We start from the raw sequence: 55,877 nt of genomic DNA on the forward strand, positions 1-55,877 counted from the left end.
GCGATCGCACTGACCGGCTGGGCCGTGGCCGACCCGCTGCCGGCCGTCGTCGCCAGCGGCGCTTGGCTGGGCGCCGTCGTATTCCTGGCCAGCCTGCTCTGGTACGACCGTTGAATCCGATGGCCGATCAACTGACGACGACGATGAAACTGCAGCGCGCCCGCCTCGACCTCACGCAGGCCGAGTTGGCCGAGCAGGCCGGTGTCACGCGCAAGTCGATCAATGCGATCGAAACCGGCAACATGGTCCCCTCCACCATCCTGGCGCTGAAGTTGGCCAGGGTGCTGGGCGTGACAGTGGAAGAGTTATTCGCTATCGAGGTTCGTCCGGACTGATGCCGGCCTGTTCCCCGTGATCCGCCCGGAACACGCGCGGCGCCAAGCTCTTCTCGTCCGTTTCGATGGCCGCGTCCTTGTCCGCGGCCGGCATGGCCGAGGTGCGCGTGTCGCGCTTGGGATACGGCGTACCGTCGCGGTGCGAATAGCTGCCGGTCTTGCCGTCGTAGACGAGGTCGATGTCCGGATAGTGCGCCGTGTCCTCGGGGATCCGGGAGCCGACGCACAGGAACAGCGCATTGCCCCAGCCCCGGTTGATGAGCTGGTGGCCATTCGGCCGCCCGGCGGGAAAGGCCGCGCAATCGCCCGCGCGCATCAGCGTTTCGCCTTCGTCCGTCACGAGCGTCAGTTCGCCGGACACGACCATCACGAATTCGTCCTCATGGCTGTGCCAGTGACGTTGCGACGATGCCGCGCCGGGTTGCAATTCGACGAGGTTGACGCCGAACTGGGTCAGTCCGCCGGCATCGCCCAGCGCCTGCTTGCTGCGGCCGTTGACGGCTTCGGCAAAGGGGTCGGGATACCCGGTACCGGTCAGCACGGGAATACTGCTCAGGTCTAGCCGCGACATGGATCACTCCTTATCAGGTTCGCGCGCGGCTTTGGCCCTTCCTCAGCCGCGTTTTTGCACCAGCGTCAGGATATCGTAACTTGCGACGAGTTCGTCGTTCTGATTCGTCACCTGCACGTCCCACGCGACCACGCCCTGCCCGCGCCCCTGGTCGTCCGTGCGGTTGCGGTCGACCTTGCGCTTGCACGTGAGGCGCGCGCGGATGGTGTCGCCGATCGCCACCGGCGCCACGAAGCGCAGGTTGTCGAGGCCGTAGTTCGCCAGCACGGGCCCCGGTGCCGGCGACACGAACAGGCCCGCCGCCGCCGACAGCACGAAATAGCCGTGCGCGATGCGCTTGCCGAACTGCGTGTCCCGCGCCGCGATCTCGTCGAAGTGCATGTAGAAATAATCGCCCGAGACGCCGCCGAAGTTGACGATGTCCGCCTCGCTGACGGTGCGGCGGTGCGTCAGCAGCGAGTGGCCGATCTCCAGGTCTTCGAAATAACGGCGGAACGGGTGCACCTCCGATTCCTTGACGGCCGCGCCGCGCACATACTCGCCCGTGACGGCCGCCAGCATCGTCGGCGAACCTTGCACCGCCGCGCGCTGCAGGAAATGTTTGACCGCGCGGATACCGCCGAGTTCCTCGCCGCCGCCGGCGCGGCCCGGACCGCCGTGCTTGAGCATCGGCAGCGGCGAGCCGTGGCCGGTCGAATCGACGGCCGCGACGCGGTCGAGGATGTGCACGCGGCCATGCGACGCGGCCGCCACGGGCACGGCGTGCGCCGCGATGGCCGGGTCCTTCGTCACCAGGGTCGTCACGAGGCTGCCCTTGCCGCGCGCCGCGAGCGCCAGCGCCTCGTCGATGTCGCGGTAAGTCATCATCGTGCTGACGGGGCCGAACGCCTCGACGTCGTGCACGGCATCGTTATCCATCCCGTTGCGGCACAGCAGCAGGGTCGGCGCGAAGAACGCACCGGCGGCCACACCCTCGCCGACCGGCTGAAAACCGTCGCGGGCGCTGAACAGCACCTCGTTGCCGCGCGCAAGCATCTCGACCCGCTCGCTGACGTCGCGGTGCTGGTCCAGCGACGCGAGCGCGCCCATGCGCACGCCCTCGACCTTAGGGTTGCCCACGACGATCTTCGCGAGCCGCGCGCGCAGGCGCTCGCCGACGACGTCGACGAGGTGTTCCGGCACGATCACGCGGCGGATCGCCGTGCATTTCTGGCCCGCCTTGCCCGTCATCTCGCGTGCCACTTCCTTGACGAACAGGTCGAGCTCCTCGTCGTCCGGCGACACATCGGGTGCGAGGATCGCGGCGTTCAGCGAGTCCGCCTCCGCCGTGAACGGCACGGATTCGCGGATCAGGTTCGCATTGCCGCGCAGCTTCGCCGCCGTGTCGGCCGACCCGGTGAACGTCACCGCGTCGAAGCCGTTCAGGCGGTCCAGCAGGTCGCCGGTCGAACCAATGACGAGTTGCAGGCAGCCTTCCGGCAGCAGTTCCGACTCCATCATCATCTTTACCACCGCATGCGTGAGATAGCTGGTGGCGGTGGCCGGCTTGGCGATGCAAGGCATGGCGGCGAGGAAGCTCGGCGCGAATTTTTCCAGCAGGCCCCAGATCGGGAAATTGAAGGCGTTGATGTGCACCGCCACGCCGCCGCGCGGCACGAGGATGTGCGTGCCCGCGAAGCCGCCCCGCTTGCCGAGCGCCATGGCCGGGCCTTCGTGCAGCACGTTCGACGACGGCAGCTCGCGCCCGCCGATGCTGGCGTAGGCGAACAGGGTGCCGATGCCGCCCTCGACGTCGACCCAGCTGTCCGGCCGCGTGGCGCCCGTCAGGTGCGAGATCTCGTACAGTTCTTCCTTCCGCTCCATCAGGTACGCGGCCAGGGCCTTGAGGCGCTGGGCACGCTTCTGGAAGTCCATCCGCATCAGTGCCTGCACGCCCGTCTTGCGGGCATACGTGACGGCTTCGCCGAAGTCGATCTTGTCGGCGTGCGTGTGGTAGATCAGCTGGTTGTCCAGGGCGCTGTGCAGCGGCTGGTGGGCTTCGGTGCCGAGCCAGCGGCCGGCGATCAGGCTTTGCAGGGTGGGGGTCATTTCTCGTCTCCTCCGGTCGGGTGGATCACATCATTTGTTTGTGCGGCTTCGGTGCATCGATTGGGTCCCCGCGAAGGCGCGAACCCATGCTCACTTCGCACAGACGCGGCTATTTTTTTGGCTTGTGCGGCTCATCGAACACGATGCGCCGCCGGTCCGGCTCCACTTCCGTCAGCGCCTCGACCTCGCGCATCGTGCGCATCGACCTGACGTTCAGGTCGTGGTACTGCCGCGTGCCATAGCTCTTCCACGCGATCTCCTCGTCCGATACCGTCCGCACGATCTTCGCCGGTGCGCCCAGCACCAGGCTGCGCGGCGGGATTGCCATGCCGGCTTTCACGAAGGCGGCCGCACCCACGATGGATTCCGCGCCGACGACCGCCTTGTCCATCACGACGGCATTCATCCCGACCATCGCGTTGCGCCCCACGCGGCAGCCATGCAGCACGGCCCCGTGGCCGATGTGGCCATCCACCTCCACGACCGTGTCGTCTTCCGGAAAGCCGTGCATCACGCACGTGTCCTGCACGTTGGCGCCCTCTTCCAGGATCAGCCGGCCGAAGTCGCCGCGCAGCGACGCGAGCGGGCCGACATAGCAGCGCGGACCGACGATCACGTCGCCGATCAGCACCGCGGTCGGGTGCACGTATGCGGTCGGGTGCACGACGGGACGCAGGCCGTCGATTTCATAGACTTTGGCCATCTCACACCCGTTCCACGATGAGGGCGATGCCTTGACCCACGCCAATGCACATCGTGCACAGCGCATAGCGGCCACCCTTGCGGTGCAATTGGTTGACGGCCGTCGTGACGAGCCTCGCGCCCGATGCGCCCAGCGGGTGGCCGATGGCGATGGCGCCGCCGTTCGGGTTCACATGCGCGGCGTCGATCGGCAGGCCCAGGTCGCGCAGCACGGCCAGGCCTTGCGATGCGAACGCTTCGTTCAATTCGATGACGTCCATCTGGCCGATGGTCAAACCGGTCATCGCCAGCAGTTTCTTGGTCGCGGGCGCGGGGCCGAAGCCCATGATGCGCGGCTCCAGGCCCACCGTCGTCATGCCGACGACGCGGGCGCGCGGTGTCAGGCCGAATTGGTCGACGGCCGTGCCGGATGCGACCAGCACGGCGCAGGCGCCGTCGTTGACGCCGGACGCGTTGCCCGCCGTGACCGTGCCGTCCGGCGTCACGACGCCTTTCAAGCGGGCCAGCGATTCCAGGGTCGTCTCCGGGCGCGGGTGCTCGTCCGTGTCGAACACGCGCGACCCACCTTTTTTGTCGTGCAGCGTGACGGGCACGATTTCGTCCTTGAACACGCCGGCCGCATGCGCCGCCGCCCAGCGCTGCTGGCTGCGCAGCGCGAACGCGTCCTGGTCGCCGCGTGCGATGCCGAAGTCGCGCGCCACGTTTTCCGCCGTCTCCGGCATCGAGTCGATGCCGTACTGCGCCTTCATCTTCGGATTCACGAAGCGCCAGCCGATGGTCGTGTCTTCGATCTTCGCCGTGCGCGAGAACGCGCTGTCGGCCTTCGCCATCACGAACGGCGCGCGCGTCATGCTCTCGACGCCACCGGCGATGATCAGGTTCGCTTCGCCCGCGCGGATGGCGCGCGCGGCGCTGCCGACGGCGTCCAGGCTGGAACCGCACAGGCGGTTGATCGTGGAGCCGGGAACGCCGGGCGGCAGGCCGGCCAGCAGCGCGGCCATGCGCGCGACGTTGCGGTTGTCCTCGCCGGCCCCGTTGGCGCAGCCGTACAGCACGTCGTCGACCTGCGACCAGTCGATGCCGGGATTGCGTTCGATGAGCGCGGCGATCGGCAGCGCGGCCAGGTCGTCCGCGCGCACGCCGGACAAGGCGCCTCCGAAGCGGCCGAACGGGGTGCGGATGGCGTCGACGATGAATGCGTCAGTCATGCTGGAATCTCCTTATTGGTGTTTGGGCCGCTTGTCGACCACGCGGCGCGCCTTGCCCGTCAGCGAGCGTTCGATGCCTTGCGCGGGCAACAGCTGCACGGCCGTCGTCACGCCGATATACGTCTTGATGCGGTGCTGCAGGTCGCGGGCCAGCGCATCCACGCTGTCCGTCACGCCTTCGCGCAGTTCGCAATGCACGGCCAGCGCGTCGAGGTGCCCGTCGCGCGTGACGACGAGCTGGTAGTGCGGCGCCAGCGCCGGCATCTGCAGGATGAGTTCCTCGACCTGGCTGGGGAAGACGTTCACGCCGCGGATGATCAGCATGTCGTCCGAACGTCCGCTGATGCGGCCCATGCGGCGCATCGAACGCGCCGTCGGCGCCAGCAAACTGGTCAGGTCGCGCGTGCGGTAGCGGATGATCGGCAGCGCTTCTTTCGTGAGCGACGTGAATACGAGCTCGCCCTCTTCCCCGTCCGGCAGCACCTCGCCCGTGTCCGGGTCGATGATCTCGGGGTAGAAATGATCTTCCCAGATCACGGGGCCGTCCTTCGCTTCGATGCATTCGCTGGCCACGCCGGGGCCCATCACTTCCGAGAGACCGTAGATGTCGACGGCATCGATACCCGCGCGTTCCTCGATTTCGCGGCGCATGGCGTCCGTCCACGGCTCGGCGCCGAAGATGCCCACCTTGAGCGACGACGCGGCCGGATCGAGCCCTTGGCGCTTGAATTCCTCGACGATGTTGAGCATGTACGACGGCGTCACCATGATGATCGAAGGCTTGAAATCCTGGATCAGCTGGACCTGTTTTTCCGTCTGCCCGCCCGACATCGGCACGACCGTGCAGCCGAGGCGTTCGGCGCCGTAGTGGGCACCGAGGCCGCCCGTGAACAGGCCGTAGCCGTAGGCGATGTGGACCATGTCGCCGGGACGGCCGCCGGCCGCGCGGATCGAACGGGCGACGACGCCCGCCCACGTGTCGATGTCGCGCCGGGTGTAGCCGACGACGGTCGGCTTGCCCGTCGTGCCGGACGATGCGTGCACGCGCACGACCTGCTCGCGCGGCACGGCGAACAGGCCGAACGGATAATTGTCGCGCAGCGTCTTCTTTTCCGTGAACGGGAATTTCGCCAGGTCGGCCAGCGTTTTCAGGTCGTCCGGATGCACGCCCGCTTCATCGAACGCGCGGCGGTAGTGCGCCACGTTTTCATAGGCGTGAGTCAGGCTCCACTTGAGCCGCTCCAGTTGCAGGGCCTGCAGTTCGTCGCGGCTGGCGCGCTCGATCGGATCCAGCTCGCCGGGTTGCGGAATGCGTTGCACCATCGTTGTCTCCTCCGTTTACATGTCCACCGGTGCGACGTGGCCGGCGACGCGATGCGACTTCCCTCGGAACAGGGCGACCTTGCGCCCGTCCGCGTCCGTCACGACCACGTCGTAGACGCCCGTCTTGCCGGACAGAGCCTGCTCGACCGCTTCGGCCACGAGCACGTCGCCCGCGCGACCCGGCGCGAGATAGTCGATCGTGCAGCCGGCGCCCACGGTATTGAAATTGTGCGAATTGCAAGCGAACGCGAAGGCGCTGTCGGCCAGCATGAAGATGTAGCCGCCGTGGCAGGTGCCGTGGCCGTTCAGCATGTCCTCGCGCACCCGCATGCGCATGCGGGCGTAGCCGGGACGGATTTCATCGAGCGTCATGCCCAATGCCTGGCTGGCCGGATCGCGTTCGTACATCGTTTTGCCGGCCAGCTCGGCCAACGCCTGCTTTTGCTCCATGATTTGATCACTGTGCATGGATGCGCGCTCCATCAGGGTTCGCGGCCAGCTTGCGGCGCAGCAGCGGCGATACGCGGTAGCGGTCCTCGCCATACGTCGCGCCGAGGTTGGACAGCACGGTGAACACATGACGCAAGCCGACGGCATCGGCCCACGCCAGCGGTCCACGCGGATAGTTCACGCCCTTCTGCATCGCGATGTCGACGGCCGCCGCGGAGCACACGCCCTGGTTGACGGCGTCGAGCGCCTCGTTGGCCAGCATGGCGACGGTGCGCATCACGGCCATGCCGGGCACGTCGTCCAGGCGCGACACCGTGAAGCCGGCTTTCTGGAACACGCCGACGGCCGCGTTCCATGCGGCGTCGCTGCACTGGTCCGCGCGCGCCAACGCGATGCGCGTGGCGTTGGCCGGGTCGAGCAGCAGGTCGAACAGGATCGTGTCCGGGCGGCCGTCATCGCATGCGCGCTGCGTGGCGCTGCGGCCGTCCGTCAGGAAGATGGCGGCGGCGCCCTTCGAATCGACCGCGATGCCGGCTTCGCGCAAGCGCGCCTCGAGGGCAGCGGTCAGCGGATCGGCGCCACCCAGCGCCACCTGCGCTGGACACGGCTGCGCCCTTTCGGCCTGCGCCTGCGGCATCGGCACGCCCTCGCCATAACGGTAAAAGCCGCGCCCCGTCTTGCGGCCCAGGAAGCCGGCATTCACCAGTTCCTGCTGTACGACGGACGGTGCGAAGCGCGGATCGCCGTAATAGGCATGGAAGACGGATTGCGTGACGGCGTAATTGACGTCGTGGCCGATCAGGTCCATCAGTTCGAAGGGACCCATGCGGAAACCGCCGCAGTCGCGCAGCACGGCGTCGATCGTGGCCGGGTCGGCGGCGCGTTCCAGCAGCAGGCGCAGCGCCTCCGCATAGTAGGGCCGCGCCACGCGGTTGACGATGAAGCCCGGCGTGGACTTCGCGTGAACAGGGCTCTTGCCCCAGGCGGCGGCCGTCGCATGGACCGTGTCGGCGACGGCCTTGTCGGTGGCGACGCCGGAAATCACTTCCACCAACGCCATCAGCGGCACCGGATTGAAGAAATGCATGCCGGCGAGGCGTTCCGGGCGTTTCAATGTCGCGCCGATCGCCGTCACGGAGATCGACGACGTGTTCGTCGTGAGGATGCAATCCGGGCCGACGACGTCTTCCAGTTCCGCGAACAGGTCTCGCTTGACGTCGAGATCTTCGACCACCGCCTCGACCACCAGCGCGGCATCCTTCGCTTCTTCCAGCGCGCGCATGGGGTGCACGCGCTCGCGGGCGAGATCCGCTTCCGCCGCGCCCATGCGGCCTTTTTCGACGAGACGGGCGAGGGCCTTGCCGATGCCGGCGATGGCCTGTGCGACGGCGTCCGGACGGGTGTCGTACAGGCGCACGGTGTGCCCGGCCACGGCCGCCACCTGGGCGATGCCGGAGCCCATCGCGCCGCTGCCGATGACGGCGACGACGCTGTTCTTGTCCAATGCCTGGGCCATCTTATTCTCCCTTGAACTCGGGCTGGCGCTTGGCGACGAATGCGGCGACGCCTTCGCGGTAATCGTGGCTGTAGCCCAGTTCGCGCATCATGCCCGCTTCCAGGTGCAGCTGCTGTTCCAGCGTATTCGTCCAGCTTTCCAGCATGGCGCGCTTCGTGAACGCCAGGCCTTTCGTCGGCGCGGCGGCGAAGCGGCGGGCCATGGCCAGCGCCTCGTCCATCAGCGACTCATCGGGCACGCAGCGCCAGATCAGGCCCCATTCCTCGGCCTTTTCGGCCGGCAGCTTGTCGCCCAGCAGCGCGAGGCCCATCGCGCGGGCCGGACCGATCAGGCGCGGCAGTACCCACGTGCCGCCCGTGTCCGGGATCAGGCCCAGCTTGCAGAACGCTTCGATGAAGCTGGCCGACTTCGCGGCCAGCACGATGTCGCACGCGAGCGCCAGGTTGGCGCCAGCGCCCGCGGCCACGCCGTTGACGGCGCAGATCACGGGCAGCGGCAGACTGCGCAAGGTCAGCACGAGCGGTGCATAGAGTTTTTCGACGGATTCGCCCAGGTCGACGCCCGGCGCGCCCGGCTCGACGGCGCGGTCGTTCAAGTCCTGGCCGGCGCAGAAACCGCGGCCGGCGCCCGTCAGCAGCAGCACGCGCACGCTCTTGTCGTCTTCCACGCGCTTGAGCGCATCGCGCACTTCGAGGTGCATCGCCTGCGTGAAGCTGTTCAGGCGCTCGGGGCGGTTCAACGTCAGCGTGGCGATGCCCGAGTCGATGGTGAATTGGATGGTCTCGTAGGTCATGGGTGTCTCCTTTAACCTCGTCATTCCCGCGGAAGCGGGACTCCATACGACGTCCGCGTTCATGTTCAGCATGGACTCCCGCCTGCGCGGGAATGACGGTTTCTGTTTTGTCGGCGTTTACTCAATCACGTCGAAATCGACGACGACCTTGTCCGTCACCGGAAAACTCTGGCAGCTCAGCACGAAGCCGCGCGCGACTTCGTAGTCTTCCAGCGCATAGTTGACGTCCATGTCCACCTGCCCCTCGCGCACCTTGCAGCGGCACGTCGAGCACACGCCACCCTTGCAGGAGTAACGCATGTCGAGGCCCGCGCGCAGGCCGGCGTCGAGGATCGATTCCTTGTCGCGGTCCATCGTGAAGCTGGCGTGGTTGCCGTCCATGACCACGGTGACTTCGGTCAAGTGATGCGCTTCGTCCGCGGTCTGGCGGCGCGGCTTGCGCGGTGCCTGCGCGGCGCCGGCGGCGAACAGCTCGATGCGGATGCGCTCTTTCGGCATACCCGCTTCCTGCAACGCGGCGGACACGCCGTGCATCATGTCTTCCGGGCCGCAGATGAACGCGTAGTCGACGTCTTCCACGCGCAACCAGTGCCGGAACAGCTGGCGGCATTTGTCCTGCGTGATGCGGCCGTTGAACAGCTCGATGTCCTGCTGCTCGCGGCTCATCACGTAGACGAGGTTCAGGCGCTCCAGGTACTGGTCCTTCAGCTCGGCCAGCTCGTCGCGGAAGATCACGGACGACGATGCGCGGTTCCCGCACAACACGGTGAAGCGGCTGTGCGGCTCGGCGATCAGGGTCGTCTTGACGATCGAGAGGATCGGCGTGATGCCGCTGCCGGCGGCGAACGCCAGGTAGTGGCGCCGGCTGTCGGGTTCGAGCGGCAGGTTGAAGCGGCCTTCCGGCGGCATCACGTCGAGCGTGACACCAGGGCGAATACATTCGTTGGCCCAGGTCGAGAACAGGCCGCCCTGCACGCGCTTGATGGCCACGCGCAGGCGATCGTCCTGCACGGCCGAGCAGATGGAGTAGGAGCGGCGCACGTCCTCGCCGTCGATCATCGCGCGCAAGGTCAGGTGCTGGCCCTGGCGGTACTGGAAGGCCTCGCGCATCTCGGGCGGCACGTCGAAGGTGACGGCGATGGCGTCGCGCGTCTCGTGCTTCACGTTCGCCACGGTCAATGGGTAGAACTTGCTCATGTGGGCCTCAATGGCATTTAAAGTAGTCGAACGGCTCGCGGCAATCGAGGCACTGGTACAGCGCCTTGCACGGGGTCGAGCCGAACTGGCTGGTCAGGCGCGTGTGCGTCGAGCCGCAGTGCGGACAGGCCACAATGGGCTGCAGGATCGCGTGGCGCTTCACGCCGTGCGCCAGCCCGCTGATGTCGATCACCTGCTGCACCGGCGGCGCGATGCCGTAGCCCTTCAACGCCGCCTTGCCGGCGTCGCTCATCCAGTCCGTCGTCCATGCCGGCGACAGACGGGTGACGATGCGCAGCTTGTCCACGCCGCGCGCGCGCAGGGCTTTTTCGATGTCTTCCGCGATGACTTCCATGGCCGGGCAGCCGGAATACGTCGGCGTGATCGTGACGACGCACTCGCCGTCGTCCCTCACGTCCACGGCGCGCACGATGCCCAGGTCGACGACGGAGATCACGGGGATCTCCGGGTCCGGGACCTCGCCCAGCCAGGCCCGCACCTGGTCGGCCGTGACGGGCGACGCGGTCATCACCACGTCACGCCCGGATAGGCGCGCTGCAGGAACTGCATCTCGGCCAGGATGTAGCCGAGGCGTTCCGTGTGGCGGCCCTGCTTGCCGCCGCGCTGGACGTAGGCCTCAAGCGGCGGCATCGCCAACGTCGCTTCTTCGAGCACCTCGGCGACGTGGCCCAGGAAGGCGGCGCGCAGCGGCTCGGCGGCCGGTGCGACGCCCTGCTCGACCATCGCCAGGTCGACGTCGTCGTAGATGAACATCTCGCCGGCATACGTCCACAACTCGTCGAGCGCGTCCTGCATCTTGCGGTGGCTGACGTCCGTGCCGTCGCCCAGGCGCACGACGAGGTCGCCGCTGCGGCGCAGGTGGTACGTCACTTCCTTGACCGATTTTTCCGCGATCTCGGCGATGCGGCGGTCGCTGGAGGCCAGCAGGCCGCGCATCAGGAAGTAGTGCCACGTATCGAACAGGAACTGGCGCGTCAATGTCTGCGCATAGTCGCCGTTCGGCTGCTCGACGAGCAGGCAGTTGCGGAAATCGCGGGCATCGCGCAGGTAGGCGAGGCGGTCCTCGTCGCGGCCGTGGCCTTCGATTTCGCCGGCATACGTCAGCCACAGGCGCGTCTGGCCCAGCAGGTCGAGGGCGACGTTGGTCAGCGCCATGTCCTCTTCCAGCGCCGGGCCCTTGCCGCACAGCTGCGACAGTTGCTGCGACAGGATCAGCGCGTTGTCGCCCTGGCGCAGGAGATACTCGAACTTGAACTGAGCGAACTTGTTGGCATCCACGGCAGGCTCACAGATTCTTGACTTCTTCCGGCATCGGGAAGAAGGTCGGGTGGCGGTAGACCTTGCTGTTCGACGGTTCGAACAGCGCGTCCTTGTCGGCCGGGCTGGACGCGACGATGTCGGCGGCTTTCACGACCCAGATCGACACGCCTTCGTTGCGGCGCGTGTAGACGTCGCGCGCGTTGTTGATCGCCATCTCCGCATCCGGCGCGTGCAGGCTGCCCACGTGCTTATGGGCCAGGCCGTGCTGGCTGCGGATGAAGACTTCCCACAGGGGCCATTCTTTGCTCATTGTTGTCTCCAGTAGAACGCCGTCGTTCCCGGCACTGCCGGAAACGACTTCCCGTGGAAGCGGGAACCCATGCCGAGGCGATTCCAGACGCCCGGTATGGATTCCCGCGTGCGCGGGAATGACGTCGTCAATTCTTATGCTGCTGCCTTTTTGGCGGCCTGCTTGTCGGCATGCGCCACCAACGCCTCGCGGAACCACGCCCCGTCGTCGTACGCCTTCACGCGCGTACGCAGGCGGTCCTTGTTACACGGCCCGTTGCCTTTGAGGACGTTATAAAACTCCTCCCAGTCGATCTCGCCGAAGTCGTAATGCCCGCGTTCCTCGTTCCATTTGAGGTCGGGATCGGGAATGGTCAGGCCGAGGAATTCGGCCTGGGGCACGGTCTGGTCGACCATGCGCTGGCGCAGTTCGTCGTTCGAGAACAGCTTGATGCGCCACTGCGTCGATTGCGCGCTGTTGACGGATTCCGCGTCGGACGGGCCGAACATCATCAAGGAAGGCCACCACCAGCGGTTGAGGGCATCCTGCGCCATCGCCTTTTGCTCGGGCGAACCCTGGGCCAGCTTCATCATGATGTCGTAGCCCTGGCGTGCGTGGAACGACTCTTCCTTGCACACGCGGATCATCGCGCGGGCATACGGGCCGTACGAGCAGCGGCACAGCGGGATCTGGTTGATGATGGCCGAGCCGTCCACCAGCCAGCCGATGGCGCCGATGTCGGCCCAGGTCAAGGTCGGGTAGTTGAAGATGCTCGAGTACTTGGCCTTGCCCGAGTGCAGGGCGGCCAGCAATTCGTCGCGCGACACGCCCAGCGTCTCCGCGGCGCTGTACAGGTACAGGCCGTGGCCGGCCTCGTCCTGGATCTTGGCCAGCAGGATGGATTTGCGCTTCAACGTCGGCGCGCGCGTCACCCAGTTACCTTCCGGCAGCTGGCCGACGATCTCGGAATGGGCGTGTTGGGAAATCTGGCGGATCAGCGTCTTGCGATACGCCTCGGGCATCCAGTCCTTCGCTTCGATCTTGACGCCGGCGTCGATGCGGGCCTGGAACGCCTGCTCTTCCTCGCTCATGTCGGCGCGGGTCTGGACCTGTTTCAGGCCGGTTTCCACCATCTGGGCATACATGGTCAGTCTCCGTTTGTTATCTGCTTCGATCCATAATACGATACAAGAATCGCGATGTATAGCGAAATTTTGAATCATATCGAGACCGGGTAAAATCGCCGTCATGACCGAACCCAGCAGCCATCAGTGGATCGCCCACTTCCTCGACACCGATCCGCCGCGTTCCAAATCGCTCGTGATGACGATCTTCGGCGACGCCATCGCCCCGCACGGCGGCCGCCTGTGGCTGGGCAGCCTGATCGAGCTGGTGGCGCCGCTCGGCGCGACGGACCGGCTCGTGCGCACGAGCGTGTTCCGCCTCGTCCAGGAAGGCTGGCTGGTCGCGAACCGCGAGGGCCGGCGCAGCAGCTATGCCCTGCAGCCCGACGCCGAGCCCCGCTTCGCGCGCGCCAACCGCCGCATCTACGCGCCGCCGGGCGTCGACTGGAATGGCCGCTGGACCCTGGTGCTGGCGCCCAACGGCAGCATCGACAGCTCGCTCCGCGCGGCCGTGCGCAAGGAACTCGAATGGGAAGGTTTTGCGATGCTCGCGTCCGGCCTGCTGGCGCATCCCGCGGCCGATCCGGACGGCGTGGCCGAGGTGCTGCACCGCGTGGACGGCGCCGGCAAAGTCTTCGTGTGCGCCGCGACGGAACTGCCGGGCGTCGAAGCGCGGCCGCTGGCGGAACTGGTGCGCGAAGGCTGGGATTTGTCGGGCGTCGTGGCGGGCTACCGCCGCTTCATCGACGCGTTCACGCCGCTGCTCGACCTGCTGCGCGCGGAGCCGGCACCGGAGCCGCGGCAAGCGTTCATCGTGCGCACCTTGCTGATCCACGCCTACCGCCGCGTCCAGCTGCACGATCCGATGCTGCCGCTGGCCTTGCTGCCGCAGCCGTGGCCCGGGTCGGAAGCGTATGCGCTGGCGCAAGCGATCTACCGCCTCGTGTGGGAACCGGCCGAACGTCACCTGATGGACGTGTTGCGGCGCGAAGATGCGGATGCGCCGGAGGCGGATACCGGACTCTATGAGCGGTTCGGTGGGCTACGCTGACCGCAACGCAAGACAACGTCATTTCCGCGCAGGCGGGAATCCATACGTCGCGTGAACCGTGGCTCAGCATGGGCGGGAAGAGCCCGGAGGGCTGTTCGCGCCTGCGCGGGAACGACGGCAACTCAACAATCCAACGCAAACTGCGCCGCCGCCATCGGATGGCGGATCCGGTCCAGCGCCAGTTCCAGGTCGAGTCCCGGCCAGTACAGGCATTCGCCACCCGGGTGTTCGATGCGGCACAGCTGCGCCACGGTGGCGTGCTCGAACCAGGGGAACAGTGCGAACGGCACATACAGTTCTTCGTCGCGCCAGCGCAGCCAGAAGCCGCGCCGGTCGATGCTCGTGATTTCCGGCCGCGCGACACGGATGTCCATCATGCTCTGCTCCTCGATGAGGCCAAGCAAGAACAGTAGCAAAAGCACCGGCACCCTCTTTTGCGCGTAAGCAGAGCATCCGGTTCCGCCCGACAAAGCGGTATCATGCTCGCCTCACACCCAACAACAACAGGACACATCCATGTCTATCAAGATCAGCAGCCAGTTCGACGCTGGCGCCATCGAGGTCGTGAACGCCACGAGCGCGAACGCCATCGACCTGAACATCCGCAAGGATTCGCACGCCGACATCACCCAGTGGTTTTATTTCCGCCTGCAGGGCGCGCAGGCGCAGCCGTGCACGATCCGCCTGCTCAACGCGGGCCGGTCCGCGTATCCGAAAGGCTGGGAAGACTACAACGCGATGGCCAGCTACGACCGCGTCAACTGGTTCCGCGTACCGTCCCGCTTCGACGGCCAGGTGCTCACGATCGAGCACACGCCGGCCATGGACAGCGTCTACTACGCCTATTTCGAACCCTATTCGTGGGAACGCCACCTGGAGTTGCTCGACCGCGCCCAGATGTCCGAACACGTGCGCATACTGGACCTCGGCTCGACGGTCGAGGGCCGCGACCTGAACCTGCTCGTCATCGGCGAGGAAGGCGCGGGCAAGAAGAAGGTGTGGGTCATCGCGCGCCAGCACCCGGGCGAGACGATGGCCGAGTGGTTCGTCGAAGGCATGCTCGACGCCCTGCTCGACCCGGCCCACCCGTTCGGCCGCCAGCTGCTCAAGGAGACCGTGTTCTACGTCGTGCCGAACATGAACCCGGACGGTTCCGTCCGTGGCAACCTGCGCACGAACGCGGCCGGCGCCAACCTGAACCGCGAGTGGCTGAACCCGTCGATGGAACGCAGCCCGGAAGTCTTCCTGGTCCGCAAGAAGATGGAAGAGACCGGCGTCGACCTGTGCCTCGACGTGCATGGCGACGAGGGCCTGCCCTACGTCTTCATCGCCGGCAGCGACGCCCTGCCGACCTTTACCGCCGAGCAGGCCGCGGCACAGAAAGCGTTCTCGGACGCCTTCATGATCGCCAGCCCCGACTTCCAGGACGTCCACGGCTATCCGAAGGAGCCCTACACGGACGAGGTGCTGACGATGGGTTCGCCCTACGTCACGCACGCATTCGGCTGCCTGTCGCTGACCCTGGAATTGCCGTTCAAGGACAATGCCAACGATCCGGATCCGCAGGTCGGCTGGGACGGCGCCCGCAGCGCGCGCCTGGGCGCCGCCGTGCTGCAGCCGGTGCTGCAGGCGATCCGCCGGCTGCAGAAATAAAAAACGGGGCGCAGGCCCCGTTTCAGCGCTTACAGGAAGGTGAACACCTGTTCCTGCGTCAGGCGCGATTTCGGCAGCGCGGCATTGAAATCGCTGTCGGCGTGGTAGCCGAAGGCCAGCAGGACGAGGCTGGACAAGCCCTGTTCGTGCAGGCCCAGTTCCGCGTCCAGCGCGGCCGGGTCGAGGCCTTCCATCGGCGTCGTGTCCACGCCCAGCACGCTGGCGGCCAGCATGGCGTTGCCGAGGGCGATATAGGCCTGCTTCTCGAACCACTGCGGCAAGTCCTTCAGTGTGTAGCGGTGCAGGTTGACGTAGCCCAGGCGGCCCTTGGCCTGGCCGGCCTTGGCGGCATCGTCCTTGAAGCGGCCGTCGCGCTGCTCCTGCTCGAGCAGGCGCTCCAGGTGGCCGCCTTCGACGTCGACGCGCGTGCAGAACAGGATCACGTGCGACGCGTTGAGGATCTTCGCCTCGTTGTAGCTGTACGGCCCCTGCACGCCCTTGGCCAGGCGCGCCTTGGCTTCCGGCGTGCTGGCGACGATGAAGTGCCAGGGTTGCGAGTTCACCGACGACGGGCTGTTGCGCAGCACTTCATAGATCTGCTGCATCGTCTCTTCGGGGACGCGACGCGTCGGGTCGTAGGCCTTGGTGGTGTAGCGTTGCTTGGCGGCGGCGAGAATGTCCATCGGGTTCCTTTCAAAAATGCGTATCTGCACATTATTGCAGGAACCCGGATTTCGCGTGCGCGACCGGAAACCACGGGTCAGCTGCCGGCGACGACCATCTTCTCGATGAGGATGGAGCCGGTCGACTTGTTCCCGCGCGTCAGCACGTCGTTGCCGACGCCGACGATGGCCTGGAACATGTCCTTCATGTTGCCCGCGATGGTGATTTCTTCCACCGGGTACTGGATGACGCCGTTCTCGACCCAGTAGCCGGACGCGCCGCGCGAGTAATCGCCCGTGACGTAGTTCGTGCCCTGCCCCATCAGTTCCGTGACGAGCAGGCCGGTGCCCATCTTGCGCAGCATGCCTTCGAAGTCGTCGGCGATCTTCGTGTCCTTGGAGACGATTTCCAGGTTGTGCGAGCCGCCCGCGTTGCCCGTCGTCTGCATGCCCAGCTTGCGGGCCGAATAAGACGACAGGAAGTATCCCTGCAGCACGCCGTCGCTGACGACCTTGCGGCGCTGGGTGCGCACGCCCTCTTCGTCGAACGGGGCCGAGCCGACGCCGCCGATCAGGTGCGGGTCTTCGACGATCTGGATGTGGGACGGGAAGATGCTCTGGCCGAGCGAATCGAGCAGGAAGCTTGATTTACGATACAGGGCGCCGCCCGAGGTTGCCTGGACGAAAGCACCCAGCAGGCCGGCGGCCAGCGGCGCCTCGAACAGCACGGGGCAGGTGCGCGTGTCGAGCTTGCGCGCGTTCAGGCGCGCGAGGGCGCGCTCGGCGGCGTAGCGGCCGATCTTTTCCGGATCGCCCAGTTTCTTGGGATCGCGCGCCGACGAATACCAGTCGTCGCGCTGCATATTGGCGCCCTTGCCGGCGATCGGGGCGACCGACAGCGTGTGGCGCGAGAACGGGTAGCCGGCGCAGAAGCCGAGCGAGTTGGCCGCCACGAAGTGCGACTGTTGCACATAGACGCTGGCGCCCTCGCTGTTCGTGACGCGCTTGTCGACGGCGAACGCGGCGGCCTCGCAGCGCTGGGCGATGGCCACGGCGTCCTCGGCGCTGATGTCCCACGGGTAGCACAGGCGCAGGTCGCGCGGATTCGTTTCCAGCAGATCGGCGTCGGGCAGGCCGGCGGCCGGGTCCTCGGCGGTGAAGCGGGCGATGTTGTACGCCGCCTCGACGGTGGCGCGCAGCGAGTCGCGCGAAAAATCGGACGTGTTGGCATGGCCGCGGCGCTTACCGCAGTAGACGGTCACGCCGATGCCCTTGTCCTTGTTCTGCTCGATGGTTTCGACCTGGCCCTTGCGGACCGTCACCGCCAGCCCGCTACCCTCGCTGATCTCGACCGACGCATCGCTGGCGCCCGTTTCTTTTGCAATGGCAAGCACGTCCTGTGCAAGCTGCTTGAGCTGATCCTGGGTATGGGTGAAGACGGTGTCGGTCATGTGCGTTTTTCGTAGCGAGCCCTAAAACAGTTATCATAGCAGCCGTTTACTGTTTTTACCGGCCGGGCGTGCGCCCTGTCGAATCTAGATCATCATGCCAAATGCCAACCGCGGCTCCGTCGGCTTCCGCTCCGACGAGTTCGACCAGGAATACGAGCGCCCATCCAAGTCCGAACTCAAGCGCCAGAGTAACGAGTTGCAGAAGCTCGGCGAACAGCTCATCGAGGCGCCGCGCGACCGCGTCAAGCGCGTCCCGATGCCGGACGAAGTCCGCGACGCCATCCTCATGTGCCAGACCATCACCAACCACGAAGGCCGGCGCCGCCAGCTGCAGTTCGTCGGCAAGTTGATGCGCTCCCTCGACGAGGAAGAGGTCGCCGTCATCCAGCGCACCATCGAAAGCTGGAAGGGCACCTCGAAGGCCGAGGCGGCCGCCCTGCACGCGCTGGAACGCCGCCGCGACAAGCTGCTGGCCGACGACAAGGCCCTCACCCAGTTGCTGGAAGAGCACCCGCACCTCGACGTACAGCACCTGCGCACCCTGATCCGCAATGCGCGCAAGGAGCAGGCCGAGAACAAGCCGCCGAAGGCCTACCGCGAAATCTTCCAGATCCTGAAGGACCTGGCCAAGGCGCCGAAAGCCGCGGCGGACGATGAAGCCGCCGAGGACGAGGACGAAGACGATGAGCCTGGACAATAAGGTCGAGGAGCTCGTCGTCGGCCTGGTGTCGGTCTCGGACCGCGCCAGCGGCGGCGTCTACGAAGACAAGGGCATTCCCGCGCTGCGCGACTGGCTGGAATCCGCCCTGGTGACGCCCTTCCGCGTCGAGACGCGCCTGATCCCGGACGACCGCGCCAGCATCGAGCAGACGCTCATCGACTTGGTCGACACGGCCCGCTGCCACCTCGTGCTGACGACGGGCGGCACCGGTCCCGCGCGGCGCGACGTCACGCCGGAAGCGACCCTCGCCGTGGGCACGAAGGAGATGCCGGGCTTCGGCGAGCAGATGCGCCAGATCAGCCTGCACTTCGTGCCGACCGCGATCCTGTCGCGCCAGACGGCCGTGATCCGCGAGACCGCCGACCACGCCGCGCTGATCATGAACCTGCCGGGCCAGCCGAAATCGATCAAGGAAACGCTGGAAGGCCTCAAGGATGCGGACGGCAAGACCGTCGTGGGCGGCATCTTCGCGGCCGTCCCGTATTGCATCGACCTGATTGGCGGCCCCTACGCCGACACCGCCCCGGAGATCTGCAAGACCTGGCGCCCGAAATCGGCGCAGCGTCCTGCCGCATCCTGATCACATACAAGGACACCGCATGAGCGAACTGCTCGAACACATCCAGATCGAGACCAACGACAACCCGGAAATCGCCATCATCTGGATGCATGGCCTGGGCGCGGACGGCAACGACTTCGTGCCGATGGTGCGCGAACTGGACCTGGCCGGCCTGCCCGGCATCCGCTTCATCTTCCCGCATGCGAAGACGATGCCCGTCACCGTCAACAACGGCTACGTGATGCGCGCCTGGTACGACATCACGGGCGCGGAACTGACGCGGCGCGAGGACGAAGGCGGCCTGCGCGCCTCGCAGAAGGACATCGAAGCCTTCATCGAGCGCGAGAAGGCACGCGGTATTCCCGCTTCGCGCATCATCCTGGCCGGCTTCTCGCAAGGCTGCGCGATGACCATCCAGACGGGCTTGCGCCATCCGGAACGGCTGGCCGGTTTGCTGTGCCTCTCGGGCTATGTGCCGCTGTCCGCCAAACTGGCGACCGAACGCACGGAAGCCAGTCAATCCACGCCGATCTTCATGGCGCACGGCCGCTACGACAACGTCGTGCCGTTCAACCGCGCCGAAGCGTCGCGCGACCTGCTCGTCTCGCTCGGCTACCAGCTCGAATGGCATGAATACGCCATGCAACATACGCTGTGCCTCGAGGAAGTCGAGCACATGTCGGCGTGGCTCAAGAAGGTGCTCAGCTGACGCGCGCTCGCGCATGAAAGAACGGCGGCCAGGTGCCGCCGTTTTGTTTTGGTGGCCGGCTAGTCCGGCAACGGGTCCGCACTCGACGGCGGCGCTGCCGTGCGCGCCGTGTTCATCACCATCGCGAGGAATGTGTAGTAGCCGTTCACGCCCATCAGGTCGACGACGCCCTGCTCGCCGAACAGCGCCAGCGCGTCGTCGTAGACGCGGTCCGACACGCGCTTGTGGCGGTGCAGTTCGAGGCAGAAGTCATACACGACCGCTTCGTCGACGAGCAGCGCGGCCGGCCGCTCGCGCCGCGCGATGGCGGCAATGACGTCCGGCGGAACGCCCACCTGCTGCGCGATGGGCGCGTGGATCGCCCACTCGACCTGCTGGTCCCACTCGCGCGCGGTGACCAGGATCGCCAGCTCGGACAAGCGCACGCCGATGGCGCTGCGATAGCGCAGGTATTCGCCCAGCCGCTGCGCATACTGCATCAGCTCGGGACTGCGCAGCAGCGGCACGAATGGCCCGTACAGCGCGCCGCGCGGGCCATTGATGATCTCCTGGGCGGCGGCGCGCTGGGCGTCGGTCCAGTCTTCCGGCGGAATCGGGCGGAGGCGGTCGGTCATGAGGAAAATATTCGCATGCCTTGAGGCAAAAATCAAAAGAATCCCGACGATTCCCGCTTATTGTCAACCGTCAACTTTTTAGGGAGCGTTCATGACTCACATCCTGCACCGCAGCCTGCGTCAGACGCCGCCGATCGCGGTCGGCGGCGCGGGCGTCTACCTGTACGACAGCATTGGGCGCAGCTATCTCGACGCCAGCGGCGGCGCGGCCGTGTCGTCGCTCGGACATGGCCATCCGGACGTCATCGCGGCCATGCACCGCCAGATCGACCGCTGCGCCTATGCCCACACGGCCTTCTTCACGACCGAGGTGGCGGAAGAACTGGCCGACCGGCTCGTGGCGAACGCACCGAGCGGGGTCGAGGGCGTGTACCTCGTGTCGGGCGGGTCGGAAGCGATGGAGACGGCGCTGAAGTTGGCGCGCCAGTACTTTGTCGAAGGCGGGGAACATCGACGCTCGCTCTTCATCGCGCGCCGTCAGAGCTACCACGGGAACACGCTGGGCGCGCTGGCCGTGGGCGGCAACGAATGGCGCCGCCAGCCGTTCGCGCCCCTGCTGATCGACGTCGAACGGGTGTCGGCCTGCTACGAATACCGCGGCCGGACCGAAGACCAGACCGTCGACCAGTACACGGCGATGCTGCTGGACGAACTGGAAGCGGCGATCCTGCAGGCCGGTCCGGAACACGTGATCGCGTTCTGCGCCGAACCCGTCGTGGGCGCGACGGGCGGCGCGATCCCGCCCACGCCCGGCTACTTCCGCGGCGTGCGCGCGCTGTGCGACAAGTACGGCATCCTGTTCATCGCCGACGAAGTGATGTGCGGGATGGGCCGCACCGGCACCATGTACGCGATCGAGCAGGACGGCGTCGTGCCCGACCTGATCGCCGTGGCCAAGGGCCTGGGCGCGGGCTACCAGCCGATCGGGGCGGTGCTCGTGAACGGCACCATCGTCGAGCGCCTGCGCGCCGGCAGCGGCGTGTTCCTGCACGGGCATACCTACATCGGGCATCCGGTGGCGGCGGCGGCGGCCCTCGCCGTCCAGCAGGTGATCGAGCGCGACGACCTGCTGACGCAAGTCCGCCTGCGCGGCGCCCAATTGCGTGCGATGCTGGACGAGGAATTCGAAGACCATCCGCACGTGGGCGACATCCGCGGCCGCGGGCTGTTCCTCGCGCTGGAACTGGTGCGCGAGCGGGACAGCAAGACACCGTTCGCGCCGGAACTGAAGCTGCATGCGGCCATCAAGGCGTGCGCAATGGAGAACGGGTTGCTGGTGTATCCGATGGGCGGCACGATCGACGGCCGCCAGGGCGATCACGTACTGCTGGCGCCGCCGTACGTCGTCACGCAGGGGGACCTGGGCGAGATCGTGGGGCGCTTGAAGGAATCGATCGAAGGGGCGTTGAAGCGGGTGGCAATCTAGCCGTCGTTCCCGCGGAAGCGGGAATCCATACTGAATCACCGAAGTCGGGTACCCCTCAATCGTCGCGACGGCACCGACTTATGGAATCCTGTTGCTCGGCATGGGTCCCCGCCTGCGCGGGGACGCGCTTATCAGGCGTGTCAGGCTTTCGGATACGCGAGCACTTCCTGCTGCTGCTCGCCCAACCCCGCAATCCCGAGACGCAGCTTGTCGCCCTTCTTGAGGAAGCGCTGCGGGCTGCGGCCCAGGCCCACGCCCGGCGGCGTGCCCGTGGTGATGATGTCACCCGGCTCCAGGGTCATGAAGCGCGACAGGTAGCTGACGATTTGCGCGACCGTGAAAATCATCTTCGAGGTGTTCCCCGTCTGCACGCGCTTGCCGTTCAGTTCCAGGTACAGATCGAGGTCCTGCACGTCGAAGATCTCGTCCTTCGTCACGAGGAACGGGCCGACGGGGCCGAACGTGTCGCAGCCTTTGCCCTTGTCCCATTGCGAGCCCAGTTCGAACTGGTAGGCGCGCTCGGAGACGTCGTTGACGACGCAGTAGCCGGCCACATATTTCAGCGCGTCCTTCTCGTCCACGTACTGCGCGCGGGTGCCGATGACGACGCCCAGCTCGACTTCCCAGTCGGTCTTTTTCGAGCCTTTCGGCAGCTGGATCGGATCGTCCGGGCCGTTCAGGCACGACGTCGCCTTCATGAACATGATCGGTTCCTTCGGGATCAAAGCGCCCACTTCGGCCGCGTGGTCGGAGTAATTCATGCCGATCCCGATGAATTTGCCGACGCCCTTGACCGGCACGCCGAGTCGCGGATTGCCGCGCACGAGCGGCAGCGTTTTCCAGTCGACCTTCGCGAGCTTGCGCAGCGCCTTTTCCGACAGCACCGACGCATCGACGTCCTCGATCACGCCGGACAGGTCGCGCAGGCGGCCTTCCTCGTCGAACAGGCCCGGTTTTTCCTTACCGGGGCGTCCGTAACGAACCAATCTCATATTCTTCCTTCTGGGTGAGCAAAACGATGTCGCATTTTACTTGACGGCGCTGAAGGCAGTGATGGACATAGCCGAGCAGGCCAGGCAGCTGCAGTGCCACCAGCACGCCGAACGCGACGCGGTAGGCCACCGCCGGGAAGTGGCTGGCGGCGTCGGGATGCCACAGGCCGACGATCAGGCCGAAACCGGCCTGCACGAGGAAGGCGCCGATGAAGATCAGGAGATTCAGGCACGTGGCCGCGCGCCCCGTCAGTGCGCGCGGCAGCCTCTGGGCCACGATCGCGTATTCGATGCCGGTGATCGTTCCCACGAGCGTGAACAGCACCGACAGCAGCTGCAGGCTGGGACGCCAGTTGCACACGATCGCCACCTGCACGAGGATGAAGAGCAGCACGCCGACGGCGGCTACGTCCAGCGCCTCGATGCCGCGCCGCCCGGCCCATTCCGTGATCATGCCGACGGCGATGGCGCCGAAGATCACCGACGCCATCCCCATGTACAGCAGGTAGGCGACGGCGGCGTCCGGGAAGCGGGCCACGTCCGACAGCCAGCGTCCGATCCACAGGCCCTGGATGCCGAAGAAGATCGCATGCGGCACGAGCACCAGCGAGATCGTCGTGCGGAACGCGTGCGCGCGGTACACGTCGAGCACCGAGCGCACGGTCGGCATCGCCCCGCCGGGCGCCTTCGACCGCGGCGTGACGAGCCAGATCAGCAGACCGCTGGAGGCGGTCAATGCGGCCAGCAGCATGAACAGGCCGCGCCAGTCCGTGTGCTGCAACAGCATCCGCACCGGCATCGTCGCCGAGGCAGCGCCCAGACCGCCCACGGCGATCAGATAGCCCTGCACGGATGGCAGGCGCTTGGGCGAGATCCACGTGGAGATCGCCTTCACCGCCGACATGAAACAGCCGCCCAGGCCACAGCCGATGACGGCGCGCGCCAGCACCAGCTGGCCGAACGAGCGACCCGTGGCGAACAGCAGCGCGCCGAATGCCGCCAGCATCAACAGCACCAGCTGCACCTTGCGCGGACCGTAGCGGTCGAGCGCGATCCCGACCGGCAGCTGGACGAGGGCAAACGCGAAAAAGAACGCGCTGGTGAGCAGGCCGAGCTGGCCCGGCGTCAGCGCGAGCGCGCCGACCAGATGCGGTGCCAGCACGGCGTTCACGTTGCGCAGCAGCGAGGACAAATAATGTCCCAGCGCGAACGGCAGGAACACGTAGAAAAACACTGCCACGCCGTTCAGCGGCGACTGATTCTGGTCGGTTTCCATGCACACCTCCTGCGGCTCAAGCCGCGTCGGGTTGACTGTCGCTGGCGCGCTGGTCCTGGGTGCGCGCCGGCTGGATCGGAATCACGCGCCCAACCGCCGGGAAGGCATCTTGATCGTCTTCACCGCCCTCGAAGAAAAACTTCTTGCGGCCGAACGCCGGTTTCAAGTGATCGAGCCAGGTGGCGTCCGGGTCGTATTTCGCGAAGAACGGCCGGCGCACCCAGTCCGGATTGCGCGCCTGCAGGAACTGCAGCGCGAACAGCTTTTCGCCGTTGATGGTGACCACGCCGTCGATCACGACCTTGCCCGGGAACGCGCTCATCGACGGTCCGCGCACGGTGCGCGACAGGCCCGACACCATGCTGTACGCGGCCTGGAAGATCTCGTGCGCGCGCCCCAGCGGCAGCCCGAAGTACTCGCGCGGCCCCGTGTCCCGCTCCACGAACATGTAGTACGGGATCGCCCCCAGGCGCACGCCCGTCGTCCACAGTTCGGCCCAGCTGTTCGGGTCTTCGTTGATGTGGCGGATCAGCGGGCCCTGCATGCGCAAGGTGGCGCCGGTGCCGACGATGCGCTTGACGGCCTGCTGGGCGATAGGCTGGCGCAGCTCGACGGCATGGTTGTAATGCCCCATCAGCGCGAGGTTCTTGCCGGCCTTGACGACTCGTTCGAACAGGCGCATCAGATCGTCGCTGTCCTTGTCCGACACGTAGCGCTGCGGCCAGTACGCGACCGACTTGGTGCCGATGCGGATGTTCTGGATATGCGCCAGCTCGGGCGCCAGCAGCGGTTCGATGAACTCGGCCAGCGAGCGCGTATTCATGATCATCGGATCGCCGCCCGTGATCAACACGTCCGTCACGTCCGGATGCGAGGCCAGGTAGGACACCAGCTCCGTGCTTTCGCGCGCATCGAACTTCATATCTTCCATGCCGACGAATTGCGGCCAGCGGAAGCAGAACGTGCAATAGGCGTGGCAGGTCTGGCCCGCGCTGGGGAAGAACAGCACGGTTTCCTTGTACTTGTGCTGCAGCCCCTTGAGCGGCGCGTCGTTCACGCGCGGCACGTTGTGCGTCATCTGGCCGGCCGGGTGCGGGTTCATGCGCATGCGGATGGCGTGCACGAGCTTCGCGACCGCCGCGTCGTCCTTCTTGTAGAGCACCAGATCGCGCAACTGCTCGTATTCCCTGCTCGGGAGCATGTCGCGGTGGGGAAACGTCAGGCGGTAGATGGGATCGTCGGGGATGTTGTTCCAGTCGATCAGCTGTTCCATCACGATTCGTTCGTGCGGAACGGCAGGACATGGGAGACCACCTGCACCGCTTCCTGCAGGTCGGGGCTCAGCCATCGCCATTGGCGTGCATTCTGGATCGACTGGCGGGTATAGGGCTTGAACTTGGCGGGCGTCGCGTCGAGGGTCACGGGAGTTCTCCTGAGGAAGTGGTTGATGGCAGCAAAAGGTGACGCATGGAAATAATTGCCGACAGGAACCGATGGTAGGGAGACGACACCGTGTCTGAGTTGCCACTAGTCAAGTTCCAATTCCATTTCTCACTGATTTCCACATGCACTGCGAAAGATCAGCGTTGCCGTTGCGGCAGGATGCCACTTGCGTTAGCACAACAGCCCGGGGAAGTCCGCGGCGTACAGTAGGAAATGCAAATAGGCAACATTCAGACCTATCCTCATCCCCCGAAAGGACATCCTATGAAACTGACCGCAACCGTAGTCGCTACCGCCCTGACCCTGTCCTGCGCCGGCGCACTGGCGTCGGAACCGTCCGAGAAGGATGCGATCGCCATGGCAGAGCGCGGCGCCGCCATGGTCAAGGCTAAGGGCAAGGAAGAAGTCATGAAGCGCATCACGGCCAAGGATCCGGAGTTCGTCCAGGGCTCGCTGTACATCGACATGCGCGACGTCAAGACCGGCATCGTACTGGCCCATCCGTACAACCCGTCGATCGTCGGCAAGGACCTGACGGACGTCCCCGATGCCAACGGCAAGAAATACCGCCGCGAGATCATCGAGCTGGCCGCGGCCAAGGGCAAGGGCTGGGTCGACTATCAGTACAAGAATCCGACCACCGGCAAGATCGAACCGAAGACGACGTACATCCTGCTCGTCGACGGCGTCGTGCTGGAGGCAGGACTCTACAAGAAATAACAGTCTCGAACGCGTCGAGCGGGAGCGAAACATGCTGAAAAAACTTCGGATCGGTCCCAAGCTGCTGCTGGCCCCCGGCATGGTGCTGGTGCTGCTGTTGATGTTGTCCGGTGCCGCGTGGTACGGGATGGTGCGCCAGAACGCGTCGCTGGAAAACATCGTGCAGGTCCGCGCCGCGCGCCTGAAAAGCGTGGCCGACGTGGCGGGCGAAGCCAAGTACGTCCACGCCAACGCCTACCAGCTGCTGGCCTGGATCAACGGCAGTTTCGCCAAGAACCGACTCGACGCCCTCATCGCCGACATCGGCAAACGCCACGCCGCCGTGCAGGCGCAATTGCAGGAACTCGCGCGCGCGACCGACGGCGCCGAACGCAAGCCCGTCGACGCATCGCTGGCGGCACTGGCGGCCTACCGCAAGGCCGTGCAGGACACGATCGAGATGGCGCAGGTCGACCAGTCGATCGCCACCAACTCGATGCAGAAGGCGGAAAAGGAATTCATGGTGCTGAACCAGCAGTTGGCCCAGCTGGCCACGCTGGAAAAGACGCTCAGCGAACAGGCGTATGCCGCCGCGCGCACGGAGTTCCACAACCTGGGCACGTGGATGGCCATGTTGGTGATGCTGTCGATCGCCGTCTCGCTGGCCGTGACGATGTTCGTGCGCCGCGCCATGCTGCGCGACATCGGCGCCATCTCGGCCGTCGTGGGCGAGCTGGCCGAAGGCCGCCTGTGCGCCAGCGCCCATAACGACGGCCGCGACGAAATCGCCGACACGGCGCGCGCGCTCGACCAGACCATCTCCAACCTGAACAAGACCCTGCGCAGCGTGCTCGATTCGGTGCGTTCGATCGACACGGCGTCGAAAGAAATCGCCAGCGGCAACCTGGACCTGTCGACGCGCACGGAGCTGCAGGCCGGCTCCCTGCAGCAGACGGCGAGCGCGATGGAGACGCTGACCCAGGCCGTCAAAGGCAATGCCGACAACGCCCGCCTGGCGACGGCACTCGCGGCCGAGGCGGCCCGGCTGGCGACCGGCGGCGGCCAGGCCGTCGACCGCGCCGTGGCCACGATGGAATCGATCCGCGCCAGCTCGCGCAAGATCGTCGAGATCACCGGCGTCATCGACGGCATCTCGTTCCAGACCAATCTGCTGGCGCTGAACGCCGCCGTCGAAGCGGCACGCGCCGGCGAGCAGGGCCGCGGCTTCGCCGTCGTGGCCAGCGAAGTGCGCACGCTGGCCCAGCGCTCGGCGTCGGCCGCCAAAGAGATCAAGGCGCTCATCGCCGATTCCGTGGCGATCATCGACAACGGCAGCGCGGCCGTGGGCGAGGCCGGGTCCAGCATGGGCAGCGTGGTCGCGTCGGTGCAGCAGGTGAACGACATCATCAACCGCATCAGCGCCGCCAGCACCGAGCAGGCCGACGGCATCGCCGAAGTCAATCGCGCGGTCGGGCAGATGGACGATATGACGCAGCAGAACGCCGCCCTCGTCGAACAGGCCGCGGCGGCGGCGGCCAGCCTGCACGAGCAGACCGTCAACCTGGCGCGCGCGGTGTCGATCTTCCGCATCGAGGATGGGCAGGACGACGCGGCGCCGGCCGCCATCGAACGACGCGCCCCGGACAGCCCGATGCGCGGCCGGCCGGCGCTCGCACACCGGCCGGTTCAGGATGACCGGGAAACGCCCCGGCCGCGCCGCGCGGCCAAGGGCCGCTGAACGTTCAGCGGAACGGCTTGCTGACCCAGCGCGAGCCGGCCAGGCCGAAGCGCCAGGGTACGTCGACGGCTTTCGAAATGCCGATGCGCGGCCCGCTGACCACGTCGATGCCGCTCGGTGCGGGCGCCAGCTCGAACGGCGGCGCCGCCAGCGATTGCCCGTTCAGGGCGCGCGTCACACCCAGCGCCTGGCACAGTTTGCCGGGTCCGGAACACAGCAGCCAGTGATCGCGCGTGCCGCGCCGCTCGCACATAGTGTCCAGCCCCGTCACGGGTTCGAGCGCGCGGATCAGGACCCCGGCACCATGCCCCTCTTCCCGGCAAACGAAATTCAGACACCAGTGGATGCCGTAGGAGCGGTAGACATAAGCGTGGGCCGGCGGCCCGAACATCGCGAAATTACGGTCGGTCGGGCCGGAATAGCTGTGCGAGGCGGGATCTTCGCCGTCATAGGCTTCCGTCTCGACGATGCGGCCGCCGACGCCGTCGACGAGCACCGTAACGCCGATCAGCTGGCGCGCGACCAGATGCGAAGGCGCGTAAAAATCGATGCCGGCAAGAATGGTTGAAGACATGGAGCAATTCTATATTGTTAAGATTTGACAGGTCGCACTGTCTGTTTTGCTACACAAGGGCAATACTTTGCTGCAACTTCTACGGCACTGGTTTATAGTGACAAACTTCGCGCGTATTTCCGTGCAGCATCACCCAGCACCGTTTTTCCCGTCCAGTCATGAGTACAGCAGCTGTCCTGGCGCGTCCGAGCGCCGCCGCCGAGGATCCCGTCGACGCCCTGATCAAGTCGATCCGGATCCCGCCCCGTCCCAGCCTGCTTGCTGATCTGCAACGGGAACTTGCGTCCCCGGATCCGAGCCCGGCCGTGATTGGCCGCATCGTCGCCAGCGACGTCGGGATGTCGGGCGCCCTGCTGAAGCTCGCCAACTCGTCCATCTTCGGCGGGCGGCGCAAGGCCAAGTCGATCGAGCAGGCGATCTTGTTCCTCGGCATTAACCAGGTCGCGGCCCTGATGACGGGCCTGCTCGCACGCCAGGCGATCCCGGCGAACAGCGCCGCGCTCGCCAATTTCTGGGAAGTGTCGAGCCGGCGCGCGGAGGCGATGGTCTTCCTGTCGCGCCGCCTGCGCATCGGCGAGACGGACGTGGCGCACACCTTCGGCCTGTTCTGCGACACCGGCGTGCCGCTGCTGATGGACCGCTTCGCCGACTACGAAAGCACCTATGCTTGCGCGTCGCTCGAATCGGAACGGCCGTTCACGGCGCTGGAAAACGAGCGCCACAACACGAGCCACACGACCATCGGCACGCTGCTGGCGCGCAACTGGGGACTCTCGGAAGATGTCGCCTGGTCCATCCTGCACCACCACGATTACGCGGTCCTGGACGACGCCGACACGGCACCGACGGTGCGCTCGCTCGTGGCGCTGTCGCTGCTGGCGGAAAGCGCGATCTGCAAATATCAGGGCGATGCCGAATCGCTCGAATGGAACAAGGGCGGTGCCCGCGCGTTGGCCTATCTCGGCCTCTCGCACGAGGAAACGGCCGAGCTGCTCGACGAACTGCACGAAGCCTTCCACGCCGACCAGTAGCGCGTCTTTAGGGCACCTCGAGGACCGTCGCGAGAGCGGATTGTCGAGGTGTTCTTTACTTCCGCCCCGGACCGGCAGATACTTCAAGTCATAAGACTGATAATCGACGAATCGCCGGCCGAGGAGGAGACATGAACCGCCTGGCGTCCCTATTGATCGTATTGCCCCTGCTGCTGGCCGGCTGCGCCAGCACCCCGCAACATCCTGCCCCGCCACCACTGTTCGCCGACGCGTCCTTCAAGCCGCCGTCGGAACCCATCGGCGCGCAAAACCTGTTCACGCTGAGTCCCGCGATGCAGGCCTATATCCACAGTCCCGCCTTCGAAGCGCATCTGCGCAGCAAGGGCCTGGAGCAGGGCCTGATCGACGCGCTGTACAGCAAGACCGACCTGAAGCTCGAATACGATTCCAGCCGCACCCGCACGGCCGCCGAGACGTATGCGGCGCGCGCCGGCAACTGCCTGTCGCTCGTCGTCATGACGGCGGCTTTCGCGCGCGAACTCGGCATGACGGTGCACTTCCGCAGCGTGATGGCGGACGAGACGTGGAGCCGCGACGGCGGCATCTATCTCGTGTCGTCCCACGTCAACATCGCCCTCGGCCACCGCCGGCCCAACGGCCTGCTGTACGACGAGACGTCCGAGCACGAACTCGTCGTCGACTTCCTGCCCCCGCCGGACGCGAGCCGCCTGCGCAGCCGCCAACTGGAAGAAGACGACATCGTCGCGCTGTACCTCAACAACCGCGCCGCCGAATCGCTCGTGCAGGGCAACGTCGACGACGCCTACTGGTGGGCGCGCGCCGCCGTGGCGACCAATCCGCCGAACGCCATCGCCTACAATACGCTGGGCGTGATCTACCAGCGCCACGGCGATCTCGTCATGGCCGAACGGGCATTGCGCACGGCGCTCGAACGCGAGCCGGAAAGCATCGTCGTGATGCAGAATCTCGGCCCCTTGCTGGCGGCGACGGGCCGTCCGGCCGAAGCGGCCGAGATGGCGCGGCGCGTGGCCGCCGTCGAACCGGTCCCGCCGTTCCAGTACTTCGACAAGGGCATGGTCGCCCTCAAGGCCGGCGATTACGACGCCGCGCGCAAGCTGTTCGAACGCGAGGTCAAGCGTGCGCCCTACTACGACGAGTTCCACTTCTGGCTCGCGGTGACGCTGCTGCGCCTTGGTCAAGCAAAGGAAGCCCGCGAAGAGCTCACGCAGGCCATCGACACCAGCACGAAGTCGGACAACCGCCAGTTGTACTCGGCCAAGCTGGCACACCTGCGGCGCCAGAGCGCGAACAGCGTCCAGTTGTACTGAGAACGTAAAACGGCCGCGCCACCGTGTCGGGATGACACGGTGGCGCGGCCGTCGTTGTTCGATCCGGGTCGATCAGCGGCGGCGCTGGCGCGCGGCCGACGGCGCGGGCACGCCGCGGGTTTCGAGATGGCGGAACACGATCCGGCCCTTGTTCAGGTCATACGGCGACATCTCCAGCGTGACGCGGTCGCCCGCGATGATGCGAATGTGGTTTTTCTTCATCCTGCCGGACGTGTACGCGACCAGTTGGTGGCCGTTCTCGAGGTCCACGCGGAAACGCATTTCCGGCAGCACTTCGGTGACCTTGCCGTTCATTTCGATCAGCTCTTCTTTCATGGTTTTCCTTTCGATGTGATCCCTCCCGGCATCGGCACGCGCCCTCGATGCCAAAACGGCCATCGCAGCGTCATCCTCGGGACGCTGGTCACGCATTGCCTGCTAAGGGTCGGGAAAAAATGCGGCGCCAGCTCGTACCGTGGCGCCGTGGGGGGATGGATCCGATATGAGGACGTTGTCGCGAAAAAAAAGGCCGGCCGCCATTCGCAATAATGTTGCTGCACGGTCATAGTTTGAAATGTTTCCCAATATCCATGTTAAGCTTGCCATAAAAAAAGATCAGGCCAATCGATGCGCCACGATCGACATCAGACAGACAACCGCCGCGCGGCCAGGGCCGGCACCGGCACGCAGCCCATGCACAGCGTGCGGGAGGGAAAATCAATGGGCTTGATGGATTCCATCATGCCGGGAAGTGTCATGCGCCGCCGGCTCGTGCTGGTTGTCGCGTTGCTCGTGTACGCGTTGCAGGCCGATGCCAGGACCCTGCACGTCGTTACCGACAACAACTATCCCCCTTTTCTATTTCTGGACAAGAACGGGCGCCCCGAGGGTTATGTCGTCGACCTCTGGCACCTGTGGGAACAAAAAACGGGCGTCCATGTCGACCTCCAGCCCATGCAGTGGAGTAACGCGCTCCAGACGATGCACGACCGCCGGGCCGACGTGATCGACATGATTTTCCGCACGCCGGCGCGCGAGCCGCTCTACGATTTCTCCCAGCCGTACGACGCGCAGACGGTCGGCATCTATGTCGACACGTCGATTTCCGGCATCCACGACGTCCAGTCGATGAACGGCTTCCTGGTCGGCGTGGAGCGCGGCGATGCCTGCGCCGAACAGTTGGCCAGGCAGGGCATCACGAACCAGGTCACCTACCCGGGCTACGTCGCCATCCTGGATGCCGTCCGGGCCGGCGACATCAAGATCTTTTGCATGGACGACCGTCCGGCGAACTACTATCTCTATCTCTACCGCGACCAGAAAAAGTTCGCCAAGGCCTTCACGCTGTATCTGGGGCAGTTTCGCTGGGCCGTCGCCAAGGGCGACAAGGCGACGTTCGATCTCGTCGAGCAAGGCATGGCGCGCATCACGCCGGCGGAGCGCGAGGCGCTGCGGAGCAAGTGGTTCACCCAGCCGATACAGTTCCGGCCCTACCTGCGCATCCTCGCGTCCGTGATCCTCGGCGCGCTGGCGGCGCTGGCCGCCACCTTGTTGTGGATCCGGTTCCTGCGGCGCGCCGTCCAAGCGCGCACCGCCGAGATCCAGCACAAGAACGCGCAACTGGAGCGGACCGCCCGCGCGCTCATGGTCGAGCAAGCCCAGCTTCGCACGCTGGTCGAAAACAGCCCGGATGCCATGGCGCTGAAAGACAGGAACAACGTCTACGTCCACTGCAATGCCGGTGCCCATGCCTTGCTCGGCCTGCCGGGCGACAGGATCATCGGGCGCACTGCCGACGAGCTGTTCGTGGACAAGGCGTTTGCCGCGTTCATCAAGGAAAGCGACGAGCATGTCCTGCGCACGGGCCAGCCGCACAGGTACGAGCAAGCGATCGCTGCGCCGGACGGCATCCTGCGCGACCTGGAAGTGATCAAGGTGCCGATCCGGGCGGACGACGGCGAGACCGAGGGTGTCCTTGCCGTCGTCCGCGACATCACCGAGCGCCGCCGCGCCGAACGCGAACTGCGCGTCGCCTCGGTCGCCTTCGAAAGCCAGGACGGCATGCTGATCACCGATGCCCAGGGCAACATCGAACGCGTCAACGCCGCTTTCACCCGCATCAGCGGCTACGCCGCCCTTGACGCGATCGGCCAGAGTCCGCGGCTGCTGCGCTCCGGGTTGCACGAGGACGATTTTTACGAGGCCATGTGGTCGACGCTGACGACGACCGGGTACTGGACCGGCGAGGTGGTCAACCGGCACCGCGACGGCGGTCTGTACACGGCGCGGCTCTCGATCACGGCGGTACCGGACCCGCAGGGCCGGACGATCCACTATGTCGGCAACCTGCAGGACATCACGGCGGAAAAACAGGCCCATGCCCTTGCCGAGCGCCTCAAGCTGTTCGATCACCTGACCGACCTGCCGAACCGCGTCCTGCTCGCCGACCACATCGACCGTGCCATGGCCGGTGCCGGCAACGCCCAGGAGTTCGGCGCCGTCATGATGGTGAACCTCGACCACTTCCAGAAGCTGAACGATTCCCTTGGCCATGCCGTGGGCGACCAGTTGCTCGTGGAAGTGGCACGGCGCATCCGTTCGCTCAAGCGCGAGGACGATACGCTGGGCCGGTTCAGCGGCGACAGCTTCGTGCTGCTGGCCGAACGCCTGGGCACGGACCGGAATGCGGCGGCGGCCCGCGCGCTGCTCACCGCCGACGCGATCCGGGCGGCGATCGCCGAACCGATGATGCTCGACGGCCACCGGCTGGCCTGCACCGGCTCGCTCGGCGTCACGTTGTTCCGCGACGGCGCCGACAGCCCCGATGCCTTGCTGTGCCAGGCCGAGCTGGCCCTGTACAAGAGCAAACAGAGCGGACGCAATACGGTGCGCGTCTTCGAGGACGAAATGCAAGCGGAGCTCGACGGCCGCAACTGGCTCGAGAAAGCGCTGCGCGACGCCATCCGCGACGAGGCGCTGACGCTGCACTACCAGGTCCAGGTCGATGCCCGGGAACGTCCGATCGGCGCCGAGGCGCTGCTGCGCTGGACGCACTCCGAACGCGGCGCCATCCCGCCCGCCGCGTTCATTCCGCTGGCCGAGGAAACCGGACTGATCGAACCGATCGGACGCTGGGTGCTCGCCACGGCCTGCCGCCAACTCGCCGCGTGGACGCGCGACGACGCCATGGGCGGCCTGACCCTTGCCGTGAACATCAGTGCGCGCCAGTTCGAGTCCGACAGCTTCGTCGACGACATCCTGGCCGAAGTCAGGCGGTCGGGGGCGCCCGTGGACAAGCTGAAGCTCGAGGTCACGGAAAGCCTGGCGTTCGGCGACCTCGAATCGTCGATCCGCAAGCTGCACATCCTCCGGACCAACGGCTTCAGCATCTCGCTCGACGACTTCGGCACCGGCAATTCCTCGCTCAACTACCTGACGAAGCTGCCGCTCACGCAGCTCAAGATCGACAAGTCGTTCGTCGACGAACTGCCGGCGAGCCACCGGGATGCCATGGTGGCCCACACGATCATCGCCATGGGGCGGGGCCTCGGACTGGACGTGATCGCCGAAGGCGTGGAGACGGCCGCGCAGCGCGATTTTCTCGTCGCGCACGGATGCCATTCCTTCCAGGGCTACCTGTTCGGCAGGCCGCTGCCGGTGCGCGAATTCGAGGTGCAGGTGCTGGCCGCGCTGGTTGCGGCGGAGACGTAGCGTGCTTCAGCGTGGCTCGATCAGCTGCCGCCACACCGCCAATTTTTGTTCGAACGTCAGCGCCATATGCGCCGGAGAACTCGACGGCAGCACGACGGTGCGATACCCCTGCTGCGCGAACTGCGGCGCGAACTTGCCCGACGTCTGCCCGTTGAACCCGACCGTCTCCAGTTCGGGACACAGCCGGTGCAGCCGCTCGAAATCGTTGGCGGCCGGGTTGCGGATCGCGGAATCGAGGCTGCCTTCGCGCTCGCACGCGGCCAATACGTCCCACAAGCCGAAGCGGTGCGCCAGCAGGCGCGGCAGGCGGTCGGCATACGGCAGTGAATAGAGGTCTTCGCCGATCAGGGCGCCGACCAGTTTCCAGAACTGGTTGCGCGGGTGTGCGTAGTACTGCTGGGCGGCGAGCGACGCGGCGCCCGGGAAGCTGCCCAGGATGAGGATGCGCGTGTCCGGGGCGATGACGGGAGCGAGGCCAGTGAGTTGGGAAGAGTCGGATGAAGTCGGCATGCGCCGATTCTAGCCTGCGCCGGAAAAAAGCGGCGGTACGCTCGCACGTACCGCCGCAAAGGGCATTACCGGAATCACGGTAAAGCCAGGGACAGTGTGTCCTTGAGTCTTAATTCCGTGCCTGCGCCGTGTCATCCACGCGCGCCGTGGCATCCCAACCGCCGCCCAGCGCACGGATCAGCGCCACGGTGGTGATCGCACGATCGCCCCGCAACTGCACCGCATTGCGCTCGACGTTCGCCAGGTTGCGCTGCGCGTCCAGCAGTTCGAGGTAGCTGCCGCGGCCCGCGTCGTACAGCTTCTGCGCCAGGTCCGCCGAGCGGCGGGCGGAGAGCACCGCCGCTTCGATCTCGGCGCTCTGCCCCGCCAGGATGCGCAGGCCGGCCAGGTTGTCCTCGACTTCGGCGAAGGCCGTCAGGACGCTCTGGCGGTACGAACCCACGGCTTCTTCCAGCGCGGCCTCGCTGCGCACGACGTTGTTGCGGTTGCGGCCACCGTCGATCAGCGGCATCGACAGCGCGGCGCCCAGCAGCCACGAACGGCTGCTCCACTTGAACACTTCGGCGAAGCTGGTGCCGACGCCGCCGGTGCCCGCCGACAGGTTCAGCGCCGGGAACATCGCCGCGCGCGCGACGCCGATGCGGGCGTTGGCCGCTTCCATCGAGCGCTGGGCGCTGGCGATGTCGGGACGGCGCTCCAGCAACGTCGACGGCAGGCCGGCCGGGATCAGCGGCAGCGCCGCGGCGTCGGAGAGCGGACGCGAAGGCGCGGCGAAGTTCGAGGCCGGCTTGCCCAGCAGGACGGCCAGCGCGTGTTCCGCGGTGGCGCGCTGGCGTTGCAGGCCGATGGCTTCCGAACGCGCCGTCGCCAGTTCCGTCTTGGCCCGCGACAGGTCGAACTCGCCGATGTCGCCCGCGTCGAAGCGGCGGCCCGTCACGCGCACGCTTTCTTCGCGCAGCTGCACCGTGTGGTTGACGGTCGCGATTTCCGCATCGAGCGAACGGAGGCGGAAATAAGTCTGCGCCACATCCGCCTGCAGCGACAGCAGCACGGAGCGGTACGTCGCTTCCACCGCGCCGGCGTCGCCGCGCGCGGCCGCCACGTTCGATGACACCCGGCCGAACAGGTCGACCTCGTAGCTGGCCGACAGGCGCGCCGAATACGTGTTCGCGGCCGGGACATTCGTTCCCTTGGGCAGATTCGCTTCCAGCGGCGACAGGCGGGTGCGCTCGGCGCCGACGCCGACGCCGATCTGCGGGATGCGGTCCGCTTCTGCAATGCCGGCGATAGCGCGGGCTTCCTTCACGCGGGCGGCGGCCACCGTCAGGCTCTGGTTGTTCGCCGTCGCGTCAAGGATCAAGCCGTTCAGCGTCTCGTCGTTGAACGCACGCCACCATTCGCCGCGCGGCTGGGCTTCGGCCGGGCGGCCGACGGTCCACGTGGTGCCGTCGGCGGCGCTGCGCACGTCGTTGACGGCAGCGGCAGGTGCCGTTTGCGACTCTTTGAACGCCGTCGGCGTCGCAATCGTCGGTTGCTTGAATTCCGGGGCGGCGCACGCGGTCAGCAGCAGGGCTGCCATCAGCGGAGCGACACCTCTTGCAATCATCATTTTCATATCAGTTTCCTTCCAGGGCCGGAGCATGGTCGCCGCCGACGGCCTTCGGTGCCGTCTCGTGGGCGTGGGCATGCTTCGGCTTTTCGAAACGCTTGGCCAGGGTGCGCAGCAGGACGTAGAACACCGGCGTCAGGAACAGGCCGAAGAACGTCACGCCCAGCATGCCGGCGAACACCGCGACGCCCATCGCGTGGCGCATCTCGGCGCCGGCGCCGTGCGACAGCACCAGCGGCACCACGCCCATGATGAACGCGATCGACGTCATCAGGATCGGACGCAGGCGCAGGTGGCAGGCTTCCAGCGCGGCGGCCACGATGCTGCGGCCATGGTGTTCCAGCTCCAGTGCGAATTCCACGATCAGGATCGCGTTCTTCGATGCGAGACCCACCAGCACGAACAGGGCGATCTGCGTGAAGATGTTGTTGTCGCCGCCCGAGAGCTTCACGCCGATGAGGGCGCACAGGATCGACATCGGCACGATCAGGATCACGGCCAGCGGCAGCGTCCAGCTTTCGTACTCCGCGGCGAGCACGAGGAACACGAGCAGCACGCACAGCGGGAACACGTAGATCATGGTGTTACCGGCCAGGATGTCCTGGTAGGTCAGGTCGGTCCATTCGTACGAGATCCCTTTCGGCAGATTGGCCTTGACGATTTCTTCCATCGCGGCCTGCGCCTGGCCCGACGACACGCCCGGGGCCGGGCCGCCATTCAGCTCGGCGGCGACGTAGCCGTTGTAGCGCTGCACGCGGTCGGGACCGTACGTGTCCTTGATCTTCATGAGCGAGGACAGCGGGATCATCTCGCCCTTGTCGTTGCGGACTTTCAGCTGTGCGATCTGCTCGCGCTGCGAACGGAACGGCGCATCGGCCTGCACGCGCACCTGGTAGGTGCGGCCGAACTGGTTGAAGTCGTTCACGTACAGCGAACCGAGGTTGATCTGCAAGGTCTGGTTGATCTCGGCCAGCGGCACGCCCAGCTGCTTGGCTTTCACGCGGTCGACGTCGGCGAACAGTTGCGGCACGTTGATCTGGTAGCCCGAGAACACGCCCTGCAGGCGCTTGTCGGTCCACGCCTTGGCCTGGATGGCCTGCACGGCTTTATACAGTTCGTCGTAACCGACGCCGGCGCGGTCCTCGATCATCATCTTGAAGCCGCCGGTCGTGCCCAGGCCGTTCACGGGCGGGGGCGACAGCACCATCACGAACGCGTCCTCGATGGCGCCCATGCGCTTGTTGATCTCGGCGGCGATCGCCTCGGCGCTCTGCGCCTTGCCTTTACGTTCGTCGAACGGTTTCAGCGTCGTGAACACGATGCCGGCGTTCGGCGCGTTGGTGAAGCCGTTGATCGACAGGCCAGGGAAGGCGACCGACGATTCCACGCCCGGGATCTGCTTGGCGACGTCCGACATCTTGCGGATCACGGCGTCCGTGCGGTCGAGCGAGGCGGCGTCCGGCAGCTGCGCGAAGCCGATCAGGTAGGCCTTGTCCTGCGACGGCACGAAGCCGGGTGGCACGGCCTTGAACATGAAGATGCCGGCGATGGCGAGCAGCACGTACACGCCCAGGGCTGCGCTCTTGCGCTTCAGGACGCCCTTCACGCCATCTTCGTACTTGTGCGACGAGCGGCCGAAGAAGCGGTTGAAGGCGGCGAAGAAGCGGCCGAACACGACATCCATCGCGCGGGTCAGGCGGTCCTTCGGCGCGTTGTGCGATTTCAGCAGCGCGGCGGCCAGCGCGGGGGCCAGGGTCAGCGACGAGAACGCGGAGATCACGGTCGAGATGGCGATGGTCAGCGCGAACTGACGGTAGAACTGGCCGGTCAGGCCCGACACGAAGGCGATCGGGATGAACACGGCGCACAGCACGAGGGCGATCGCGATGATCGGGCCCGAGACTTCCTTCATCGCCTGCACGGTCGCATCATGCGGGTTCAGGCCGTTCGCGATGTTGCGCTCGACGTTCTCCACCACGACGATCGCATCGTCCACCACGATACCGATGGCCAGCACGAGGCCGAACAGCGACAGCGTATTGATCGAGAAGCCGCAGGCGAGCATCACCGCGAACGTACCGACGACGGACACCGGCACCGCCAGTAGCGGGATCACCGAGGCGCGCCACGTCTGCAGGAACACGATGACGACGAGCGCCACCAGGATCACCGCTTCGATCAGGGTGTGGATCACGGAGTCGATCGACTCGCGCACGAATTGGGTCGGGTCGTACACAATGCTGTATTCGACGCCTTCCGGGAAATCTTTCGACAGTTCCTTCATCTTGGCGCGCACGTCCGACGACAGCTGCAGCGCGTTGGCGTTCGGCGCCTGGAAGATGGGGATCGCGACGGCCGACTGGTTGTCCAGCAGCGCGCGCAGGGCATACGAGTTCGAGCCCATCTCCAGACGTGCGACGTCCTTCAGGAGTGTCGTTGCGCCGTCGGCATTGGTCTTGATGACGATGTTGCCGAACTCCTCGACCGATTGCAGGCGGCCCTGCGTGTTGACGGTCAGCTGGAAGTCCGCGCCTTTCGACGGCCCCTGGCCGACGACACCGGCCGCCACCTGCACGTTCTGCTCGCGGATCGCGTTCACGACGTCGCTGGCGGTGAGGTTGCGTGCGGCGACCTTTTGCGGATCGAGCCAGACGCGCATGGCGTAGTCGCCCGAACCGAACAGCTGGACTTCGCCCATGCCGTTGATGCGCGCCAGTTCGTCCTTGACGTTCAAGGTCGCGTAGTTGCGCAGATACAGGTCGTCATAGCGGCCGTCCGGCGAGCGCAGGTGGACCACCATCGTGATGTTGGGCGAGCTCTTGACGGTCGTGACGCCGATCTGGCGCACCTCGTCCGGCAGGCGCGGGAGCGCGCGCTGGACGCGGTTCTGCACGGCCGTCTCGGCCTGCTCGACGTTGGTGCCGATCTTGAAGGTCACCGTCAGCATCAGCGCGCCGTCGGAGGTGTTCTGCGACGTCATGTACAGCATGTTTTCGACGCCGTTGATTTCCTGCTCCAGCGGCGTCGCGACGGTTTCCGCGATGACCTTCGGATTGGCGCCCGGGTACTGGGCGCGCACCACCACGGAGGGCGGCACGACGTCCGGGTACTCGGAGATCGGCAACTCGAAGATCGAGATGAGGCCGGCCACGAAGACCAGCACCGACAGCACGGCCGCGAAGATCGGCTTGTCGACGAAAAAGCGTGAGATGTTCATGTGTTCTTGTCCCTCGAATTCTTGTGGGATGACTTCCTTATTTGCCGCTATCCGCCAGCGCCAGCTTCGTGTCCTTGGCGGGCGCCTTGGCCGGCGCCAGCGAAGCGACCATCGGCACCACCTGGGCCGTGATGGGGGAGCCCGGATGCACGCGCTGCAGGCCGTTGACGACGATCTTCTCGCCCGGTTTCAGGCCGGCGCGCACCACGCGCAGGCCGTCGACGACGGGTCCGAGCTTCACTTCGCGGTACTCGGCCTTGCCGTCCGCGCCGACGACGAACACGAACTTGTGGCTCTGGTCCGTGCCCACCGCGCGGTCCGTGATCAGCAGCGCCGGCTTGGCGTCGCCGCCGCCGATCCGCACGCGGGCGAACAGGCCGGGCGCCATGGCGCGGTCCTTGTTCTCGAACGTGGCGCGCATGCGCACGGAACCGGTCTGCGAGTCGAGCTGGTTGTCGACGAATTCCAGCTTGCCCTCGTGCGGGTAGCCGTCTTCGTTGACGAGGCCGACGTTCACCGGCACCGATTGCCCCTCGTGCGCCTGCTTGGCGACGCGCAGATAGGTTTCCTCGTCGCCGTCGAAGCTGGCGTAGATGCGGTCCAGCGACACGACCGACGTCAGCACGGCCGATGCATCGACCAGGTTGCCGAGGGTGATCTCGGCCTTCGACACGCGGCCGTTGATCGGCGAGACGACGCGGGTGTACGACAGGTTCAGGCGCGCTGCTTCGGCTTGCGCTTCGGCGGCGCGGGCGGACGCGTCGAGTTCCTTCTGGCTCGAGAGGCTGGCATCGTATTCGCGCTGCGCGATGGCCTTGTCGCCCAGCAGGCGCTCGGCACGGGCCAGTTCGACGCGGGCCAGGTCGGCCTTGGCGCGGGCCGATTTCGCGGCCGCCTGGGCACGTTCGGCTTCGGCCTGGTACGGACGCGGATCGATCACGAACAGCACGTCGCCCTTCTTGACTTCCGCACCCGGCTTGAAGTTGACGGCCGTGATGTAGCCCGACACGCGCGGACGGATCTCGACCCGCTCGATGGCTTCGAGACGGCCCGAGAATTCCTGCGTTTCGGCGACCGGCTTCTCCAGCACCACGGCGGCCGACACCGGCGGACCTGCCTGCGCCTGGGTCTGCGCTTCGGCGCTCTTACCTGTCGCATCCGAGCATCCGGCGAGGGTGGACATAAATGCGGCCGCGACGCCGGCGGCGCCCAGCGCCAGCACGACGGGACGCACGGCCGTCTGGAATTGTTGAATCGTTTTCATTGGTTAGCCCTCCGTTATTGACTATTTATTAATGATTGGACGAAAACGGTCCTTCCCAGTCTTTTTCAGGAAAAGACAGGTCTCCCGTGCCTCGCCAGGCACGTTGTTATGGTTGGTGGTGGATTAAACGATCCGCAGGATCAACAGCTGGCCGGCTCTTCTTCCTCGTCGAGGCCGGCAATAAAGTTGGCGATCTCGGACAATGCATGTCCTCGACAAGCACACGTATCGCGTGCATTCGGTTCCTGCAGGCGTTGTGCCGCCTGCAGACGCCTGACCGTCGTCGGCACGCCCGACTGGATCAGTTTGCCGCCATAGGCTTCCGCTTCGTCGCGCAGCGGGTCGTCCTCGATCGACAGGATCAAGGCCGGCGGCAAATTCTTCAAACGGCTCGACTGCAGCGGCGACGCATACGGATGGCTGCGGTCGGCCGCGTGCGGCAGATAACCCCGGTAGGCGGCGGCGCATTCGTCGAACACCTTGGCCTTGTCGGGGCAGGTCGGCATCTCGCGCATCGAGCAGGTCGACAGGCCCGGGTCGAGCATCGGCATCAAGAGGATCTGGCCGGCCAGCCGCGGCGCGCCCCGGTCGCGCGCCATCAGCGTGCACACGGCCGCGAGGTTCGCGCCCGCTTCGATGCCCGCGACCAGCATGCGCTTGCCCGTCCAGCCGAGCTTCGTCTTGTTCTTCTTTGCCCACATCAGCACGGCATGCGCATCCTCGGCGGCGGCGGGGAACGGCTTCACCGTCGCCAGCGTATAGGTCGACGACAGCACGACCGGATAGCCGCTCGCTTCGGACAGGTGGCGCAGGAACGGATCGGCGTCTTCCAGGTCGCCGTCGACGAAGCCGCCGCCATGGAAGAACACGATCAATACGTCGCGCTTGCCGTCGACGGCGGCCTTGTACAGGCGCGCCGCCAGCGGTCCTTCCGCGCCCACGACCTGCAGGTCACGTACCGTCAGCGTATGGCCGTCGTCCGGTTTGCGCGCCACGCTCATCGATTCACCTCGCGATTCACCTCGTTGGCCGCCACCAGCACGGCCGGGATCGCGTTCGCATCGCATTGTTCGCCCTTTGCGACGACGTGGAACAGCGCATCGTAGCCGCGCGCCTCGGCGCCGGCCGCACGCGCGTACTCGTCGGTGAGTACCGTGCCTGCCATGGCCACTACGCCGAGTATCAGCCCGAACACTGCCGCGACTGCATCGCGATGCGCTTTCATGATCCTCTCCTTGGGTTTTACAAATACTGCATTTACCAGCTACCGTACCGACACTATAGTCTTCATCTACAATCCAATAAATAGCGCATTTACGAATCCATTGTTCAGATTTTTGAACAATCACACATTCTCACGATCAAAATGACGTGAGCTGATCGATAAGGTTGTGTCATGAACAAGCTACAAGCCATGGAAGTCTTCGTGCAGGTCGTCGACGCCGGCAGCTTCACGCGCGCGGCCGAGTTGATGAACCTGCCCAAAGCGACGGTGTCGACGCTCGTGCAGGCGCTCGAAGGGGCGCTGTCGGCCAAGCTGCTGCACCGGACCACGCGCCAGGTGACGGTGACCACCGACGGCGCCGCCTATTACGAGCGCTGCCTGCGCATCCTGTCCGACGTGCGCGACGCCGAGGAATCGCTGTCGCGCACGCGCCTGTCGCCCAGCGGCCGGCTGCGCGTCGACGCGCCGACCGGGATTTCGAGCGAGATCCTCGTGCCCGCCCTGCCCGCGTTCTTCGAGCGCTATCCGGACATCATGCTGGAACTGGGCAGTTCCGACCGCCCCGTCGACCTCGTCGAGGAAGGCGTCGACTGCGCGGTGCGCGGCGGCGCGTTGGGCGACACGAGCCTGATCGCGCGGCGCGTGGGCGTTATCAATTTCCTGACGGCAGCTTCGCCCGCGTACATCGCGCGCCACGGCATGCCCCAGCATCCGCGCGACCTCGACCGTCACCGCTGCGTGAATTATTTCTCGGCCAAGACGGGCAAGATCCACGACTGGGATTTCACCCGCGGCGACGAGCGTATCGAGGTGCCGATGCGCGGCGTGATCGCGCTGAACGATTCGAACGCGTACGTGGAAGCGGGGCTGGCGGGACTGGGCGTCATCCAGATGACGGATTACCTGCTCGACAAGCACGTGGAGACCGGGCGCATGGTGCAGGTGCTGCCGGACTGGCGCAGCGACCCTGTGCCGGTGCATGTCGTGTATCCGCAGAACCGCCACCTGTCCGCCAAGGTGCGCGTGTTCGTCGAATGGGTGGCCGAATTGTTCGCCGCGAACCCGTATATGCATATGGGTGCGATGCCCCGGACGCCGGCGCCGACGGTACCATCGCCGGTCCCGCTCACGGCGTAAGCACAGGTGTAGAATCGACATCACAATCACGGACAGGAGGCCCCGATGACCCAGCCGCGCACGATCGACGTGCTGCTCGACCAGTACAGCGACAGCCACCGCAACCCGACCAACGAGCTGATCCACTTCGTGTGCGTGCCCGTGATCGTGTTCACCTTGCTGGGCATCCTGTGGAGCATCCACCCGGTGCTGGCCGTCGGCGCGGTGCTCGCGGCGCTCGTGTATTACTTCCGCCTGTCGCCGCCGTTCGCGTTCGGCATGCTCCTGATGAGCGCCGTGATGCTGGCCGTGCTGGCGCTTATGCCGCCGTTCACCGTGCTGCCGCTGTCGATCGCGATCTTCGTCGTCGCGTGGATCGGCCAGTTCATCGGCCACAAGATCGAGGGCAAGAAGCCGTCGTTCCTCGACGACCTGCGCTTCCTGCTGATCGGTCCGCTGTTCGTGCTGGGTTTCCTGTATCGTCGCCTGCACGTCGCTTATTGAATTGTTTTGGAGTGCCCATGAAACGACTATCTACCTTTACCCTCGTCTCGCTGACCGCCCTGCTCGCCGCCTGCGCGGGCCCGTCGAACTCGGGCAGCGTCTACAGCAGTTACCAGACGATGAATGAACAGTCGGTGCGCATGGGCACCGTGGAATCCGTGCGCAACGTGACCATCGCCAACCCGGAATCCGGCGTCGGCACCATGACCGGCGCCGCGCTGGGCGGTCTGGGCGGCTCGCAGGTCGGGCACGGCAACGGCTCGGCCGCCGTCGGCATCCTGGGCGCCGTCGCGGGCGGCATCATCGGCAACCGCGTCGAGAACCAGGCCAACAACCGGCCCGGCTTCGAAATCACGGTCAAGCTCGACAACGGCGAACTGCGCTCCATCACGCAGGCGGCCGACGAGATGTTCAGGCCGGGCGAGCGCGTGCGGCTGCTCAGCAACGGGTACACGACGCGGGTCACGCACTGATTACTCGTCGTTCCCGCGAAAGCGGGAACAGCCCACCGGCGTGTTCCCCCATGCTAAGCCGCGGCATCAGGCCGCCTTCGCAAGCTCGGCATGGAGGGCATACTGCTGGGGGCACTATTCCCGCGTGCGCGGGAGTCATTTCCGGCACTGCCGGAAATGACGGTACCTCGGCGGCCCGGACTGTCGCAAATTTGGTATCCCAACAGCATCGCGAAGCACGTATACTTTCGCGATGCCCTCCTACGCCCTGTTCACCATCGCCTCCCTGATCTGGGGATCGACATTCTTCGCGATCACCCTCGAGCTGGGCGAAGTGCCGCCCGCCGTGTCGGTCGTCTACCGGTTCGCGCTCGCGTCCCTGACGTTGTTCGCGTTCTGCCTGCTGCGCGGCGACACGCTGCGGCTGCCCTGGCGCGTGCAGCGCTGGGTCTTGCTGCAGGGCTTCTTCATGTTCTGCGTGTCGTACGTCTGCACCTATCACTCCGAACAATACGTCGTCTCGGCCCTCGTCGCCGTGCTGTTCGCGCTGATGGTGTTCTGGACGCCGGTCTGCGCGCGCCTCGCGTTCGGCACGCCGATCCCGCGCCGCACCTGGGGCGCCGGCGCGGCCGCGATCACCGGCGTCACGCTGCTGTTCTGGCATGCGATCGGCAATGCGCTCCGCGAACTGAACCAGGGCGGACAAGGCCACTTCATCCTCGGCCTCGTGCTGGGCATTGCCGCGTCGATCGCCAGTTCGGCCGGCAGCATCGTCGTCGGCAAGGTGCGCGAGGCATCGAGCAACCTCGTGTTGACGACGGGCTGGTCGATGTTCTGGGGCACGTGCATGGTCGCCGCCTGGTGCCTCGCGACGGGCCAGCCCTTCATCATTCCGCGCACGGCCAGCTATGTGCTGGGCCTGCTGCACCTGTCGATCTTCGGTTCGGTCGTCGCATTCATCTGCTACTTCACGCTGATCAACCGCATCGGTTCGAACAAGGCCGTGTACATCGGCGTAATCACGCCCGTGATTTCCGTGCTGCTGTCGATCAAGCTCGAACACTACCGCCCCGGGCCCGCCGAATGGCTGGGCATGGTCGTCTGCCTGGGCAGCGTCGCCTGGGCCCTGCGCACGCCTGCCGCCAATCCGGCCGAATCCGTCAACCTCAACGACGCAATCGAAACGACTCCATGACTCTTGACACCACCTTCGCCATCCGCCCCGCCACCCCGGCCGACGTCACCCATATCCAATCGATGATCGTCGAGTTGGCCGTGTTCGAAAAGCTCGAGCACCTCGTCGTCGCGACGGAAGAGAAATTGCACGAAGGTTTATTTGGCGCGCATCCCGCCTGCGAAGCGATCGTCGGCGAGGTCGATGGCGAAGTCGTGACGTTCGCATTATTCTTCCACAATTTCTCGACGTTCTTGACCAAGCGCGGCCTGTACCTGGAAGACCTGTACGTGCGGCAATCGCAGCGCGGCAAGGGCATCGGCAGCCGCATGTTGAAACACCTGGCGCGCCTGGCCGTCGAGCGCGGCTGCGGCCGCTTCGAGTGGTCGGTGCTGGATTGGAACGCGCCGGCGATCAATTTTTATAAGTCAATGGGCGCCGAGATCTTGCCCGACTGGCGCATCTGCCGCGTCACGGGCGCGCCGCTGGAAGCGCTGGCCGAAGTCTGATTCAGGCAAGAAAAAACCCACGGGCTGCATCGCGGCGCCGTGGGTGAACCCATTCATTGATGGGGAGGGGAGACTTGAATCCAACGGTTTCACTATAAGCGTCACGCGGCGGCATTTGCAGATTCCTTACAAATGCTTACCTCGGTAACAGAAAGCTGTCATTTCGTGGGCCGGGCCCGATTGAGTGATCACAAATTCAAGAACGCGTCGAGCGGGACAATGTGGTCAATCACGAGGACACGGACATGAAAACGCCAACAAAACCGCACAGCATGTCGATTACCAGATGGGTCTACCGGGCCTGGCTGCGTTCCCGTATCGACACGTACACCCGCAGCCTGCACGCGATCGCCGTCCAGCGCGAAAACGATTTTCACGCGGAACGCATCCTGCACCGCGCGATCTCGACCACCCGCTCCAAGCTTCAATCCCTGTAGCGTCCGCGCGCCAGCAGGCGCTCGCCCAGTTCGAAGGTCGCCTGCGTCAGCAAGGCCAGCAACGCCGCCGGAATCGCACCGGCCAGCAGCATGTCGTTGTCGTTCAGCGCGAGGCCCGTCGTGATGCGCTCGCCGAAGCCGCCGGCGCCGATGAAGGCGGCGATGGTTGCCGTGCCGACGCTCATCACGGCCGCCGTCTTGATGCCGGCCAGGATGGTCGGCGCGGCCAGCGGCAGCTCGACCTGCACCAGCGATTGCCACCGGGTCAGCCCCAGCGCCAGCGCCGCCGTGCGCAGGCCGGACGGCACTTCCAGCAGCCCCGTGCACGTATTGCGCACGATGGGCAGCAACGCGTAGGCGCACAGGGCGACGAGGGCCGGGACGGTGCCGATGCGGCCGAGCAGCGGGATCAGGATCGCCAGCAGCGCCAGCGACGGCACCGTCTGCAGCACGCCCGCCACGGCCAGCACGGCCTGGCGCAGGCGCGGCACGAGCGCGGCCACGATGCCGAGCGGAATGCCGGCGACGCAACCGAGCAGGACGGCAAAGACGACCAGCAGCACATGTTGGCGCGCGAGGTTGATAAAGCCATTGCCAAAGGTTTTGGCGAGCAGGCCGTCGCGCGCGGTGGACGGCGCATCATGGGCCAACCACGCACGTGCGATGGCGGCAAAGCCCTGCCCATCCAGCTCGGCCGCCGCATTCATGGCGATCATGTCGTCGGCGTTGATGCTGCCTTCCAATTTTTCGATGGCACGCCAGGCTTGCGGAAACCGCTGCGGCACATCGAGCCGGTACAACAACACGGCGTCGTAGCGCGGAAAATAGTGCTTATCGTCGTCCAGCACGCGCAAGCCGTACTGGCGGATCTTGGCGTCCGTCGAATAGATATCGATGGCATCGACCTGCCGCTGCGCCAGCGCCTCGTAGGCGATGCCGTGGTCCAGGCCGCGCGGTTGCTGCGTCAGGCCGTAGCGCCGCGCGAGGCCGGGCCAGCCGTCCGCGCGCCCGAGGAATTCATGCGACAGCCCGATTTTCACCTCCGGATGGGCCGCCAGGTCGGACAGGCGGCGCAGATCGACATCGCCGCGCACGGCCAGCGCATAACCGTTGGAAAAGCCCAGCGGCACGGCCACGCCCAGGCCCAGCGGACGCAGCGCCGCGCGCATGGCATCGAGCGACGTCGGCGCCTGATTCTTGAGGATTTCCAGATCGATCGTGCCCAGGTATTCGGGATAAACGTCGATCGCGCCCGAGCGCAGCGCACCCAGCACGATGGCCGTGTTGCCCATTCCCTGTTTATGCTCGGCAGGTCCCGTGCGCGCGGCCGTCTGGGTGAGGATTTCGCCCAGGATGTAGGACTCGGTAAAGCGCTTGGAGCCCACGCGCAGGGTGTCCCCGGCGTGCACGGACGACAGGATGCCGGCGCAGGCGAGCACCAGCATGGCGAATCTCAGCATGCGGTTTCCGATGGCGTTGTGGATGAGCGGTCAGGATACCCGATCGCGCCACACGCCGGCACGGACGACGCCGCGGCACGGATTCGCACCGATCGCATACGCCAGGTCGGCCGGGCGGGCGATGTCCCACAGGGCGAAGTCGGCGCGTTTGCCGGCTTCGAGCGTGCCGGCATCCGCGCGGCCCAGCGCGCGCGCCGCGTTGACAGTCACGCCGCGCAGGGCTTCCAGCGGCGTCAGGCGCCACAGCGTACACGCCATGTTCATCGCCAGCAGCAGCGACGTCATGGGCGACGTGCCCGGATTGCAGTCGGTGGCGACGGCCAGCGGCACGCCCGCGTCGCGCAGCTGCGCGAGCGGCGGCATGCGCGTCTCGCGCAGGAAGTAATAGGCGCCGGGCAGCAACACGGCGACGGTACCCGCGCGCGCCATCGCGGCCACGCCGTCGGGCGACAGCCACTCGAGGTGATCGGCCGACAGCCCGCCATACCGCGCCACGAGCGCCGCCCCGCCCTGGTCCGACAACTGCTCCGCATGCAGCTTCACGGGCAGGCCGAGGCGCTGCGCCACGTCGAACACGCGCGCCGTCTGGTCGTGCGAGAAGCCGATGCGCTCGCAGAACGCATCGACGGCATCCACGAGACCTTGCGCGGCCAGCGCCGGCAACATCTCGCTGCACAGCATGTCGATGTAGTCGTCGGCGCGGCCCGCGTACTCGGGCGGCAGCGCGTGCGCGCCGAGGAACGTCGTGCACACGTCCACCGGCAACAGCTCGCCGACGCGGCGCGCCACGCGCAGCATCTTCGCTTCCGTATCGAGATCGAGGCCGTAGCCGGACTTGATCTCCAATGTCGTCACGCCCTCGGCCAGCAGGGCCCGGATGCGCGGCAGGCTGGCGCTGAATAAATCGTCCTCCGATGCCGCACGGGTGGCGCGCACGGTCGACATGATGCCGCCGCCCGCCCGCGCGATGTCTTCATAGGTGGCGCCGTTCAGGCGCGCTTCCCATTCGTCGCTGCGGTTGCCCGCGTAGACGACGTGCGTGTGGCAGTCGACGAGGCCGGGCGTCAGCCAGAGGCCGCCGCAATCGTGGGTGGTCGCGGCCGGCGGGGCATCGCGACGCGGTCCCACCCAGGCGATGCGTCCGGCGCGCACGGCCACGGCGCCATCCTCATTGACGCCGTAGCCGTCCGCCAGCGTGGCCAGGCGCGCGTTCGTGTACAGGACATCGGCCTGTTCACTCATACATGCCGTCCTCGTCTTCCAGATCGTTCTCGTCGTCGTAGTACTGGATGTCGACGATGAAGATGACGCCCTGCTCCGCCCGCAGCTTCCACGTGGTGTCGGGGTCGATCACGACGGCGTCGAAGCGCACGAGGTTGATGCGCTGGTCGTCGCTGCAGAGTTCGAGGCTGTCGCCTTCGGCCAGGAACAGCACGGTGACGTCGGCGCGCGCGACGAACGTGGAGTCGCCGTCCAGCTGGCGGCGGCCGAAGCGGTGCCAGCAGCGGTCGGTGCGGGTCATCACGTTGAAGTCGGTGCTGGGGCCGCGATTCAGCTTGGCTTCCACACGCGATTCGCCGTCGAACGCGGCGACCGGCTCGGCCTTCGACAGCAAGGTGGGCGCGCCGTCGATCTCGAGCGTCATGCCATGCCCGTCGACCAGCACCAGCGTGCGCTCGACGCCGGGAAAGACGGAGAACGGGCCGTCGTTCGCGATCGTGGCCAGGCTCACGCGCCAGTCGAAGGTTTCGAAGTCGGCGTCCGGCGGGAACACGGCGATCTCGGTCGTACTGCCGCCGCCGTTCTTCCACGACACCGGTTCGAGGCCTGCATACGGAATCAGCATCGTCATGGCTTGCCCCTCATCGTCGTTGGAATCAATGTGCGTGCAGTGTACGCGCTGCGGCCTTGTAGCGCTGCGCGATCGCATCCTGCGCCTTGTGGCGGCCGCCCTGCACCACCCAATGACCGCCGGCCAGCACGTCGCGCACGAGATTGTCGTTGCCGCTGAACAGGAAGCGGCCGAGCACTTCGTGCGGCGGCACGCCGTCCAGGTTCGGGTGCGCGCTGTCCAGCACGAGCAGGTCGGCGCGGCGGCCCGGGGTCAGCACGCCGAGACGGCGCCCGGCCGCCTGCGCGCCGCCCAGCAGCGCCTGGCGCCACAGGAAGCCGGCGACGTCGCGCTCGTCGCCGTGCACGGCGATGTTCCGGCGCTGGAGCGCGAGGCGCTGGCCGTATTCCAGCCAGCGCAATTCTTCGACCGGGCTCTGCGACACGTGGCTGTCGCTGCCGATGCCGAAGCGCCCGCCCGCCGCGATGTACGGCGCCAGCGGGAACAGGCCGTCGCCCAGGTTCGCTTCCGTCGTCGGACACAGGCCCGCGACGGCGCCGCTGGCCGCGAGCCGGTCGCGCTCGCCGTCCGACAAATGCGTCGCATGCACGAGGCACCAGCGCGCGTCGACGCCGACTTGCTGCATCAGGTAATCCACGGGACGCATGCCGGTCGCCTCGACACACTGCGCCACTTCGAGCTGCTGCTCGGCGATGTGGATGTGCAGCGGCCGCCCGGCCGGCAGCGCCTGCGCCAGCTCGCGCAGCTGGGCGGCCGACACGGCGCGCAGCGAATGGGGCGCCGCGCCCACTTCCAGCTGGGGACCGCGCAGCGGTTCGAGCGCTTCGACGATGCGCAGCACCTGCGCCGGATCGGTGCGGAAGCGTTCCTGGTCCTGACGCAAGGGCGTGTCGTTGAAGCCCGCGTAGGCATACATCACGGGCAGCAGGGTCACGCCGATGCCCGATTCGTGCGCGGCCTGGGCGATGCGCTGCGCCGTCTCGGCCGGCTGGCCGTAGACGTGGCCGCCCGGTGCCCGCTGCACGTAATGAAATTCGCAGACGGCCGTGTAGCCGTGGCGCAGGCATTCCGCGTACAGCTGCGCGGCGACGGCCTCCATCTGCTCGGGCGTGATGCGGTTGGCGACGCGGTACATCAGGTCGCGCCACGTCCAGAAGCTGTCGGGGCTGCGGTCAGGTCCACTTTCCGCGCGCTCCGTCAGTCCGCCGATCACGCGCTGGAACGCATGCGAATGCAGGTTGATCATGCCCGGCAGGACGTAGTCCACGCGCGCCACGCCGAGCGGCGGCGAGGCGTCCGGTGCGGCCTTCGTCAGGTCGCCGCGCACGTCCCATTCGAGCAGCACGTCCCGCTGCCAGCCCTCGGCCAGCAGCGCGTGGCGCGCGAACAGGGCGTTCACGCGTGGCCTCCCGCGCGCGCCCAGGCGATCGCATGCTCCAGCAATTCGCGCAACAGCGGCTGCACCTTGCCGGCGACGTCGGGCTGGTAATCGAAAGTGGGCGCTTCGTTCATGTACAGACTCTGGCACATCTCGAGCTGGATCGCGTGCACGCCGGCCGCCGGATTGCCGTAGAAGCGCGTGATGTGGCCGCCCTTGAAGCGGCCGTTGAAGACGAAGGAAAAGCGGTCCTGGGATTCCGCCACGCGCATCATCTCGCCCTGCAGCTGCAGCGAGCACGACCGGCCGTCGGCCGTGCCGAAGTTCAGGTCGGGCAGGCGGCCGTCGAAGAAGCGCGGGACGACGGACGCGATCGAATGCGCATCCCACAGCACCACCTGGCCGTGCAGCGCGAGCAGGCGATCGAGTTCCGCGCGCAGCTGCCGGTGGTAAGGCCGCCAGTACAAGTCGAGGCGCCGTTCGATCTCGTCGGCATCCGGCTCGCGGCCGTCCTGGTACAGGCGCTCGCGCGCGAACGTGTCGACGGGGCACAGGCGCGTCGTGTCCTGGCCCGGGTACAGATTCGTGTCCTCGGGCGGGCGGTTCAGGTCGATGACGTAGCGCGACCAGCGGGCCGACAGGGTCGAGGCGCCGATGCCGTCCGCGAACGCGTACAGGTCGGGCAGGTGCCAGTCCGTGTCGGCCCGGACCAGCGCGCACGGCGCCATGGTCGCCGCGATGTCGTCGGGAATGTCGGTGCCGGCGTGCGGCATCGACAGCAGCAGCGGCACCGAACCTGGCTTGAACCTGAAATCCATCGTGACTCCTGCTTAGTGATTTCGTTCTATCAGTGCAGCGCGGCGAACAAGTCCTTGCACGCGGCCGACAATTCGCCTTCCATCACCATCCGGCGCGCCGCCTCGATGTCCGGCGCGAAGAACCGGTCTTCGTCGAACGCCGGCACGTGTTCGCGCAATTTTGCATGAACGTGTTCCAGGTGGCTGGAGCTCGTCAGCGGGCGGTGGAATTCGATCCCCTGGGCCGCCGCCAGCAGCTCGATGCCGACGATGACACCCGTATTGTGCGCCATCTGGCCGAGACGGCGCGCCGCGAATGTCGCCATGCTGACATGGTCTTCCTGGTTCGCGGACGTCGGCAGGCTGTCGACGCTGGCCGGATGCGCCAGCGACTTGTTTTCCGACGCCAGCGCGGCCGCCGTCACGTGCGCGATCATGAAGCCGGAGTTGACGCCCGGCTCACGCACGAGGAACGGCGGCAGGCCGGACAAGGTGGAATCGATCAGCAGCGCGATGCGGCGCTCGGCCAGCGCGCCGATCTCGGCGATGGCCAGCGCCAGCGTGTCGGCCGCGAAGGCGACTGGTTCCGCATGGAAATTGCCGCCAGAAATCACTTCGCCCGAGTCCGGGAACACGAGCGGATTATCGGTCACCGCGTTCGACTCGATCAACAGCGTGCGGCCGGCCTGGGCGATCAGGTCCATCACGGCGCCCATGACCTGCGGCTGGCAGCGCAGGCTGTACGGGTCCTGCACGCGCTCGTCGCCGACGAGGTGAGACGCGCGGATCGCGCTGCCCGCCACCAGCTGGCGATAAATCTTCGCCGCCGCGATCTGGCCCGGCTGGCCGCGCACTTCGTGCACGCGCGGGTCGAACGGCGCGTCGCTGCCGCGCGCGGCGTCCAGCGACAGGCTGCCCGCCACCATCGCCGCCTCCAGCAGGCGCTCGGCCAGGAACAGGCCATGCAGCGCCAGCGCCGTCGACACCTGCGTGCCGTTGATGAGGGCGAGGCCTTCCTTCGCCGCCAGCACGACCGGTTCGATGCCGGCCGCCGCCAGCGCGGTGCGCGCGTCCATGATCTCGCCGCGCATGCGCACCTGGCCGACGCCCAGCATCGCGAGCGTCATGTGCGCCAGCGGCGCGAGGTCGCCGGACGCGCCCACCGAGCCCTGGCACGGGATCGCGGGCATGATGCCGGCGTTGTACAGCGCGATCAGGGTGTCGACGATCAGCGGCCGCACCCCGGAATAGCCGCGCGCCAGGCTGCCGATCTTGGTGAGCAGGATCAGGCGCACGACGTGGTCCGGCAGGTATTCGCCGGTGCCGACGGCGTGGGACAGGATCAGGTTCTGCTGCAGCTGTTCGAGCTGGGCCTGCGGAATGTGGCGCTTGGCCAGGATGCCGAAGCCCGTGTTGATGCCGTAGGCCGGATCGCCCTTGGCGACGATGCCCTGCACCGTCGCGGCCGACTTTTCGATGGCGGCGTAGGCTTCCGGCGCCAGGGTCAATGCGCCGGGGGCGCTCCAGACCGCGCGCAGGTCGTTCAGGGACAATGCGCCCGGTTGCAGGATGAGGTGATGTGCTTGAGTCATGGTGTCGTGGTGTCGCTAGCAGTCTTACTTGATCATCGGCAGGCGCAGGCCGAAGCGTTTCGCCGTTTCGATCGCGAGTTCGTAGCCGGCATCCGCATGACGCATGACGCCCGAGGCGCAATCGTTGACGAGGACGCGGGCCAGGCGTTTATCCGCGGCCTCGGTGCCGTCGGCCACGATGACGACGCCCGCATGCTGCGAATAGCCCATGCCGACGCCGCCGCCGTGGTGCAGCGACACCCACGTCGCGCCGCCCGCCGTGTTCAGCATGGCGTTCAGCAGCGGCCAGTCGGAGACGGCGTCGGTGCCGTCGCGCATGGCTTCCGTCTCGCGGTTCGGGCTCGCGACGGAGCCGGTGTCCAGGTGGTCGCGCCCGATCACGATCGGCGCTTTCAATTCGCCCGTGCGCACCATCTCGTTGAACGCGAGGCCGGCCAGGTGGCGTTCGCCGAGGCCCAGCCAGCAGATGCGCGCCGGCAGGCCCTGGAAGGCGATGCGGTCGCGCGCCATGTCGAGCCAGCGGTGCACGCGCGCGTGCTGCGGGAAGAGTTCCTTGATCTTCGCGTCGGTTTTATAGATGTCTTCCGGATCGCCGGACAGTGCGACCCAGCGGAACGGACCGCGGCCTTCGCAGAACTGCGGGCGGATATACGCCGGCACGAAGCCGGGGAAGTCGAAGGCATTCCTGACGCCCTGGTCGAACGCGACCTGGCGGATGTTGTTGCCGTAGTCGACGGCGTGCGCGCCCAGCGCCTTGAAGTCGAGGATCGCCTGCACGTGCACGGCGCACGATTCGGCCGCGGCCTGCTTCAGCAGCCCGTGCTGCGCGGGGTCGCGCTGCGCCGCCAGCCATTGTTCGACGGTCCAGCCGCGCGGCAGGTAGCCGTGGATCAGGTCGTGGGCGGACGTCTGGTCCGTGACGACGTCCGGCACGAGGCCGCCGGCTTGTGCGCGCCGCACGAGTTCCGGCAAGATCTCGGCCGCATTGCCGAGCAGGCCGATGGAGACCGCTTCGCGCTTGTCCTTGTGCTGCGCGACCATGGCCAGCGCCTCGTCGATGTCGCGCGCCTGCTTGTCCAGGTAGCGGGTGCGCAGGCGGAAATCGATGCTGCTTTGCTGGCATTCGATCGTCAACGACACGGCGCCGGCGAACGTGGCGGCCAACGGCTGCGCGCCGCCCATGCCGCCCAGGCCCGCGGTCAGGATCCAGCGCCCCGCCATGTCGCCTCCGAAGTGCTGTCGCCCGGCTTCGGCGAATGTCTCGTACGTGCCCTGCACGATGCCCTGCGTGCCGATATAGATCCAGCTGCCGGCCGTCATCTGGCCGTACATGAACAGGCCTTTGCGGTCGAGTTCATTGAAGTGCTCCCACGTCGCCCATTTCGGCACGAGGTTCGAGTTCGCGAGCAGCACGCGCGGGGCGTCGGGATGCGTCTGGAACACGCCGACCGGCTTGCCGGACTGGATCAGCAAGGTCTGGTCGTCGTCCAGTTCGCGCAGCGACGCGAGGATCTGGTCGAAGCAGGCCCAGTCGCGCGCCGCGCGGCCGATGCCGCCGTACACGACGAGGCCTTGCGGGTTCTCCGCCACCTCGGCATCCAGGTTGTTCTGCAGCATGCGGTAGGCCGCTTCGGTCAGCCAGTTCTTGCAAGTGAGCTCGCTGCCGCGCGGGGCGCGGATGACGCGGGTGGGATCGAAACGCGGATCACCGGCGGGAGAGACTTTGGTCATGACAGACTCCTCGATAAGGATGCGCGGGACGCACAGGCGCCCGCATTCCTGAAAGTCTAAGTTGTCTATACAACTACGTCAAGGGCGATAACTCAGATTCGGACGGTAGCGCAGCAATTCATTGTCCACCCGGTCGACGAGGCCGGACAGTGGATATGGCGTCCCCAGCGTGGCGGCCGCGCCGAACGTCGGCACGGCGCGCATCAGCACGTATTGCGGCACCTCGCCGCCGGCCTGCAGCCGGTACCACGTCTGGCGCGCCGCCGTGCCGCGCTCGCGCGCCACCGCCTGCTCGAACGCGGCTTCCTGGCCGGGACGGATGTGGTACGTCGTCATGGAGAGAAAAGGCGACGCGTCCGGCAGCGGCTCGCCCGTGCTCATCGCATCGACCCGCTGGTAGATGCCGTGGCTGACGAAGTCCGCGTACGGCGCCACGTTCACGTTGTTGTCGGCGGCGTCGGCCGCGGGCTGCACGGCCGCGTCGAAGTCGGCGGCCGCGTGGCCGAACGTGCCGTCCATGAACAAGTTGATGCGGTTGCCCAGCACGAAGGTC

At 66.4% G+C, this 55,877-nt stretch carries 54 protein-coding genes and 1 pseudogene (2 of these 55 running past the window's edge); 19 read left to right on the plus strand and 36 right to left on the minus strand.

Going from position 1 to position 55,877, the window contains the following annotated elements; genetic code table 11:
* Both BVG12_RS16455 and BVG12_RS16460 read left to right on the plus strand, forming a co-directional pair.
* Positions 1-114: the 3' end of a hypothetical protein gene (locus BVG12_RS16455; protein ID WP_156895654.1), read on the plus strand. The gene continues 315 nt to the left of window position 1, outside the view; the window shows 114 of its 429 coding nt (coding positions 316-429); the start codon falls outside the window, past its left edge; it ends in the stop codon at positions 112-114.
* 5 nt (positions 115-119) lie between these two features.
* Positions 120-335: a helix-turn-helix transcriptional regulator gene (locus BVG12_RS16460; protein ID WP_075793348.1), complete on the plus strand. Its 216-nt coding sequence runs from the start codon at positions 120-122 to the stop codon at positions 333-335.
* Here BVG12_RS16460 and BVG12_RS16465 read toward each other — a convergent pair.
* From BVG12_RS16465 to paaA, 13 genes are all read right to left on the minus strand, one after another.
* Positions 313-906 carry a cupin domain-containing protein gene (locus tag BVG12_RS16465; RefSeq protein WP_083685114.1) on the minus strand — a complete coding sequence of 198 codons (594 nt, stop codon included), beginning with the start codon at positions 904-906 and terminating at the stop codon, positions 313-315. The genes BVG12_RS16460 and BVG12_RS16465 overlap by 23 nt on opposite strands.
* Positions 907-948: 42 nt before the next feature.
* The gene (gene paaZ / locus BVG12_RS16470) at positions 949-2,994 is read right to left on the minus strand and encodes a phenylacetic acid degradation bifunctional protein PaaZ (RefSeq protein WP_075793349.1); all 2,046 of its coding nucleotides are present in this window, start codon (positions 2,992-2,994) and stop codon (positions 949-951) included.
* Between the two features lie 109 nt (positions 2,995-3,103).
* Positions 3,104-3,697 carry a phenylacetic acid degradation protein PaaY gene (gene paaY / locus BVG12_RS16475; RefSeq protein WP_075793350.1) on the minus strand — a complete coding sequence of 198 codons (594 nt, stop codon included), beginning with the start codon at positions 3,695-3,697 and terminating at the stop codon, positions 3,104-3,106.
* A gap of 1 nt (position 3,698) precedes the next feature.
* Positions 3,699-4,904 (minus strand): 3-oxoadipyl-CoA thiolase, encoded by a 1,206-nt coding sequence (gene pcaF / locus BVG12_RS16480; protein ID WP_075793351.1) that lies wholly within the window; start codon positions 4,902-4,904, stop codon positions 3,699-3,701.
* Between the two features lie 12 nt (positions 4,905-4,916).
* Entirely contained in the window at positions 4,917-6,227 is a 1,311-nt protein-coding gene (gene paaK, locus BVG12_RS16485; protein WP_075793352.1) for a phenylacetate--CoA ligase PaaK, read from the minus strand.
* 15 nt (positions 6,228-6,242) lie between these two features.
* A complete protein-coding gene (gene paaI / locus BVG12_RS16490; RefSeq protein WP_075793353.1) occupies positions 6,243-6,695 on the minus strand; it encodes a hydroxyphenylacetyl-CoA thioesterase PaaI in 453 nt (150 codons plus the stop codon).
* The gene (paaH, locus tag BVG12_RS16495) at positions 6,685-8,193 is read right to left on the minus strand and encodes a 3-hydroxyacyl-CoA dehydrogenase PaaH (RefSeq protein ID WP_075793354.1); all 1,509 of its coding nucleotides are present in this window, start codon (positions 8,191-8,193) and stop codon (positions 6,685-6,687) included. The genes paaI and paaH overlap by 11 nt, the downstream gene beginning before the upstream one ends.
* Position 8,194: 1 nt before the next feature.
* Positions 8,195-8,986 carry a 2-(1,2-epoxy-1,2-dihydrophenyl)acetyl-CoA isomerase PaaG gene (gene paaG / locus BVG12_RS16500; protein ID WP_075793355.1) on the minus strand — a complete coding sequence of 264 codons (792 nt, stop codon included), beginning with the start codon at positions 8,984-8,986 and terminating at the stop codon, positions 8,195-8,197.
* Between the two features lie 117 nt (positions 8,987-9,103).
* A complete protein-coding gene (paaE, locus tag BVG12_RS16505; RefSeq protein ID WP_075793356.1) occupies positions 9,104-10,183 on the minus strand; it encodes a 1,2-phenylacetyl-CoA epoxidase subunit PaaE in 1,080 nt (359 codons plus the stop codon).
* Positions 10,184-10,190: 7 nt separating this feature from the next.
* Positions 10,191-10,712, minus strand: a complete 522-nt coding sequence (gene paaD / locus BVG12_RS16510; RefSeq protein WP_075793357.1) for a 1,2-phenylacetyl-CoA epoxidase subunit PaaD — start codon at positions 10,710-10,712, stop codon at positions 10,191-10,193.
* Entirely contained in the window at positions 10,712-11,482 is a 771-nt protein-coding gene (gene paaC, locus BVG12_RS16515) for a 1,2-phenylacetyl-CoA epoxidase subunit PaaC (RefSeq protein ID WP_075793358.1), read from the minus strand. Before paaC ends, paaD begins: the two co-directional genes overlap by 1 nt.
* 7 nt (positions 11,483-11,489) lie before the next feature.
* Positions 11,490-11,774 (minus strand): 1,2-phenylacetyl-CoA epoxidase subunit PaaB, encoded by a 285-nt coding sequence (paaB, locus tag BVG12_RS16520; RefSeq protein ID WP_036170214.1) that lies wholly within the window; start codon positions 11,772-11,774, stop codon positions 11,490-11,492.
* Positions 11,775-11,908: 134 nt separating this feature from the next.
* Entirely contained in the window at positions 11,909-12,898 is a 990-nt protein-coding gene (paaA, locus tag BVG12_RS16525; protein WP_075793359.1) for a 1,2-phenylacetyl-CoA epoxidase subunit PaaA, read from the minus strand.
* A gap of 103 nt (positions 12,899-13,001) precedes the next feature.
* On the opposite strand from paaA, the gene paaX reads away from it, so the two are divergent.
* A complete protein-coding gene (gene paaX / locus BVG12_RS16530) occupies positions 13,002-13,928 on the plus strand; it encodes a phenylacetic acid degradation operon negative regulatory protein PaaX (protein WP_075793360.1) in 927 nt (308 codons plus the stop codon).
* 122 nt (positions 13,929-14,050) lie between these two features.
* Here the strand turns inward: paaX and BVG12_RS16535 are convergent, their stop codons facing one another.
* Entirely contained in the window at positions 14,051-14,305 is a 255-nt protein-coding gene (locus tag BVG12_RS16535) for a DUF2442 domain-containing protein (RefSeq protein WP_075793361.1), read from the minus strand.
* Positions 14,306-14,444: 139 nt separating this feature from the next.
* On the opposite strand from BVG12_RS16535, the gene BVG12_RS16540 reads away from it, so the two are divergent.
* Positions 14,445-15,581, plus strand: a complete 1,137-nt coding sequence (locus tag BVG12_RS16540) for a M14 family metallopeptidase (protein ID WP_075793362.1) — start codon at positions 14,445-14,447, stop codon at positions 15,579-15,581.
* Between the two features lie 29 nt (positions 15,582-15,610).
* On the opposite strand, the gene nfsB is transcribed toward BVG12_RS16540, so the two are convergent.
* Positions 15,611-16,264, minus strand: coding sequence for an oxygen-insensitive NAD(P)H nitroreductase (nfsB, locus tag BVG12_RS16545; RefSeq protein WP_075793363.1), 654 nt, complete (start codon positions 16,262-16,264; stop codon positions 15,611-15,613).
* Between the two features lie 77 nt (positions 16,265-16,341).
* Positions 16,342-17,694 carry a metalloprotease PmbA gene (gene pmbA / locus BVG12_RS16550; protein WP_075793364.1) on the minus strand — a complete coding sequence of 451 codons (1,353 nt, stop codon included), beginning with the start codon at positions 17,692-17,694 and terminating at the stop codon, positions 16,342-16,344.
* Positions 17,695-17,788: 94 nt separating this feature from the next.
* Between pmbA and yjgA the strand changes: the two genes are divergently transcribed.
* From yjgA to BVG12_RS16565, 3 genes are read left to right on the plus strand one after another with little or no spacing between them, the layout of a single operon-like run.
* Positions 17,789-18,394, plus strand: a complete 606-nt coding sequence (gene yjgA, locus BVG12_RS16555; RefSeq protein ID WP_075793365.1) for a ribosome biogenesis factor YjgA — start codon at positions 17,789-17,791, stop codon at positions 18,392-18,394.
* Entirely contained in the window at positions 18,378-18,995 is a 618-nt protein-coding gene (gene mog, locus BVG12_RS16560) for a molybdopterin adenylyltransferase (RefSeq protein WP_075793366.1), read from the plus strand. The genes yjgA and mog overlap by 17 nt, the downstream gene beginning before the upstream one ends.
* Before the next feature lie 19 nt (positions 18,996-19,014).
* Positions 19,015-19,683: an alpha/beta hydrolase gene (locus tag BVG12_RS16565; protein WP_075793367.1), complete on the plus strand. Its 669-nt coding sequence runs from the start codon at positions 19,015-19,017 to the stop codon at positions 19,681-19,683.
* Between the two features lie 59 nt (positions 19,684-19,742).
* Here BVG12_RS16565 and BVG12_RS16570 read toward each other — a convergent pair whose 3' ends face one another.
* Entirely contained in the window at positions 19,743-20,297 is a 555-nt protein-coding gene (locus BVG12_RS16570; RefSeq protein ID WP_075793368.1) for a carboxymuconolactone decarboxylase family protein, read from the minus strand.
* A 91-nt stretch (positions 20,298-20,388) separates the two neighbouring features.
* On the opposite strand from BVG12_RS16570, the gene BVG12_RS16575 reads away from it, so the two are divergent.
* Positions 20,389-21,723, plus strand: a complete 1,335-nt coding sequence (locus BVG12_RS16575) for an aspartate aminotransferase family protein (protein WP_075793369.1) — start codon at positions 20,389-20,391, stop codon at positions 21,721-21,723.
* A 140-nt stretch (positions 21,724-21,863) separates the two neighbouring features.
* Here the strand turns inward: BVG12_RS16575 and BVG12_RS16580 are convergent, their stop codons facing one another.
* The 3 genes and pseudogenes from BVG12_RS16580 to BVG12_RS16590 all read right to left on the minus strand — a co-directional run bounded on the left by BVG12_RS16580 (position 21,864) and on the right by BVG12_RS16590 (position 25,413).
* Entirely contained in the window at positions 21,864-22,715 is an 852-nt protein-coding gene (locus BVG12_RS16580) for a fumarylacetoacetate hydrolase family protein (RefSeq protein WP_075793370.1), read from the minus strand.
* Positions 22,684-23,991: an MFS transporter gene (locus BVG12_RS16585; RefSeq protein WP_075793371.1), complete on the minus strand. Its 1,308-nt coding sequence runs from the start codon at positions 23,989-23,991 to the stop codon at positions 22,684-22,686. Before BVG12_RS16585 ends, BVG12_RS16580 begins: the two co-directional genes overlap by 32 nt.
* Before the next feature lie 16 nt (positions 23,992-24,007).
* Positions 24,008-25,413, minus strand: a pseudogene (locus BVG12_RS16590) (KamA family radical SAM protein).
* Positions 25,414-25,698: 285 nt separating this feature from the next.
* Between BVG12_RS16590 and BVG12_RS16595 the strand changes: the two are divergent.
* Both BVG12_RS16595 and BVG12_RS16600 read left to right on the plus strand, forming a co-directional pair.
* Positions 25,699-26,154, plus strand: a complete 456-nt coding sequence (locus BVG12_RS16595; RefSeq protein ID WP_075793372.1) for a cache domain-containing protein — start codon at positions 25,699-25,701, stop codon at positions 26,152-26,154.
* A 31-nt stretch (positions 26,155-26,185) separates the two neighbouring features.
* Positions 26,186-27,871 carry a methyl-accepting chemotaxis protein gene (locus BVG12_RS16600; protein WP_083685117.1) on the plus strand — a complete coding sequence of 562 codons (1,686 nt, stop codon included), beginning with the start codon at positions 26,186-26,188 and terminating at the stop codon, positions 27,869-27,871.
* A 4-nt stretch (positions 27,872-27,875) separates the two neighbouring features.
* On the opposite strand, the gene BVG12_RS16605 is transcribed toward BVG12_RS16600, so the two are convergent.
* The gene (locus tag BVG12_RS16605) at positions 27,876-28,445 is read right to left on the minus strand and encodes a DNA-3-methyladenine glycosylase (RefSeq protein WP_075793373.1); all 570 of its coding nucleotides are present in this window, start codon (positions 28,443-28,445) and stop codon (positions 27,876-27,878) included.
* A 158-nt stretch (positions 28,446-28,603) separates the two neighbouring features.
* Between BVG12_RS16605 and BVG12_RS16610 the strand changes: the two genes are divergently transcribed.
* Positions 28,604-29,476 carry an HDOD domain-containing protein gene (locus BVG12_RS16610; protein WP_075793374.1) on the plus strand — a complete coding sequence of 291 codons (873 nt, stop codon included), beginning with the start codon at positions 28,604-28,606 and terminating at the stop codon, positions 29,474-29,476.
* Between the two features lie 131 nt (positions 29,477-29,607).
* Positions 29,608-30,786: a tetratricopeptide repeat protein gene (locus BVG12_RS16615; protein WP_075793375.1), complete on the plus strand. Its 1,179-nt coding sequence runs from the start codon at positions 29,608-29,610 to the stop codon at positions 30,784-30,786.
* Positions 30,787-30,858: 72 nt separating this feature from the next.
* Here the strand turns inward: BVG12_RS16615 and infA are convergent, their stop codons facing one another.
* Positions 30,859-31,122 (minus strand): translation initiation factor IF-1, encoded by a 264-nt coding sequence (infA, locus tag BVG12_RS16620; RefSeq protein ID WP_075793376.1) that lies wholly within the window; start codon positions 31,120-31,122, stop codon positions 30,859-30,861.
* A gap of 405 nt (positions 31,123-31,527) precedes the next feature.
* Between infA and BVG12_RS16625 the strand changes: the two genes are divergently transcribed.
* Positions 31,528-34,497 (plus strand): EAL domain-containing protein, encoded by a 2,970-nt coding sequence (locus BVG12_RS16625; protein ID WP_075796406.1) that lies wholly within the window; start codon positions 31,528-31,530, stop codon positions 34,495-34,497.
* 6 nt (positions 34,498-34,503) lie between these two features.
* Here the strand turns inward: BVG12_RS16625 and BVG12_RS16630 are convergent, their stop codons facing one another.
* The 6 genes from BVG12_RS16630 to BVG12_RS16655 form a co-directional block, all read right to left on the minus strand.
* A complete protein-coding gene (locus BVG12_RS16630) occupies positions 34,504-35,007 on the minus strand; it encodes a DNA-deoxyinosine glycosylase (RefSeq protein ID WP_075793377.1) in 504 nt (167 codons plus the stop codon).
* A gap of 109 nt (positions 35,008-35,116) precedes the next feature.
* On the minus strand, positions 35,117-36,622 hold the full coding sequence (locus BVG12_RS16635) for an efflux transporter outer membrane subunit (protein ID WP_075793378.1): 1,506 nt from the start codon (positions 36,620-36,622) through the stop codon (positions 35,117-35,119).
* A gap of 1 nt (position 36,623) precedes the next feature.
* Positions 36,624-39,833 (minus strand): efflux RND transporter permease subunit, encoded by a 3,210-nt coding sequence (locus tag BVG12_RS16640; RefSeq protein ID WP_075793379.1) that lies wholly within the window; start codon positions 39,831-39,833, stop codon positions 36,624-36,626.
* Positions 39,834-39,870: 37 nt separating this feature from the next.
* Positions 39,871-41,097 carry an efflux RND transporter periplasmic adaptor subunit gene (locus BVG12_RS16645; protein ID WP_075793380.1) on the minus strand — a complete coding sequence of 409 codons (1,227 nt, stop codon included), beginning with the start codon at positions 41,095-41,097 and terminating at the stop codon, positions 39,871-39,873.
* Positions 41,098-41,237: 140 nt separating this feature from the next.
* Positions 41,238-42,098, minus strand: coding sequence for an alpha/beta hydrolase (locus BVG12_RS16650; protein ID WP_075793381.1), 861 nt, complete (start codon positions 42,096-42,098; stop codon positions 41,238-41,240).
* Positions 42,095-42,322: a hypothetical protein gene (locus BVG12_RS16655; protein WP_075793382.1), complete on the minus strand. Its 228-nt coding sequence runs from the start codon at positions 42,320-42,322 to the stop codon at positions 42,095-42,097. The genes BVG12_RS16650 and BVG12_RS16655 overlap by 4 nt, the downstream gene beginning before the upstream one ends.
* Before the next feature lie 171 nt (positions 42,323-42,493).
* Here BVG12_RS16655 and BVG12_RS16660 point away from each other — a divergent pair, with 171 nt between their 5' ends.
* From BVG12_RS16660 to BVG12_RS34065, 6 genes are all read left to right on the plus strand, one after another.
* Complete coding sequence (locus BVG12_RS16660) at positions 42,494-43,459, plus strand: LysR family transcriptional regulator (protein ID WP_075793383.1); 966 nt, start codon at positions 42,494-42,496, stop codon at positions 43,457-43,459.
* A gap of 45 nt (positions 43,460-43,504) precedes the next feature.
* Entirely contained in the window at positions 43,505-43,942 is a 438-nt protein-coding gene (locus BVG12_RS16665; RefSeq protein ID WP_075793384.1) for an Mpo1 family 2-hydroxy fatty acid dioxygenase, read from the plus strand.
* Between the two features lie 17 nt (positions 43,943-43,959).
* Entirely contained in the window at positions 43,960-44,415 is a 456-nt protein-coding gene (locus BVG12_RS16670) for an outer membrane lipoprotein (RefSeq protein WP_075793385.1), read from the plus strand.
* Positions 44,416-44,647: 232 nt separating this feature from the next.
* Positions 44,648-45,589 carry a DMT family transporter gene (locus BVG12_RS16675; protein ID WP_075793386.1) on the plus strand — a complete coding sequence of 314 codons (942 nt, stop codon included), beginning with the start codon at positions 44,648-44,650 and terminating at the stop codon, positions 45,587-45,589.
* On the plus strand, positions 45,586-46,077 hold the full coding sequence (locus BVG12_RS16680; RefSeq protein ID WP_075793387.1) for a GNAT family N-acetyltransferase: 492 nt from the start codon (positions 45,586-45,588) through the stop codon (positions 46,075-46,077). The genes BVG12_RS16675 and BVG12_RS16680 overlap by 4 nt, the downstream gene beginning before the upstream one ends.
* A gap of 245 nt (positions 46,078-46,322) precedes the next feature.
* Positions 46,323-46,514: a hypothetical protein gene (locus BVG12_RS34065; RefSeq protein WP_156895655.1), complete on the plus strand. Its 192-nt coding sequence runs from the start codon at positions 46,323-46,325 to the stop codon at positions 46,512-46,514.
* On the opposite strand, the gene BVG12_RS16685 is transcribed toward BVG12_RS34065, so the two are convergent.
* The 8 genes from BVG12_RS16685 to BVG12_RS16720 all read right to left on the minus strand — a co-directional run.
* A complete protein-coding gene (locus BVG12_RS16685; RefSeq protein WP_083685120.1) occupies positions 46,502-47,974 on the minus strand; it encodes an ABC transporter permease/substrate-binding protein in 1,473 nt (490 codons plus the stop codon). The genes BVG12_RS34065 and BVG12_RS16685 overlap by 13 nt on opposite strands.
* Positions 47,975-48,004: 30 nt before the next feature.
* Complete coding sequence (gene hutI / locus BVG12_RS16690) at positions 48,005-49,216, minus strand: imidazolonepropionase (RefSeq protein WP_075793388.1); 1,212 nt, start codon at positions 49,214-49,216, stop codon at positions 48,005-48,007.
* Positions 49,209-49,826 carry a HutD/Ves family protein gene (locus BVG12_RS16695; protein WP_075793389.1) on the minus strand — a complete coding sequence of 206 codons (618 nt, stop codon included), beginning with the start codon at positions 49,824-49,826 and terminating at the stop codon, positions 49,209-49,211. Before BVG12_RS16695 ends, hutI begins: the two co-directional genes overlap by 8 nt.
* A 25-nt stretch (positions 49,827-49,851) precedes the next feature.
* Positions 49,852-51,225 carry a formimidoylglutamate deiminase gene (locus tag BVG12_RS16700; protein WP_075793390.1) on the minus strand — a complete coding sequence of 458 codons (1,374 nt, stop codon included), beginning with the start codon at positions 51,223-51,225 and terminating at the stop codon, positions 49,852-49,854.
* A complete protein-coding gene (gene hutG / locus BVG12_RS16705) occupies positions 51,222-52,022 on the minus strand; it encodes an N-formylglutamate deformylase (protein WP_075793391.1) in 801 nt (266 codons plus the stop codon). The genes BVG12_RS16700 and hutG overlap by 4 nt, the downstream gene beginning before the upstream one ends.
* A 29-nt stretch (positions 52,023-52,051) precedes the next feature.
* Positions 52,052-53,593: a histidine ammonia-lyase gene (hutH, locus tag BVG12_RS16710; RefSeq protein WP_075793392.1), complete on the minus strand. Its 1,542-nt coding sequence runs from the start codon at positions 53,591-53,593 to the stop codon at positions 52,052-52,054.
* Between the two features lie 24 nt (positions 53,594-53,617).
* Entirely contained in the window at positions 53,618-55,324 is a 1,707-nt protein-coding gene (hutU, locus tag BVG12_RS16715; protein ID WP_075793393.1) for a urocanate hydratase, read from the minus strand.
* 78 nt (positions 55,325-55,402) lie between these two features.
* Positions 55,403-55,877: the 3' portion of a hypothetical protein gene (locus BVG12_RS16720; RefSeq protein WP_075793394.1), read on the minus strand. Its footprint extends 191 nt past the window's final position; the window shows 475 of its 666 coding nt (coding positions 192-666); the start codon falls outside the window, past its right edge — the gene reads right to left on this strand; the stop codon is at positions 55,403-55,405.

It is taken from the genome of Massilia putida (assembly GCF_001941825.1).
GTDB classification, from domain to species: Bacteria; Pseudomonadota; Gammaproteobacteria; order Burkholderiales; family Burkholderiaceae_D; genus Telluria; species Telluria putida.

What these genes read in the sequence shown, in the direction of transcription:
- BVG12_RS16665 (WP_075793384.1), top strand. Translation starts at nt 43,505, where the DNA reads ATGACCCAGCCGCGCACGATCGACGTGCTGCTCGACCAGTACAGCGAC.
- BVG12_RS16660 (WP_075793383.1), top strand. Translation starts at nt 42,494, where the DNA reads ATGAACAAGCTACAAGCCATGGAAGTCTTCGTGCAGGTCGTCGACGCC.
- BVG12_RS16695 (WP_075793389.1), bottom strand. Translation starts at nt 49,826, where the DNA reads ATGACGATGCTGATTCCGTATGCAGGCCTCGAACCGGTGTCGTGGAAG.
- BVG12_RS16460 (WP_075793348.1), top strand. Translation starts at nt 120, where the DNA reads ATGGCCGATCAACTGACGACGACGATGAAACTGCAGCGCGCCCGCCTC.
- BVG12_RS16595 (WP_075793372.1), top strand. Translation starts at nt 25,699, where the DNA reads ATGAAACTGACCGCAACCGTAGTCGCTACCGCCCTGACCCTGTCCTGC.
- mog (WP_075793366.1), top strand. Translation starts at nt 18,378, where the DNA reads ATGAGCCTGGACAATAAGGTCGAGGAGCTCGTCGTCGGCCTGGTGTCG.
- BVG12_RS16645 (WP_075793380.1), bottom strand. Translation starts at nt 41,097, where the DNA reads ATGAAAACGATTCAACAATTCCAGACGGCCGTGCGTCCCGTCGTGCTG.
- paaH (WP_075793354.1), bottom strand. Translation starts at nt 8,193, where the DNA reads ATGGCCCAGGCATTGGACAAGAACAGCGTCGTCGCCGTCATCGGCAGC.
- BVG12_RS16670 (WP_075793385.1), top strand. Translation starts at nt 43,960, where the DNA reads ATGAAACGACTATCTACCTTTACCCTCGTCTCGCTGACCGCCCTGCTC.
- BVG12_RS16465 (WP_083685114.1), bottom strand. Translation starts at nt 906, where the DNA reads ATGTCGCGGCTAGACCTGAGCAGTATTCCCGTGCTGACCGGTACCGGG.
- paaI (WP_075793353.1), bottom strand. Translation starts at nt 6,695, where the DNA reads ATGCACAGTGATCAAATCATGGAGCAAAAGCAGGCGTTGGCCGAGCTG.
- paaE (WP_075793356.1), bottom strand. Translation starts at nt 10,183, where the DNA reads ATGAGCAAGTTCTACCCATTGACCGTGGCGAACGTGAAGCACGAGACG.
- BVG12_RS16570 (WP_075793368.1), bottom strand. Translation starts at nt 20,297, where the DNA reads ATGACCGACCGCCTCCGCCCGATTCCGCCGGAAGACTGGACCGACGCC.
- BVG12_RS16655 (WP_075793382.1), bottom strand. Translation starts at nt 42,322, where the DNA reads ATGAAAGCGCATCGCGATGCAGTCGCGGCAGTGTTCGGGCTGATACTC.
- paaB (WP_036170214.1), bottom strand. Translation starts at nt 11,774, where the DNA reads ATGAGCAAAGAATGGCCCCTGTGGGAAGTCTTCATCCGCAGCCAGCAC.
- BVG12_RS16605 (WP_075793373.1), bottom strand. Translation starts at nt 28,445, where the DNA reads ATGTCTTCAACCATTCTTGCCGGCATCGATTTTTACGCGCCTTCGCAT.
- BVG12_RS16625 (WP_075796406.1), top strand. Translation starts at nt 31,528, where the DNA reads ATGCCGGGAAGTGTCATGCGCCGCCGGCTCGTGCTGGTTGTCGCGTTG.
- BVG12_RS16685 (WP_083685120.1), bottom strand. Translation starts at nt 47,974, where the DNA reads ATGCTGAGATTCGCCATGCTGGTGCTCGCCTGCGCCGGCATCCTGTCG.
- nfsB (WP_075793363.1), bottom strand. Translation starts at nt 16,264, where the DNA reads ATGGACATTCTCGCCGCCGCCAAGCAACGCTACACCACCAAGGCCTAC.
- BVG12_RS16680 (WP_075793387.1), top strand. Translation starts at nt 45,586, where the DNA reads ATGACTCTTGACACCACCTTCGCCATCCGCCCCGCCACCCCGGCCGAC.
- hutI (WP_075793388.1), bottom strand. Translation starts at nt 49,216, where the DNA reads ATGAGTGAACAGGCCGATGTCCTGTACACGAACGCGCGCCTGGCCACG.
- BVG12_RS16575 (WP_075793369.1), top strand. Translation starts at nt 20,389, where the DNA reads ATGACTCACATCCTGCACCGCAGCCTGCGTCAGACGCCGCCGATCGCG.
- BVG12_RS16640 (WP_075793379.1), bottom strand. Translation starts at nt 39,833, where the DNA reads ATGAACATCTCACGCTTTTTCGTCGACAAGCCGATCTTCGCGGCCGTG.
- infA (WP_075793376.1), bottom strand. Translation starts at nt 31,122, where the DNA reads ATGAAAGAAGAGCTGATCGAAATGAACGGCAAGGTCACCGAAGTGCTG.
- hutU (WP_075793393.1), bottom strand. Translation starts at nt 55,324, where the DNA reads ATGACCAAAGTCTCTCCCGCCGGTGATCCGCGTTTCGATCCCACCCGC.
- paaA (WP_075793359.1), bottom strand. Translation starts at nt 12,898, where the DNA reads ATGTATGCCCAGATGGTGGAAACCGGCCTGAAACAGGTCCAGACCCGC.
- paaK (WP_075793352.1), bottom strand. Translation starts at nt 6,227, where the DNA reads ATGGTGCAACGCATTCCGCAACCCGGCGAGCTGGATCCGATCGAGCGC.
- BVG12_RS16675 (WP_075793386.1), top strand. Translation starts at nt 44,648, where the DNA reads ATGCCCTCCTACGCCCTGTTCACCATCGCCTCCCTGATCTGGGGATCG.
- paaG (WP_075793355.1), bottom strand. Translation starts at nt 8,986, where the DNA reads ATGACCTACGAGACCATCCAATTCACCATCGACTCGGGCATCGCCACG.
- paaZ (WP_075793349.1), bottom strand. Translation starts at nt 2,994, where the DNA reads ATGACCCCCACCCTGCAAAGCCTGATCGCCGGCCGCTGGCTCGGCACC.
- hutH (WP_075793392.1), bottom strand. Translation starts at nt 53,593, where the DNA reads ATGACTCAAGCACATCACCTCATCCTGCAACCGGGCGCATTGTCCCTG.
- yjgA (WP_075793365.1), top strand. Translation starts at nt 17,789, where the DNA reads ATGCCAAATGCCAACCGCGGCTCCGTCGGCTTCCGCTCCGACGAGTTC.
- pcaF (WP_075793351.1), bottom strand. Translation starts at nt 4,904, where the DNA reads ATGACTGACGCATTCATCGTCGACGCCATCCGCACCCCGTTCGGCCGC.
- paaY (WP_075793350.1), bottom strand. Translation starts at nt 3,697, where the DNA reads ATGGCCAAAGTCTATGAAATCGACGGCCTGCGTCCCGTCGTGCACCCG.
- BVG12_RS16635 (WP_075793378.1), bottom strand. Translation starts at nt 36,622, where the DNA reads ATGAAAATGATGATTGCAAGAGGTGTCGCTCCGCTGATGGCAGCCCTG.
- BVG12_RS16650 (WP_075793381.1), bottom strand. Translation starts at nt 42,098, where the DNA reads ATGAGCGTGGCGCGCAAACCGGACGACGGCCATACGCTGACGGTACGT.
- BVG12_RS16580 (WP_075793370.1), bottom strand. Translation starts at nt 22,715, where the DNA reads ATGAGATTGGTTCGTTACGGACGCCCCGGTAAGGAAAAACCGGGCCTG.
- BVG12_RS16600 (WP_083685117.1), top strand. Translation starts at nt 26,186, where the DNA reads ATGCTGAAAAAACTTCGGATCGGTCCCAAGCTGCTGCTGGCCCCCGGC.
- BVG12_RS16585 (WP_075793371.1), bottom strand. Translation starts at nt 23,991, where the DNA reads ATGGAAACCGACCAGAATCAGTCGCCGCTGAACGGCGTGGCAGTGTTT.
- paaX (WP_075793360.1), top strand. Translation starts at nt 13,002, where the DNA reads ATGACCGAACCCAGCAGCCATCAGTGGATCGCCCACTTCCTCGACACC.
- BVG12_RS16610 (WP_075793374.1), top strand. Translation starts at nt 28,604, where the DNA reads ATGAGTACAGCAGCTGTCCTGGCGCGTCCGAGCGCCGCCGCCGAGGAT.
- BVG12_RS16535 (WP_075793361.1), bottom strand. Translation starts at nt 14,305, where the DNA reads ATGATGGACATCCGTGTCGCGCGGCCGGAAATCACGAGCATCGACCGG.
- BVG12_RS16630 (WP_075793377.1), bottom strand. Translation starts at nt 35,007, where the DNA reads ATGCCGACTTCATCCGACTCTTCCCAACTCACTGGCCTCGCTCCCGTC.
- hutG (WP_075793391.1), bottom strand. Translation starts at nt 52,022, where the DNA reads ATGGATTTCAGGTTCAAGCCAGGTTCGGTGCCGCTGCTGCTGTCGATG.
- BVG12_RS16615 (WP_075793375.1), top strand. Translation starts at nt 29,608, where the DNA reads ATGAACCGCCTGGCGTCCCTATTGATCGTATTGCCCCTGCTGCTGGCC.
- pmbA (WP_075793364.1), bottom strand. Translation starts at nt 17,694, where the DNA reads ATGACCGACACCGTCTTCACCCATACCCAGGATCAGCTCAAGCAGCTT.
- BVG12_RS16565 (WP_075793367.1), top strand. Translation starts at nt 19,015, where the DNA reads ATGAGCGAACTGCTCGAACACATCCAGATCGAGACCAACGACAACCCG.
- paaD (WP_075793357.1), bottom strand. Translation starts at nt 10,712, where the DNA reads ATGACCGCGTCGCCCGTCACGGCCGACCAGGTGCGGGCCTGGCTGGGC.
- BVG12_RS16540 (WP_075793362.1), top strand. Translation starts at nt 14,445, where the DNA reads ATGTCTATCAAGATCAGCAGCCAGTTCGACGCTGGCGCCATCGAGGTC.
- BVG12_RS34065 (WP_156895655.1), top strand. Translation starts at nt 46,323, where the DNA reads ATGAAAACGCCAACAAAACCGCACAGCATGTCGATTACCAGATGGGTC.